At 72.8% G+C, this 57,671-nt stretch carries 42 protein-coding genes and 1 pseudogene (2 of these 43 cut by a window edge); 28 read left to right on the top strand and 15 right to left on the bottom strand.

Annotation, left to right across the window (positions count from 1 at the left end; genetic code table 11):
- The 14 genes from FHX81_RS06575 to FHX81_RS06515 all read left to right on the top strand — a co-directional run.
- Positions 1-836: the 3' end of an amino acid adenylation domain-containing protein gene (locus tag FHX81_RS06575; RefSeq protein ID WP_342787173.1), read on the top strand. Its footprint begins 6,208 nt before the window's first position; the window shows 836 of its 7,044 coding nt (coding positions 6,209-7,044); its start codon lies beyond the left edge, outside the window; the stop codon is at positions 834-836.
- Entirely contained in the window at positions 833-1,993 is a 1,161-nt protein-coding gene (locus tag FHX81_RS06570; RefSeq protein WP_141976044.1) for an FAD-dependent oxidoreductase, read from the top strand. Before FHX81_RS06575 ends, FHX81_RS06570 begins: the two co-directional genes overlap by 4 nt.
- The gene (locus FHX81_RS06565) at positions 1,993-3,306 is read left to right on the top strand and encodes a phthiocerol/phthiodiolone dimycocerosyl transferase family protein (protein ID WP_211363395.1); all 1,314 of its coding nucleotides are present in this window, start codon (positions 1,993-1,995) and stop codon (positions 3,304-3,306) included. The genes FHX81_RS06570 and FHX81_RS06565 overlap by 1 nt, the downstream gene beginning before the upstream one ends.
- A gap of 7 nt (positions 3,307-3,313) precedes the next feature.
- Positions 3,314-4,231 (top strand): SDR family oxidoreductase, encoded by a 918-nt coding sequence (locus FHX81_RS06560; RefSeq protein ID WP_141976040.1) that lies wholly within the window; start codon positions 3,314-3,316, stop codon positions 4,229-4,231.
- Entirely contained in the window at positions 4,218-5,441 is a 1,224-nt protein-coding gene (locus FHX81_RS06555) for a cytochrome P450 family protein (RefSeq protein WP_141976037.1), read from the top strand. The genes FHX81_RS06560 and FHX81_RS06555 overlap by 14 nt, the downstream gene beginning before the upstream one ends.
- Positions 5,438-5,860, top strand: a complete 423-nt coding sequence (locus FHX81_RS06550) for a nuclear transport factor 2 family protein (protein WP_141976035.1) — start codon at positions 5,438-5,440, stop codon at positions 5,858-5,860. The genes FHX81_RS06555 and FHX81_RS06550 overlap by 4 nt, the downstream gene beginning before the upstream one ends.
- Positions 5,861-5,863: 3 nt before the next feature.
- Entirely contained in the window at positions 5,864-6,859 is a 996-nt protein-coding gene (locus tag FHX81_RS06545; RefSeq protein WP_141976033.1) for a beta-ketoacyl-ACP synthase III, read from the top strand.
- Positions 6,860-6,870: 11 nt separating this feature from the next.
- Positions 6,871-7,110, top strand: a complete 240-nt coding sequence (locus FHX81_RS06540; RefSeq protein ID WP_106615759.1) for an acyl carrier protein — start codon at positions 6,871-6,873, stop codon at positions 7,108-7,110.
- 3 nt (positions 7,111-7,113) lie between these two features.
- Entirely contained in the window at positions 7,114-8,250 is a 1,137-nt protein-coding gene (locus tag FHX81_RS06535) for an acyl-CoA dehydrogenase family protein (protein ID WP_141976031.1), read from the top strand.
- Between the two features lie 35 nt (positions 8,251-8,285).
- Positions 8,286-9,062: a class I SAM-dependent methyltransferase gene (locus tag FHX81_RS06530; protein WP_141976029.1), complete on the top strand. Its 777-nt coding sequence runs from the start codon at positions 8,286-8,288 to the stop codon at positions 9,060-9,062.
- A gap of 87 nt (positions 9,063-9,149) precedes the next feature.
- Entirely contained in the window at positions 9,150-9,755 is a 606-nt protein-coding gene (locus FHX81_RS06525; RefSeq protein ID WP_141976027.1) for a ClpP family protease, read from the top strand.
- A 62-nt stretch (positions 9,756-9,817) separates the two neighbouring features.
- Entirely contained in the window at positions 9,818-10,981 is a 1,164-nt protein-coding gene (locus FHX81_RS06520; protein ID WP_141976025.1) for an MFS transporter, read from the top strand.
- 142 nt (positions 10,982-11,123) lie between these two features.
- On the top strand, positions 11,124-11,273 hold the full coding sequence (locus FHX81_RS40340) for a hypothetical protein (RefSeq protein ID WP_170231957.1): 150 nt from the start codon (positions 11,124-11,126) through the stop codon (positions 11,271-11,273).
- 174 nt (positions 11,274-11,447) lie between these two features.
- Complete coding sequence (locus FHX81_RS06515; protein WP_141976023.1) at positions 11,448-11,630, top strand: hypothetical protein; 183 nt, start codon at positions 11,448-11,450, stop codon at positions 11,628-11,630.
- A 351-nt stretch (positions 11,631-11,981) separates the two neighbouring features.
- Here the strand turns inward: FHX81_RS06515 and FHX81_RS06510 are convergent, their stop codons facing one another.
- Positions 11,982-13,709, bottom strand: coding sequence for an ABC transporter ATP-binding protein (locus tag FHX81_RS06510; RefSeq protein WP_170232400.1), 1,728 nt, complete (start codon positions 13,707-13,709; stop codon positions 11,982-11,984).
- Positions 13,706-15,316: an ABC transporter ATP-binding protein gene (locus FHX81_RS06505; RefSeq protein WP_246107662.1), complete on the bottom strand. Its 1,611-nt coding sequence runs from the start codon at positions 15,314-15,316 to the stop codon at positions 13,706-13,708. The genes FHX81_RS06510 and FHX81_RS06505 overlap by 4 nt, the downstream gene beginning before the upstream one ends.
- A gap of 183 nt (positions 15,317-15,499) precedes the next feature.
- Here FHX81_RS06505 and FHX81_RS06500 point away from each other — a divergent pair, with 183 nt between their 5' ends.
- The 4 genes from FHX81_RS06500 to FHX81_RS06485 all read left to right on the top strand — a co-directional run bounded on the left by FHX81_RS06500 (position 15,500) and on the right by FHX81_RS06485 (position 31,518).
- Positions 15,500-16,852, top strand: a complete 1,353-nt coding sequence (locus FHX81_RS06500; protein ID WP_141976017.1) for a lysine N(6)-hydroxylase/L-ornithine N(5)-oxygenase family protein — start codon at positions 15,500-15,502, stop codon at positions 16,850-16,852.
- A gap of 81 nt (positions 16,853-16,933) precedes the next feature.
- Positions 16,934-17,944, top strand: a complete 1,011-nt coding sequence (locus tag FHX81_RS06495) for an iron-siderophore ABC transporter substrate-binding protein (protein ID WP_141976015.1) — start codon at positions 16,934-16,936, stop codon at positions 17,942-17,944.
- A gap of 93 nt (positions 17,945-18,037) precedes the next feature.
- Positions 18,038-31,327, top strand: a complete 13,290-nt coding sequence (locus FHX81_RS06490) for a non-ribosomal peptide synthetase (protein ID WP_141976013.1) — start codon at positions 18,038-18,040, stop codon at positions 31,325-31,327.
- Positions 31,324-31,518, top strand: coding sequence for an MbtH family protein (locus FHX81_RS06485; protein ID WP_141976011.1), 195 nt, complete (start codon positions 31,324-31,326; stop codon positions 31,516-31,518). The genes FHX81_RS06490 and FHX81_RS06485 overlap by 4 nt, the downstream gene beginning before the upstream one ends.
- Before the next feature lie 5 nt (positions 31,519-31,523).
- Here FHX81_RS06485 and FHX81_RS06480 read toward each other — a convergent pair whose 3' ends face one another.
- The 3 genes from FHX81_RS06480 to FHX81_RS06470 form a co-directional block, all read right to left on the bottom strand.
- Positions 31,524-36,866, bottom strand: a complete 5,343-nt coding sequence (locus FHX81_RS06480) for an XRE family transcriptional regulator (RefSeq protein WP_141976009.1) — start codon at positions 36,864-36,866, stop codon at positions 31,524-31,526.
- A gap of 178 nt (positions 36,867-37,044) precedes the next feature.
- A complete protein-coding gene (locus FHX81_RS06475; RefSeq protein WP_246107661.1) occupies positions 37,045-37,443 on the bottom strand; it encodes a DUF6191 domain-containing protein in 399 nt (132 codons plus the stop codon).
- A gap of 101 nt (positions 37,444-37,544) precedes the next feature.
- Positions 37,545-38,117, bottom strand: a complete 573-nt coding sequence (locus FHX81_RS06470) for a snapalysin family zinc-dependent metalloprotease (RefSeq protein WP_141976007.1) — start codon at positions 38,115-38,117, stop codon at positions 37,545-37,547.
- Between the two features lie 150 nt (positions 38,118-38,267).
- Here FHX81_RS06470 and FHX81_RS06465 point away from each other — a divergent pair, with 150 nt between their 5' ends.
- Genes FHX81_RS06465 through FHX81_RS06455 form a run of 3 tightly spaced genes read left to right on the top strand, consistent with a single transcriptional unit; the run spans position 38,268 to position 40,550 of the window.
- Positions 38,268-38,759 (top strand): GNAT family N-acetyltransferase, encoded by a 492-nt coding sequence (locus FHX81_RS06465; RefSeq protein WP_141976005.1) that lies wholly within the window; start codon positions 38,268-38,270, stop codon positions 38,757-38,759.
- A gap of 37 nt (positions 38,760-38,796) precedes the next feature.
- Entirely contained in the window at positions 38,797-39,378 is a 582-nt protein-coding gene (locus FHX81_RS06460) for a PadR family transcriptional regulator (RefSeq protein ID WP_141976003.1), read from the top strand.
- Positions 39,375-40,550: an FAD-dependent oxidoreductase gene (locus tag FHX81_RS06455; protein ID WP_141976001.1), complete on the top strand. Its 1,176-nt coding sequence runs from the start codon at positions 39,375-39,377 to the stop codon at positions 40,548-40,550. Before FHX81_RS06460 ends, FHX81_RS06455 begins: the two co-directional genes overlap by 4 nt.
- Positions 40,551-40,591: 41 nt before the next feature.
- Here FHX81_RS06455 and FHX81_RS06450 read toward each other — a convergent pair whose 3' ends face one another.
- Entirely contained in the window at positions 40,592-41,161 is a 570-nt protein-coding gene (locus FHX81_RS06450; protein WP_141975999.1) for a TetR/AcrR family transcriptional regulator, read from the bottom strand.
- Positions 41,162-41,250: 89 nt separating this feature from the next.
- Here FHX81_RS06450 and FHX81_RS06445 point away from each other — a divergent pair, with 89 nt between their 5' ends.
- Positions 41,251-41,691: a DUF4267 domain-containing protein gene (locus FHX81_RS06445; RefSeq protein ID WP_141975997.1), complete on the top strand. Its 441-nt coding sequence runs from the start codon at positions 41,251-41,253 to the stop codon at positions 41,689-41,691.
- On the opposite strand, the gene FHX81_RS06440 is transcribed toward FHX81_RS06445, so the two are convergent.
- Positions 41,591-42,469: a class I SAM-dependent methyltransferase gene (locus FHX81_RS06440; protein ID WP_141975996.1), complete on the bottom strand. Its 879-nt coding sequence runs from the start codon at positions 42,467-42,469 to the stop codon at positions 41,591-41,593. The two genes, FHX81_RS06445 and FHX81_RS06440, sit on opposite strands and share 101 nt — an antisense overlap.
- A 166-nt stretch (positions 42,470-42,635) precedes the next feature.
- On the opposite strand from FHX81_RS06440, the gene FHX81_RS06435 reads away from it, so the two are divergent.
- Both FHX81_RS06435 and FHX81_RS06430 read left to right on the top strand, forming a co-directional pair.
- Positions 42,636-43,496, top strand: a complete 861-nt coding sequence (locus FHX81_RS06435; RefSeq protein WP_141975995.1) for a WXG100 family type VII secretion target — start codon at positions 42,636-42,638, stop codon at positions 43,494-43,496.
- Positions 43,496-44,890, top strand: coding sequence for a hypothetical protein (locus FHX81_RS06430; RefSeq protein WP_141975993.1), 1,395 nt, complete (start codon positions 43,496-43,498; stop codon positions 44,888-44,890). The genes FHX81_RS06435 and FHX81_RS06430 overlap by 1 nt, the downstream gene beginning before the upstream one ends.
- A gap of 109 nt (positions 44,891-44,999) precedes the next feature.
- Here the strand turns inward: FHX81_RS06430 and FHX81_RS06425 are convergent, their stop codons facing one another.
- From FHX81_RS06425 to FHX81_RS42955, 8 genes and pseudogenes are all read right to left on the bottom strand, one after another.
- Positions 45,000-45,404 carry a VOC family protein gene (locus FHX81_RS06425; protein WP_170231956.1) on the bottom strand — a complete coding sequence of 135 codons (405 nt, stop codon included), beginning with the start codon at positions 45,402-45,404 and terminating at the stop codon, positions 45,000-45,002.
- A gap of 114 nt (positions 45,405-45,518) precedes the next feature.
- Positions 45,519-47,555 (bottom strand): glycosyltransferase family 2 protein, encoded by a 2,037-nt coding sequence (locus tag FHX81_RS06420; RefSeq protein ID WP_141975988.1) that lies wholly within the window; start codon positions 47,553-47,555, stop codon positions 45,519-45,521.
- Positions 47,552-47,977 carry a hypothetical protein gene (locus tag FHX81_RS06415; RefSeq protein WP_141975986.1) on the bottom strand — a complete coding sequence of 142 codons (426 nt, stop codon included), beginning with the start codon at positions 47,975-47,977 and terminating at the stop codon, positions 47,552-47,554. The genes FHX81_RS06420 and FHX81_RS06415 overlap by 4 nt, the downstream gene beginning before the upstream one ends.
- A gap of 37 nt (positions 47,978-48,014) precedes the next feature.
- Positions 48,015-48,836, bottom strand: coding sequence for an ABC transporter permease (locus FHX81_RS06410; RefSeq protein ID WP_141975984.1), 822 nt, complete (start codon positions 48,834-48,836; stop codon positions 48,015-48,017).
- Positions 48,833-49,573: an ABC transporter ATP-binding protein gene (locus FHX81_RS06405; protein ID WP_141975982.1), complete on the bottom strand. Its 741-nt coding sequence runs from the start codon at positions 49,571-49,573 to the stop codon at positions 48,833-48,835. Before FHX81_RS06405 ends, FHX81_RS06410 begins: the two co-directional genes overlap by 4 nt.
- A 100-nt stretch (positions 49,574-49,673) precedes the next feature.
- A complete protein-coding gene (locus FHX81_RS06400) occupies positions 49,674-50,309 on the bottom strand; it encodes a GTP cyclohydrolase II (RefSeq protein ID WP_170231849.1) in 636 nt (211 codons plus the stop codon).
- On the bottom strand, positions 50,306-52,054 hold the full coding sequence (locus tag FHX81_RS06395; RefSeq protein ID WP_246107660.1) for a WD40 repeat domain-containing protein: 1,749 nt from the start codon (positions 52,052-52,054) through the stop codon (positions 50,306-50,308). The genes FHX81_RS06400 and FHX81_RS06395 overlap by 4 nt, the downstream gene beginning before the upstream one ends.
- Positions 52,055-52,066: 12 nt before the next feature.
- Positions 52,067-52,180: pseudogene (locus FHX81_RS42955) on the bottom strand (WD40 repeat domain-containing protein); the annotation flags it as partial.
- A 1,007-nt stretch (positions 52,181-53,187) separates the two neighbouring features.
- Here FHX81_RS42955 and FHX81_RS06390 point away from each other — a divergent pair.
- The 4 genes in view from FHX81_RS06390 to FHX81_RS06375 are tightly spaced (at most 28 nt apart) and all read left to right on the top strand, a layout consistent with a single transcriptional unit that may run on beyond the window.
- Positions 53,188-55,344, top strand: a complete 2,157-nt coding sequence (locus FHX81_RS06390; protein ID WP_170231955.1) for a bifunctional SDR family oxidoreductase/aminotransferase class I/II-fold pyridoxal phosphate-dependent enzyme — start codon at positions 53,188-53,190, stop codon at positions 55,342-55,344.
- A 13-nt stretch (positions 55,345-55,357) separates the two neighbouring features.
- Complete coding sequence (locus FHX81_RS06385) at positions 55,358-55,798, top strand: NUDIX domain-containing protein (RefSeq protein WP_141975974.1); 441 nt, start codon at positions 55,358-55,360, stop codon at positions 55,796-55,798.
- A 1-nt stretch (position 55,799) separates the two neighbouring features.
- Complete coding sequence (locus FHX81_RS06380; protein ID WP_141975972.1) at positions 55,800-56,585, top strand: inositol monophosphatase family protein; 786 nt, start codon at positions 55,800-55,802, stop codon at positions 56,583-56,585.
- Positions 56,586-56,613: 28 nt separating this feature from the next.
- Positions 56,614-57,671 carry the 5' portion of an MFS transporter gene (locus FHX81_RS06375; RefSeq protein ID WP_141975970.1) on the top strand. The gene runs 139 nt beyond the window's last position, so the window shows 1,058 of its 1,197 coding nt (coding positions 1-1,058); it begins with the start codon at positions 56,614-56,616; the stop codon falls past the right edge of the window.

The following is a 57,671-nucleotide window of genomic DNA, read 5'->3' as shown; positions in this document are numbered from 1 at the left end:
GCGACCGGCCGCCGCTGTTCCTGGTGCACCCGCTGGGCGGGCACGTGCTGTGCTACCTGCCCATCGCCCGCCACCTGCCGCCGGACCAGCCGGTCTACGCGTTGCAGGCCGCGGGCAGCGACCAGGGCAGCACGCCCGCCCGGTCCATCGAGGAGATGGCCGCCTCCTACCTGGCCGCGATCCGGCGCGTGCGGCCGGAGGGCCCGTACGTGCTGGGCGGCTGGTCGTTCGGCGGGTTCGTCGCCTACGAGATGGCGCGCGTGCTGCGGGCCGAGGACCCGGACGCGGTGTCGGAGCTGGTGCTGCTCGACTCGATCACCATGCGCCGCGACCACGAGGTGACGGTGGGCGACGACGCGCTGATGGAGTTCTTCTACTGGGAACTGGTGTGGTTCGAGCGCAGCCTGGACGCGGTCGAGCAGTTGCCGGCGGAGTTCTCCGAGGACGAGAAGCTGGACCGCGTCCTGGACCGCGCGATGAGCGCCGGCGTGCTGCCCTGGGGCACCTCGCGCGCCACCGTCAAGCGTTTGTACGAGCTGTTCCGGGCGAACTGGCGGGCGTTGCTGGACTACCGGCCGCCGGTGACCGACCTGGACGTGACGCTGCTGCGCGCGGACGGGCCGCTGCCCGACTCGCTCAAGCCGATGCACCGGGCCGCGGGCACGCTGCACGCCGAACCGGACAACGGGTGGCGGCACTGGACCACCGGCCGGCTCGACGTCGTCACCGTGTCCGGCGACCACCTGGTGCTGATGGAGGAGCCGCACGTCGCCGGCGTCGCCGACGCCATCACCACGCTGCTGAGCCCGAACCGGGCCGAGGGGACCGCACCGTGAGCAAGAGCAAGAAGATCGTCATCGTCGGCGCGGGCATGGGCGGCCTGACGGCCGCCGCCGCGCTGGGCCGGGCCGGGTTCGAGGTCGAGGTGTACGAGCGGGCGCGGGAGCTGCGCCCGGTCGGCTCGGCGCTGTCGCTGATGAGCAACGCGCTCACCGCGCTGGCCGCGGTCGGCGTCACGCCCGAGTTCACCGGCCGGTCGCTGGTGTTCGAGTCGCTGAGCTTCCTGACCAAGCGGGGCCGTCCGATCCGGACGATCCACTTCGGCGAGCTGGCCCGGCGGATCGGGCAGCCGAACCTGGCCATCCACCGGGCGAGCCTGCAGCAGGCGCTGCTGGAGCAGGCGTCGGACGCGAAGTTCGAGTTCGGCGCGACCGCCACCGGCTACACCCGCGACGGCGACGGCGTGGTGGTGTCGTTCGACGACGGCCGCGAGGTGCGCGCCGACGTGCTGGTCGGCGCGGACGGCTTCAACTCCGCCATCCGCCGCGCGATCGCCGGCCCCGAGCGGCCCCTCGACTACAACTACGTCGTGTGGCGCGCGACGCCCAAGTTCAGCCACCCCAAGGTCACGCACGCCTACGCGGCCCACTACTGGGGTCGCGGCCAGCGGTTCGGCCTGGTCGACATCGGCGGCGGCGACGTCTACTGGTGGGGCACCAAGAACATGCCCGCCGAGCAGGCGGCCGACTGGCGCGGCGGCAAGGCGGGCGTCCAGCGGCTCTACGCCGGGTGGGCCGACGAGGTGCAGCAGGTCATCGCCGCCACCCCGGAGGAGGGCATCACCAGCCTGCCCGCGCAGGACCGGCCGTTCCTGGAGCAGTGGGGCGACGGACCGGTGACCCTGCTCGGCGACGCGGCGCACCCGATGCTGACCAGCCTCGGCCAGGGCGCGGCCATCGCGATCGAGGACGGCGCGGTGCTCGCCCACTGCCTCAAGACCATCGACGACCCGCGGGCCGCGCTGCGCGCCTACGAGGACCGCCGCCGCGACCGGGCGCGCGGCATGGTGCTGGCCTCGCGCGGGCTCAGCCGCACCGAGCAGCTGCAGAACCCGTTCCAGACCTTCGCCCGCGGCCTGTACTTCCGGTTCGTGTCCGAGAAGACGCTCGACCGGCAGAACGAGCAGGCCCTGATCTTCCCGGGAGTCGAGTGATGGCCACGCCGATCCGCCCGCTGTCCCCGGTGGAGCGCTGGTACTGGATGTGCGACCAGCTCTCCACGCTCAACGTCGTCTCCCGCACCAGGGTGCGCGGTGAGCTGCCCGCCGACCTGCTGCGCCGCGGCCTGGACGCCGTGCAGGCCAGGCACCCGTTCCTGCGGCTGGCCATCGTGGACGACGACGGCCTGGACCCGCGGTGGGTGCCCACCGACCGGCCGATCCCGCTGCGGCACGTGCGGCGCGAGCACGACGACCAGTGGGTGCGCGAGATCAACGAGCGCGAGCTGATCGACCGCGTCGACCCGGCCACCGGGCCGCTCGCCCGCGCCGTGGTGATCAGCGGCGACGACGACGTGCACGACCTGCTGGTGGTCGTGCCGCACATCATCGCCGACGGCACGACCGTGATCACGCTGGCGCAGCAGTGGCTGGAGCTGGCGGCCGACGGCGGAGCGGTGGAGTCCTACCGCGAGCTGCCGCCGCCCGACGAGCTGCGGCCCGCCCGGCACACCGGCGACGAGGGCGCGACCCGGCTCGCCGAGCAGACCGCCCGCGACGAGGAGCTGATGGCGCGCACGAAGCCGGGCCGGGTCGAGCCGACCACCCGCGTGCCGCTGGACGAGCGCCGGTCCCGCCTGCTGCACCGCGAGCTGACCCGCGAGCAGGTGGACGCGGTGGCCCGCGCGGCACGCGAGCACGGCACCACCGTGCACGGCGCGATCACGGCGGCGCTGGTGCGGGCCGCGGCGGCGGACGCGGGCGGCGGGCACGACCACTTCGCGGTGGGCTCGCCGATCGACTTCCGCGGCGAGCTGGAACCCCCCGTGCGGCCCGACGAGGTCGGCACCTACGTGGCCACCGTGCCGTCCGTGGTGGACCCGTCGCTGCCGTTCTGGGAGCTGGCCCGCGCGATCACCGACGACCTGACCGCGCGCAAGGCCGTGGGCGACCACTTCAACCTCGTCACGATGGTGGTCGGCGCGTGCCCGCCGTCGTTGGCGGAGGCGCGGCCGTTCATGGAGTTCATGGAGGCCAACGGGCCGATCAACCTGTGCTCGTCCAACATCGGCCGGTACGCGTTCCCCGACCGGATCGGGCCGTGGCGGGTGTCGGACGCGCAGTTCCTCACCGGCATCTCGGTCAACGGCTACTTCGTGGCCACGATCAACTCCAGCCACGGCCGCCTGTTCTGGAACTTCACCTACATCGCCGACGCGGTGCCGGACGAGCGCGCGCGGCGGATGGCGGACGACTCGCTGGACACCCTGCTGTCGGAGATCACCCAGAGTTCGCCCGCGGGCGCGTGAGGAGTACATGGTGTTCACCGCCAAGGCACTGCCGCCGAGCGGCAAGACCGTGCTGATCACCGGCGCGTCGACCGGCCTGGGCCGGGAGACCGCGCTGCACCTGGCCGAGCGGGGCTTCCGGGTCCTGGGCGCGGTGCGCAAGGCCGAGGACGGGGACCGGCTCGCCGCCGACTGCCCGTCGGGGCGGGTCGAGCACGTGGTGCTCGACGTGACCGACGAGGCGTCCATCGCCGCCGCGGCCGGGGAGGTGGCCGACAAGGTCGGCGAGCGCGGCCTGTGGGGGCTGGTCAACAACGCGGGCATCTGCGTCTCCGCGCCGCTGGAGGTCGTGCCCACCGACGTGCTGCGCCGCCAGCTCGAGGTCAACGTGGTCGGCCAGCTCGCGGTCACGCAGGCGTTCCTGCCGCTGCTGCGCACCGCCCGCGGCCGGCTGGTCAACGTGACCTCCGGGCTGGGCACGGTCGCGATCCCGTACCTCGGCCCGTACTCGGCGGCCCAGTTCGCCAAGGAGGGCATGAGCGACGCGCTGCGCCGCGAGCTGGCCCCGATGGGCGTGTCGGTGTCCGTGGTCAGCCCCGGCGCGATCTGGACCCCGATCTGGGGCAAGATCGCCCAGGAGGGCCACGACGCGCTGTCCGCCGCGCCCGCCCGCGTCGCCGACCTCTACCGGGCCACGTTCCTGCGGTTCCTCCGGTTCAACGAGCAGGCCGCCAAGGACAGCAAGACCCAGCCCGCCGAGGTGGCCGTCGCCATCGACTCGGCGCTCACCTCGGCCAAGCCCAAGACCCGCTACCGCATCGGCACCGACGTGCGGCGCGGCAGCTTCCTGGCACGGGTGCTGCCCGACACCGCCGTGGACTCGATGTTCCGCAAGATCGTCACCCCGCTGCCCACCGACCAGGAGGCGCACCGTGTCGGGTCCTGAACTCCGCCTCGGCGAGGAGCTGATCTCGCCGCTGCACCCGCTCTACGACGGCCTCCAGGTCGACGGCGCGCCCCGGCCCGCCCACCTCGCGCCCGACCACCCGGTGTGGGTGGTGACCCGGTACGCCGACGCCAAGAAGGTGCTCTCGCACCCCGGCGTGCGGCGTGACGCGAAGCAGGCGGCCGAGCTGTACGCCAAGCGCACGGGGGAGCGGCGGGAGGCCATCGGCGCGTCCCTGACCGCGCACATGCTCAACGCCGACCCGCCCGACCACACCCGGCTGCGGGCCCTGGTCGGCCGGGCGTTCACCGGCCGGCGGGTCGAGCGGCTGCGCCCGCACATCGAGCAGCTGACCGACGAGCTGCTGGACGCGATGGCCGCGCGCGAGCAGGCCGACCTGATGGGCGACTTCGCCGTGCCGCTGACCATCGGCGTGATCTGCGAGCTGCTGGGCGTGCCGCCCGCCGAACGCGACCACGTGCGCTCGGCGTGGGAGCGGCAGGCCGAGCTGCTGTCGCCCGAGGCCGCCGAAGAGCTGGCCGAGGAGCAGGCCGACTACCTGCGCGGCCTGCTGGAGGCCAAGCGCCGCGACCCGGCCGACGACGTCTACAGCGCGCTCGTGCAGGCCGCGGACGAGGACGGGCTGTCCGCGGACGAACTCGTGGCCATGTCCCACCTGCTGCTCATGGCCGGTTTCGAGACGACCATGAACATGATCGGCAACGCGGTCGTCACGCTGCTGCTGCACCCCGAGCAGGCCGCGTCGCTGCGGGAGAACCCGGACCTGCTGCCGAACGCGCTGGAGGAGCTGGTCCGCTACGACAGCGCGGTCCGCGCGTCGATGCTCCGGTTCACCGTCGAGGACGTCGACCTCGGCGACGTGACCATCCCGGCGGGCGAGTACGTGCTGGTCTCCAACCTCACCGCCAACCACGACCCCGAGCGGTTCGCCGACCCGGACCGGCTCGACCTGACCCGCAAGGCCGACGGGCACCTCGGCTACGGCCACGGCGTGCACTACTGCGTCGGCGCGCCGCTGGCCCGGCTGGAGGCCAGGGTCGCGATCGGCGCGCTGCTCGCCCGCTTCCCGGACCTGCGCCTGGCCGTGCCCCACGGCGAGCTGGTCTGGCTGCCGATCACGTTCCTGCGCGCCCTGATCAGCGTGCCCGTCACCCCCCAGCCCGTGCTCACCGGAAGGACGTCCGCATGAACGCCCAGGAGATCCTGACCCGCAGCCTGGAGTTGCTGGAGAACGGCGACGCCCGCGGCTGGTGCGACCTGTTCCACCCCGACGGCGTGCTGGAGTTCCCCTACGCGCCGCCCGGCTGGCCCAACCGCTTCGAGGGCCGCGAGGCCATCTGGCAGCACATGCAGAAGTTCCCCGAGCACCTGACCGTGAAGTTCGGCGAGGTGACCTTCTACCCGACCGCGGACGAGAACCTGGCCATCGGCGAGTTCCACGGCGACGGCACGGCCACCGTGTCCGGGCTCAAGCTGGACCAGGACTACATCTCGGTCCTGCACACCGACGGTGAGCACATCACGCTCTACCGGGACTTCTGGAACCCGGTGAAGCACATGGAAGCGCTCGGCGGGGCCGACGCCGCCGCGGCGATCGTGCAGGGCTGAGCCGTGGCACGGGCCGCGGTGCTCGCCGGGCTCGGCACCCACGTGCCGCCCGACGTGCTGACCAACGACATGCTCGCCGAGGTGCTCGACACCTCCGACACCTGGATCCGCACCCGCACCGGCATCCGGCAGCGGCACGTCGCGGACGAGCGGACCACCACCGGCGACCTCGCGGTGGCGGCCGGGGAACGCGCGCTGGCCTCGGCCGGCGTGGAGCGGGTGGACGTGGTCGTGCTCGCCACGACCACCCCCGACCGGCAGTGCCCGGCCACCGCGCCCACCGTGGCGTCACGCCTGGGCCTGTCCGGCACGCCCGCGTTCGACGTGCAGGCCGCCTGCACCGGGTTCGTCTACGGCCTGGCCGCGGTGTCGTCGATGATCACCGCCGGGCTGTTCGAGACCGCGCTGTTCATCGGCGCGGACAAGTTCACCGACACCCTGGACCCGGAGGACCGGTCCGGTCGGGCGCTCATCGGCGACGGCGCGGGCGCGGTCGTCCTGCGGGCCGGGGAGGGCGACGAGGACGGCGCGCTGCTCGCGTTCGACCTGGGCAGCGACGGCGAGCACGTCGGGCTGCTCGAAGTGCCCGCGGTGAACCGGGTCGAACGGGCGGAGGGCGCCACCCGCGGCTACTTCCACATGGAGGGCAAGCCGGTGTTCACCAAGGCGGTCACCGCGATGACCGACTCGGTGCGCCGGGTGCTGGACCGGGTCGGCTGGGCGACCGGCGAGGTGGACCGCCTGGTGCCGCACCAGGCCAACGCCCGCATCCTGGCCGCCGTCGCCGACCAGCTCGACCTGCCCGCCGACCGGCTGGTCAGCAACATCTCCGACGTCGGCAACACCGTCGCCGCGTCGATCCCGCTCGCCCTCGGGCACGGGATGCGCCACCAGGGCTTGCGGTCCGGGCACAACGTCGTGCTCACGGGGTTCGGCGCGGGACTGACCTGGGGGTCGGTCGCGGTGCGCTGGCCCAAGATCAACGACATCGGCAGCTAGGGGGACAAGTCATGCGCTCTGCGGTCGAAGACCGGCTCGTCGTGCTGATCAGCGAGATCAGCGAGGTGCCCGCCGAGGACATCACGCCCGAGACCCCGCTGGAGGACCTGGGGTTCGACTCGCTGGTCCTGGTGGAGCTCGCGATGAAGCTGCGCAAGGAGTTCGGGGTCGTCGCCTCGGACGAGGAGCTGGACGAGGTGGAGACCGTGGGCGGGCTGCTCCGGTTCGCCACCCGGGCCCGGTCCGCGTAGGTCATGGGCCTGCGTCAGGAAGTGCGCGCGTTCGCCCGGACGCACCTGCTCGACGGACCGGCCGACCTCGCGGCGCGCACCGCGGCCTGGCACGCCGCGGGGCTCGCCAACTGGTGGCTGCCCGTCGAGCACGGCGGCCGCGGCCTGTCCCTGGTCGAGGGCGTCGACGTGGTCGACGAGCTGGCCTACGCCGACGCCGGGTTCGCGTTCTCGTCCCTGGTCGGCGTGATCGGCTCGACGCTGGTCGACCTGTACGGCGACGACCGGCTGCGCGCCGACGTGCTCGGCGCGCTCGGCCGGGACGGCGGCTTCTTCGCCACCGCCGTCACCGAGCGGGACGCCGGCAGCGAGCTCGACCGGATGGCCACCACGGCGGTGCCCAAGGGCGACAGCGTCGTCCTCACCGGCGAGAAGCTGTTCTCCACCAACGCCGACCACGCCCGCTACCTGCTCGTGGTGGCGCGGCACGAGGCCGGCGCGGACGAGCAGCCGCACGTGGCCGTCGTCGTGCCGCGCGACGCGGCCGGGGTCGCGGTGTCGGAGCCGTGGCGCACGATGGGCCTGACCGGCTCGCCGGTGCACCGGGTGTCGCTGTCGGACTGCGCCGTACCGGCGGGCCACGTGCTCGACGGGCACGGCCTTCGGCTGCTGGAGGTCGGGTTGAACGCCAGCCGGGTGCTCATCGCGGCCACCGCCGTCGGCCTGTCCCGGCGCGTGCGCGACCTGTGCCTGGACTTCGCGGGCGGCAGGCGGCTGCGCGACGGCGTGCTGGCGAAGCACCCGCTGTTCGCCGACAAGATGGCCCAGGTCGAGATCGAGATCGAGACCATGCGCAGCCAGTGCCGCGCCGCAGCGGCCGAGTTCGACGCCGTGCGCGCGGACCCGGACGCGGCGCGGCGGTTCGCCCGGCGCGGCGCGCTCAAGTCCGCGCTGGTGGCCAAGGTGTTCTGCGGCCAGGCCGGGTGGCGCGTGGCGGGCACCGGGTCGGAGGTGTTCGGCGGCCTCGGTTACACCGACGAGCTGCCGATCGGCGCGCTGATGCGCGACCTGCGCCACGTGTCGCTGGTCGAAGGCGGCGAAGACGTGCTGCGCGACGTCGTGTACCGGCGGTTCACGGCGCCTCCGGTCAGGCGCGCGTGACACGTCCGCCCACACCCGAGGAGTCTGCGCTTCAGATGTCGGACCTGTTCGAAGAGCACATCGGCCAACACCAGGCGCTGGCGGTCGAGCACCAGCCGGAGTCCGCGTTCTACGCGCGCTCGTCGGGCTCGGCGACCATCATGACCCTCGCCAACTTCCCCGACGACGTGCTGCCGCTGCTGCAGATGGAGAGCCTGGCCACGGTCGAGGCCATGCCCTACCTCGGCTGCGACACGCTGGTCGAGCTGGGCTGCTACGACGGCCGGGCGCTGGAGGTGGCACGCCACCTCGGCGTGCGCTACCTGGGCGTCGACCTCGACGCCCAGGCGGTCGCCACGCTCGCCGCGCGGATCGAGCGCGAGGGCATGGCCGACCGGGCGGGCACGCTGGTCGACGACCTGTTCAACCACCACCGGTGGGACCGGGACGTGGTGGGCGAGCGGCCGCTGTACATGCTGCCGTTCAACCTGCTCGGCAACTTCCGCCACCCGCTGCGGCTGCTGCGGTCCCTGGCCGGCGCGTCCGGCGCGGCGGTCATCTCGGTGTTCGGCGAGGGGTTGGAGGCCACCAGGGTCCGGCACGCCTACTACACGCGCTGCGGCGTGCGCGGGCTGGCGTTCGAGCTGACCGGTGACGGCGGCGTGCTGTTCACCGGCTCGGACGGCTTCTACTCCCGGTCGTTCAGCGAGGCCCGGTTCCGGGCGCTGCTGCGGGAGTGCGGGCTGACCGTCGTGCGGGTGCGGGGCAACTCGCTGGGCTACGCGGCGACCGTGCTGCTCGGCGACGCGCCGTCGGAGGCGCGTCGGCGGTAGGTTCGCCACTAGCGAACTGCGGAGCGCCGAGTTGATTGGGTTGCGACGATCAGGCTACGTTCCGTAGTCGATCGGCACATTCACGGCATGGAACATGGGGGAACGGTGGACCTCGCGGCAGCGATCTTGGCCCGCTCGAACACGCAAGCTCCGATCACGCACGACCCGTTGTACGAGCAGCTGCTTCGGTCGCGGATCGTGCTGCTCGGCTCGGAGGTCAACGACGAGGTCGCGAACCGGCTGACGATGCAGTTGCTGGTGCTCGCGGCCGAGGACGAAGAAGCCGACATCCAGATGTACATCAACTCGCCGGGCGGTTCGGTCACGGCGGGCATGGCCATCTACGACACGATGAACCACATCAAGCCCGACGTCTCCACGATCGGCCTGGGCTTCGTGGCCTCGATGGGCCAGTTCCTGCTCTCGTCGGGCGCTCGCGGCAAGCGCTTCGTGCTGCCCAGCACGCGGGTGCTGATGCACCAGCCGTCCGCGGGCATCGGCGGCACGGCGACCGACATCGAGATCCAGGCGACGATCTTCACCCAGATGAAGAAGCGGATGGCCCGGATCACCGCCGAGCAGACCGGTCAGACGGTGGAGACCATCGAGCGCGACGCCGATCGCGACAAGTGGTTCACCGCCGAGGAAGCCCTCGAGTACGGCTTCGTCGACCGGATCATCACCAACATCTGACCCACCGCCGGCCGGTCGCCGGCGTCGCTCGACCGTCCAATCCTCTTCGGGAGTCCGAACCGATGCCGCTAGCCGTCTACGTCCTCGGCCTGGGCATCTTCGCCCTGACCACCAGCGAGTACATGGTGTCGGGGCTGATGCCCGCGCTGTCCGCCGAGTTCGACGTGTCGTTCGCGGCCGTCGGCTACCTCGTGACCGTCTACGCGGGCGCGATGGCGGTCGGCGGACCGCTGCTGACCGTGGCGCTGCTGAAGATGTCGCGCAAGACCGCGCTGCTCGGCCTGGTCGCGGTGTTCGTGGCGGGCCAGGTGCTCGGTGCCGCCGCGCAGGGCTACGGGACGATGGTGGTGGCTCGCCTGGTCACCGCCGTCGCCGCGGCGGCGTTCTTCGGCGTGGCGCTGACGGCGTGCGCCGAGCTGGTCGGCGGCGAGAAGTTCGCGCGGGCGTCGTCGCTGGTGCTGGGCGGGCTGATGTTCGGCACCGTGCTCGGCCTGCCGGCGGCGACGTTCGTCGGCGAGCGGTTCGGCTGGCGGGTCAGCTTCCTGGCGGTGGCGGTGGTCGCGCTGGCGGTCGGCCTGCTGCTGGTCAAGGCGCTGCCCGCGATGCCCGCTCCGCCGGCGGTGCCGATGGCGGGCCAGCTCGCGATCTTCCGCAGCGGCAAGCTGTGGGCCATCTACGCGACGAGCCTGCTGCTGATCGGCGCCACGTTCGCGGGCTTCACCTACTTCGTGCCGATCCTGACCGAGCTGAGCGGGTTCTCGGCGGGGATCGTGCCGGTGCTGCTCGTGGTCTACGGCGTGGCGACGATCGTGGGCAACAACGTGGTGGGCAGGCTGGCCGACCGGTTCACCATCCAGGTGCTCGTGGTCGGCCTGGTCGTGGCCGTGGCGGCGATGGTGCTGTTCGCGCTGTTCGCCCAGTCGGCCGTGGTCGCGGTCGTCGCGCTGGTGGTGATCGGCCTGACCGGCGTGTCGATGAACCCGGCCCTGGTGACCCGGGGCGCGCGGGTGGGCCAGAACAACATGCTGGTCAACTCCGTGCACACGGCCTGCATCATGGCCGGCGTGATGGTCGGGTCGTGGATCGGCGGTCTCGGCATCGACTGGGGCATGGGGTTGCGGGGCCCGCTGTGGATCGGCGCCGCCCTCGGCGTGCTCGGCCTGCTGACCCTGGTACCGGACGCGCTGGCCCTGCGCCGGCCCGTGCCGGTGGCCGAACAGGCCTGAGCCGTCCCGTTCGACCGCGCCGGCGGCCCCTCGTGGCCGCCGGCGCTTTTCGGCGTCCACGGTGGCTCTCGGGCTTAACGGCGGCCCGTCCCGGGTACCTCCCCCGTGATCGTCGGGGGACGAAACCACGTTGGGAGCCGACATGCCTTGGGTTGAAAGACATCGCCGCCGCCTGCCGCACAGCTGGTTCCGCACCACCACGGTGGAACGGCACTACCGCAGGTCACCCGCGACCATCCCGACCCTGATCGCGGTGGTCCTCGGGATCATCCTGCTGATCGTGCTGTTCTGAGCCCCGGTGTTCCCGGTCTGCTGATGTCGTCCGACGTTCACCGACCGCTCCGGGCGGGGAGGGCGTCGGCGAGGGCGTTGGAGCGGGTCGCGATGACCCGGTGCGACGTGGTGCTGGACCGGGACCTGCCGAGGTGCGCGGTGACGACGTGCCGGGCCGTCGTGGACCGACCCGGTGGACGTGCGGTCGCGCGCGGCGGGGCCGGCCCTCGGCGCCGACGGTGCGCGAGGTACCTGCGCGGCAGGAGCGGTTGGTCGACGGCTGTTCGAGCCGGCGTCGAGCAGGCACGGGCCGGTCGTGCTCGACGCGGTCGTCGGCGAGGTGGTGGGCGGTGGCGTGCGGCGGCGGCCGGGCTGAGCGAGCCGTTCCGGGCGGGGTGGGCGCGGCCGCACCGGTTCGGGCGCGGGTGACCATTGTGGACACGATCATGGCCGTGCACGGCGGTTCCCCGCGGCTGCGGGCCCGCGCGGGCGGCGGGATCGCCGCCACGGCGGCGTTTCGTTGCAGCCGTGGTCGATGTCGGTGTTGCCACCGCGTCCGCCGCCCTCCTCCTGGTGTGCCCGGGTTCCGCCGACGGCGGCCGGCTACGGGGGAGCGCGGCACGGCGTGGTGACCGCCCCCGTCGGAACCGGTGGTGCGGGGGTGCGACTCCCGCACCACCTGCGTTCCGGTCCACCGGGCCGCTGGACGCGCGCCGTTCGGGCGATGTCAGGCGCGGGTGCCCGACCAGGCCGCCCACAGCTCGGCGTACCGGCCGCCGGCGGCCAGCAGCTCCTCGTGCGTCCCGTTCTCCACCACCCGGCCCGCTTCCAGCACGACCACGCGGTCGGCCGTCACGGCCTGGGTGAGCCGGTGCGCCACCAGCAGCCCGGTCCGGCCGTCCAACGCCCGCGCCGCCGCTTGCTCCAACTCCCGCGCGCCCGCGCTGCCCGCGTCCGCGGTCGCCTCGTCCAGGATCGCCACCGGCGGGTCGGCCAGCACGAGCCGGGCCAGCGCCAACTGCTGCGCCTGCGCCACGGTCAGCCGGTGCCCGCCCTCGCCGACCACGGTGCCCAGGCCGGACGGCAACGCCTCGGCCCACTCCAGCGCGCCCACCCGGTCCAGCGCCGCGGCGAGGTCCCCGTCGGTGGCGTCCGGGCGGGCCAGCCGCAGGTCGTCGGCCAGCGGACCGGCGAAGACGTGCACCTCCTGGGTGATCAACGCGACCGACCGCACGGCCGCACCCAGCTCCACCCCGCCGAGGCTGATGGACCCGCTGGTCGGCTCGTGCACGCCCGCGATCAGCTTGGCCAACGTCGTCTTGCCCGCGCCGGACGCGCCGACCAGCGCCACCCGTTCACCGGCGGCCAGCTCCAGGTCCACGTCCCGCAGCACGGGATGACCGTCCACGTAGGAGTAGGAGACGCCGGCCAGCTTGATCGTCGTGTCGTCGGGCCGCACCCGTCCTTCGAGGACGGGCATCGGCTGGTCGGCCACCCCGACCAGCCGGGACAGCGACGCGGTGGCGGCCTGTGCGTCGTCGGCCAGCGCCAGGGCGGCGTTGACGGGGTTGAACAGGCTGTGGAAGTACAGCGCGGCGGCGGTCGCCGTGCCCACCGACGCGGTGCCCGCGCCGACCAGCCAGAACCCGGTCACCAGCACGCCGGCCAGTCCGATGAACTCGGCCGCGTTCAGGCGTCCGTAGAACCGGGTGAGCAGCCGGATGCCGCGCAGCGCCAGGTCCACCGCCTCCTGCGACCGGGATCGGACGCGGGCGACGTGCGACTCGGCCAGCCCGAACGTCCGCACGGTCGCCGCGCCGCCGATCGAGTCCAGCAACTGCTGCTGCTGCACGCCCACGGCCACGCGCTGCGCCGCGTACAGCCGCACGGCACGGCCGCCGTACCACCGCACGGTGTGCACGTGGATCGGCACCGCGAGGAGCACCGGGATGAGGAACCGCCAGTCCAGGACCGCGATCCCGACCACGGTCAACCCGATGGTCAACGCCGAGCGCGCCATCACCGGCAGGGCGTTGCGCACCGCGTCCGCGATCACCTGCACGTCACGCGTCACGCGGGAGGTGAGGTCGCCCGCGCCCGCTTCCTCCACCCGTTCCAGGGGCAGGTGCAGCGCCCGTTCCACGAACTTCTCGCGCAGGTCGGCGAGCATGCCCTCACCGAGCCGCGCCACCAGGGACGTGCCGAACGCCGTCGAGACGCCCTGGGCGACGGCGACCAGCACCAGCACGGCCACGGGCCACGCGATGGCGGCCGACCCCGCGCCGACCAGGTCGACGATCCGGCCGAGCACGGGCGCGGTGAGCAACCCGACCGCCGTGCCCGCCAGCAGCACGAGCGCCGCGCCCCAAGCCAACCCCCGCCGCGGCCGCACCAACTCCCCGACCGCCGCCCACGTCCGCGCGCCGGACGCGGTCGCCAACAACTCGCGCATCAGCTCAACACCGCCAGTCGGTAGTCGTCGTCGGCGACCAGGTCGGCGTGCGGCCCCGTCGCGGCGACCGCGCCGCCGGCCAGGAACACCACGCGGTCGGCCGCGGCCAGCAGGGCGGGGCTGGTGGCGACCACGATGGTGGTCAGGCCGGTCCGCATCCGCTTGATCCCGGCCGCCAGCGACACCTCCGTCACCGCGTCCACCGCCGTCGTCGGGTCGTGCACCACCAGCACCGGGGGAGCGGCGGCCAGTGCGCGGGCCAGTGCGACGCGTTGCCGCTGCCCGCCCGACAACGACCGGCCGCGCGCGGAGACCGGCGTGTCCAGCCCGTGCGGCAGCGCCCGCGCCACGTCGTCGACCCGGGCCGCGTCCAACGCCTCGGCCACCCGGGGCCCGCCGGCCGCGACGTTCTCCCGCACCGACCCCTCGAACAGGTCCGCGTCGTGCGCCGCCACGACCACCGCCGACCGCAGCGCCGAACCCTCCACAGCGGACAGCGGCACGCCGTCCAGCGTCACCGCGCCGCCCGACGGGTCCACCTCCCGCGCCAGCACGGCCAGCAACGACACCGCGTCCGCCGGATCACGCGCCACCACGCCGAGCAGCTCACCGGGTGACGCCGTCAGCGACACCCCCCGCAACGACCCGGACACCACGCCGGCCAGCTCCACCCGCCCGGCCACCGCCGGCAGCGCCACCGCACCGGGCGGCACGGCCGGGGGAGCGGCCAGCACCTCGGCCACCCGCGCGGCCGACGCCCGGCCCTGCGCCAGCAGCCCGTTCACCCACGAGAAGATCGACAGCGGCCACAGCAGGAACTGCGCCAGCCCCACCGCGGCGACCAGTTCGCCGACCGTGATCGTGCCCGACGCGGCCAGGTGCCCGCCGACCAGCGCCACCACCGCCAGGAACACCCCGGTCGTGGCCAGCATCGAGCCGTCCAGCCAGGCCCGGGACCGGGCGGCCCGGATCGCCGCCGCCATGGACGACCGGCTGGTCACCCGGTACCGCCGCGCCGCCGTGGCCTCCGCGCCGATGCCCTTCAACGCCCGCAGCCCGGCGACCAGGTCGGCCGCCACCCCGGACGCGAGCGCCGCCCGGTCCTGCTCCGCGTCACTGCGCCGTTCGAGTGGCTTGCCCAGCACGTGCGCCAGGCCGAGCAGCACCGGCGCGGCGACCAGGACCAGCACGCCGAGCACCCACGACACCCGCAGCAGCGCCACCGCGCCCACCAGCAGGCCGACCACGGCGGAGAACGCGATCGGCAGCGCCAGGTTCACCTGCCCGACCCGTTGGGCGTCGCTGGTGGCGATGCTCGCCAGCTCCCCGGACAGCCTGCCGTGCGCCGCGCCGTCGGTCGACAGCACCCGCGCGGCCAGTGCCGAGCGCACCTCGTGCGCGGCCTGGTGCGAGGCCTTCTCCCCGCTGCGCAAGGAGAAGCGGAAGCTCAACGACAGCGTCACGAACACCGCGGCCAGCACGCCGATCCAGAACGCCAACCGCCCGCCCGCACCGGTGCGCACCGCCTCGTCGATCACCACGCCGACCAGCAGCGGCACGGCCGCCTCGCCCGCCTGGTGCGCCGCGCCGAGCGCCGAAGCGACGGTCACCGACCTCCACTGCCCGGCAACGGCGTCCTTCAGGACGGTCTTCACCCCGGTGCCCGCCTTCCGCTGAGTGTCAGGTGAGGCTACCCTAAACACGAGAGAGGCCTGGATCACTCCCGCGGAGGATCAACTTAGGTTAGGGTAACCAAAGTTCGATCACCCTGTAGTCGCACCGATGGGACAGCCATGCCACAGCCACCGGTCTTCGACGTCCTCGGCGTCGGCTTCGGGCCTTCCAACCTGGCCCTCGCGATCGCCGTCACCGAGTACAACGCCACCGCGCGTGCCGAAGACGTGGTGACCGCCCACTTCCTGGAACGGCAGCCCCGGTTCGGCTGGCACCGCGGGATGCTGATCGAGGACGCGACCATGCAGGTGTCGTTCCTCAAGGACCTGGTGACCCTGCGCAACCCGAACAGCACCTTCACCTTCCTGAGCTACCTGCACGGCAGGGGCAGGCTGGTCGACTTCATCAACCACAAGAACCTGTTCCCGCTGCGGGTCGAGTTCCACGACTACTTCGAGTGGGCCGCCGGGCGCGTGGACGACCTGGTGTCCTACGGCCACGACGTGGTGGACGTGCGGCCGGTGGCCGAGGGTGGCGTGATCACGCACTTCGACGTCGTCTCGACCACGGCGGCGGGCGAGGTGGAGGTGCGCCGCGCCCGCAACCTGGTGCTGGCCACCGGACTGCGCCCGGCGCTGCCCGAGGGCGTGCACGCCTCCGAGCGCGTGTGGCACAACCGGGACTTCCTGCACCGCGTCGAGTCCCTGGCCGACCCCCGCCGACTGGTCGTGGTCGGCGCGGGGCAGAGCGGTGCGGAGGTCACCGCGTTCCTGCACGACCGGTTCCCGTCGGCCGAGGTGTGCGCGGTGTTCGCGCGCTACGGCTACAGCCCCGCCGACGACAGCCCGTTCGCGAACCGGATCTTCGACCCGGCCGCCGTGGACGACTACTTCGCCGCGCCCGAGCCGGTCAAGCGCAAGCTCATGGACTACCACGGCAACACCAACTACGCGGTGGTCGACCACGACCTGATCGCCGAGCTGTACCGGCGGGTGTACCGGGAGAAGGTGGTGGGGCGGCAGCGGTTGCGGCTGCTCAACCTCTCCCGCGTGGCCGAGCTGGACGACCGCGCGGACGGCGTGGCGGTGACCGTGGAGTCGTTGGCCACCGGCGCGCGCGAGGTGCTCGACGCCGACGCGATCGTCTACGCCACCGGCTACCGCGAGGCCGACCCGACCGCGCTGCTGGGCGGGCTGGCCGGGCGCTGCGCCCGGGACGCGCAGGGCAGGCTGAGCGTCGGCCGCGACTACCGCCTGGCCACCGATGACGACCTGCTGGCCGGCCTGTACCTGCAGGGCGGCACCGAGCACACGCACGGCATCTCGTCGTCGCTGCTGTCCAACACGTCCGTGCGGGTGGGGGAGATCCTCCGGTCCGTCCTCGACCGCCGCACCCCGGTGGTGCCCGAAGCCGTCCCCGCGGCGGTGCCCTCGCAGCCCGAATACGCGATCAGCGTCTCACGGGTGAGCTGAAACGCCCCTCCGTTTGTTAGGTTACGCAAACCTAACCTGGTATCACGGCGCGCCGACGCGCCTGCCGAAAGGGAAACCCTGATGTCCACGAAGTTCAAGCTGGTCGCGGTCGTCTCGGCCGCAGCGCTGGCGCTGGCCGCCTGCGGGGGCGGCGGCGACGCCGGCTCCGGCGGGACGAGCACGACCGACACCGCCTCCACCGGCGCGTTCCCGGTCTCGGTCGAGCACAAGTACGGCACCACCGAGATCAAGGCGGAGCCGAAGAAGGTCGTCACGCTCGGCCTGTCCGACCAGGAGCCCGTGCTGGCCCTGGGCGTCAAGCCGGTCGGCGTCGTGGACTGGTTCAAGGAGCGGCCCTTCGGCAACTGGCCGTGGACCAAGGAACTCTGGGGCAGCACCCAGCCGGAGATCGTCGGCGAGCGCGACGAGTACAACCTGGAGAAGGTCGCCGCGCTCAAGCCCGACCTGATCCTCGCGGTCTACTCCGGCATGAAGCAGGAGCAGTACGACACGCTGTCCAAGATCGCGCCCGTGGTCGCGCAGCCCAAGGCGTTCCCCGACTACGCCGCGCCGTGGCAGGACCAGACCCTGCACATCGGCAAGGCGCTGGGCAAGGAAGAGGAAGCGCGGGCGCTGATCGACGGCGTGGCGAAGAAGTTCGGCGAGGCCAAGGCCGCGCACCCCGAGTGGGCCGGCAAGACGATGGTGGTGGCCGACAGCTTCAAGCCCGGCCAGTACTCCGCGTTCGCCCCGACCGACCCGAAGGCCATCTTCATGAAGGAGCTGGGCTTCACCCTCGTCGACGAGATCGGCACGCTGGCCGGCCAGATGAACGTGGCCGAGTTCAGCGAGGAGCGGTTCGACCTGCTCGACGCCGACCGGCTGGTGTGGCTGATGTTCGACCAGAGCGCGTGGGAGCGGGTCAAGTCCGTGCCCGCCTACCAGCGGCTGAAGGTCGTCACCGAGAAGCGCGACCTGTTCCTCACCTACATGGACCCGCCGATCGGCGCGGCCATGTCGTTCAACACGGTGCTGAGCGTGCCCTACGGCATCGAGCAGGTCGTGCCGCTGCTCGAAGCGATCAAGAACTAGTTCGGCGGTCCACCGCGGGTGGGGGTGCCGTCGCGCATCCCCACCCGCGGTGTGTGTGCGGGGAAGTCGGGAAGGAACGGGAAGGTTGTGACCATGGCGCTGCCCTTGACCGGTGCTCAGACCGGTGTCTGGTTGGCACAGCAGCTGGAGCCCGACAACCCCGTCTACAACGTCGCCTGGTACCTGGAGCTGCGCGGTCCGGTCGACCACGACCGGCTGGAGGCGGCGGTCCGGCAGGTGGTCGGCGAGACCGGCGCGCTGCACGTCCGCTTCACCGAGGACGGCCAGGTCCCGGCGCCGCCGACCACCGACGTCACGCTGCTGTCGTTCGACTCCGTGGCCGACGCGCGGGCGTGGATGGACGACGACATGGCCCGGCTGACCGACATCGCCGACGGTCCGCTGTTCCACCACGCGCTGCTGCGCATCGCCGACGACCACGTGCTCTGGTACCAGCGCTACCACCACCTGGTGGTCGACGCGTACGGCTGCGTGCTGATCACCAGACGGGCCGGCGAGCTGTACGAGGGTTCCGCCGAGCCGCGGCCGAAGCCGGTGCAGGCGCTGGTCGACGCCGACCTGGCCTACCGCGGGTCACCGGCCCGCGAGGCGGACCGCGCGTTCTGGCACGCGAAGATGGCCGACCACCCCGAGCCGGTGCGGCTCGTGCCGCGGGCCGCCGGGCAGGTGCGCGAGGTCATCCGCCGCACCGTCGAGCTGCCGAACCCGTTGTCCTCCCGGCAGGTGTTCGCCGCCGTCGCCGCCTACGCCCACCGCGTGACCGGCGCGACCGACCTGGTGCTGGCGATGCCGGTGACCGGGCGGCGGGACGCGGTCAGCCGGGTCACGCCCGGCATGGCGTCCACCGTGCTGCCGCTGCGCGTCACCGTGCGACCGGGCACCACCATCACCGACCTGATCGCCGCCGTGGACCGCGAGATCCGCGAGGTCGTCCCGCACAGCGCCTACCGCGGCGAGGACCTGGCCCGCGAACTCGGCCTGCGCGACGGCATCCCCGAGCTGGTCGGGCCGACGGTCAACTACCTGGGCTTCGGTCGCGAGATGGGGTTCGCCGACCTCGACCCCGCGTTCCACATGCTGTCGCTGGGCCCGGTCAACGACCTGACCACGTCGTTCCTCCAGCGCGCCGACGGCAGGCTCGTCGTGACGTTCGAGGCGAACGCCGCCGTGTGCACGCCCGACGAGCTGGCCGACCACCAGCGGCGGTTCCTGCGCGTGCTCGACGCCGACCCCGACCAGCCGGTGGCGCTGATCGACCTGGTCGACGACGACGAACGCGCCCGGCTGCTCGACTTCGGCACGGCGCCGCGCGAGGTGGACGAGGTGACGTGGCCGGGTGCGGTCGAACGCCAGGCCGCGCTGCGCCCCGACGCCGTCGCGGTGGTGTGCGAGGACGTGTCGCTGACCTACGCCGAGCTGAACACCGCCGCGAACCGGCTGGCCCGCGCGCTCGTCGCGGCGGGCGTGGGAGCCGAGGACGTCGTGGGCGTGGCCCTGCCCCGCTCGGCCGACCTGGTCGTGACGCTGCTCGCGGTGATGAAGGCGGGCGCGGCCTACCTGCCGCTGGACCTCGACCACCCGCGCGACCGCGTCGACCACATGGTGTCCGACGCGGGCGCGAAGCTCGTGATCACGCCGGAGACCCGGTTCGACCTGCCCGCCGACGGCTCCGACCTGGGCCTTCCGATCGCGCTCGACCAGGCCGCGTACGTGATCTACACGTCCGGCTCGACCGGCCGGCCCAAGGGCGTCGTCGTCACGCACGAGGGCATCGGCAGCCTCATCGCGACGGCCGTGGACCGGATCGGGATCACCCCGGACAGCCGGGTGGTGCAGTTCGCGTCCGTCGGGTTCGACGTGGCCGTGTGGGACCTGTGCATGTCGTTGGGCGTCGGCGGGCGGGCGGTCGTCGTGCCGTCGCACCGCCGCGTCGCGGGCGACGAGCTGACCTCCTACATCGCCGCGCACGAGGCCACGCACATGATCCTGCCGCCGTCGCTGGTCGCGGCGCTGCCGCCGGAGTGCGAGCTGCCCGCGGGCGCGGTGCTGGTCGTGGGCACGGAGACGGTGCCGACCGAGCTGATCGCCCGGTGGGCGCGGCGGCTGCGGGTCGTGGCGGCCTACGGCCTCACCGAGGCGACCGTGAACTCCACGCTGTGGCCCGCGAAGCCGGACTGGACCGGCCCGGTGCCGATCGGCGTGCCGGACCCGAACACCCGCTGCTACGTGCTGGACTCGGCGTTGCGGCCGGTGCCGGTGGGCGTGGAGGGCGAGCTGTACGTCGGCGGGCGCGGGCTCGCGCGGGGCTACCGGGGGCAGGCGGCGCTGACCGCGTCCCGGTTCGTGGCCGACCCGTTCGGGGCGCCCGGCGCGCGGATGTACCGGACCGGCGACCGGGCGCGGTGGCGCGCGGACGGGAACCTGGACTTCCTGGGCCGCTCCGACGGCCAGGTGAAGATCCGCGGGTTCCGGATCGAGCCGGGCGAGGTCGAGAGCGCGCTCATGGCGCACCCCGGCGTCGCGCAGGCCGCCGTCCTGGTGCGGGAGGACCACCGGCGGGTGAAGCGGCTCGTCGCGTACGTGGTCGGCTCGGTCGCGCCGGTGGACGCGCGGGAGCACGTCGCCGCGGCGCTGCCGGACTACATGGTGCCGTCCGTGGTGGTGCCGGTGGCCGGGCCGCTGCCGCTGACGCCGAACGGCAAGCTGGACCGGGCGGCGCTGCCGGAGCCGGACTGGACCGCGCTCGGCGGTGACGCGCCGGCCACGAACCCGGTCGAGCAGGTGCTGGTGGACCTGGTCGAGGCCGTGCTGGGGTTGACGCCGGGCGTCCACGACAACTTCTTCGAGCTGGGCGGCGACAGCATCGTCACGATGCAGCTGGTGTCGCGGGCGCGGGCGGCGGGCCTGGAGTTCACGCCGCGCGAGGTGTTCGAGCACCGGACCGTGGCCGGGTTGGCGCGGGTCGCCCGCGCGGTCGGGACGGAGGTCTCCCTGGACGGGTTCTCGTCGGACGTGCTGCCGGCGTCACCGTTGCAGGAGGGCTTCTTCTTCCACGCGCAGTACGACGCGGACGACTCGTACGTGGTGCAGGAGGTGCTGAGCCTGGACGTGGACCGGGAGGCGGTGCAGGGCCTGCTGGACCGGCACCCGTTGCTGCGCGCGGGGTTCCGCCAGACCGACCGCGGGCGCGTGGAGCAGGTGATCGCGGACGCGCTGGCGCTGCCGTGGCGCGAGTACCCGGCCGGTGACGACGTCGAGGCCGTGCTGGCGGCGGAACGGGCCGAGCCGTTCGACCTCTCCCGGCCGCCGCTGATGCGGGCGGCCCGGCACGGCGACCGGCTGGTGCTGACGCTGCACCACATCCTGCTGGACGGGTGGTCGGTCGGCTTGCTGCGGCGGGAGCTGGTGGGTGGCCGGGTGGAGCCGGTCGACCACCGGCACTACTTCGCGTGGCTGGCGAGCCGTGACCGCGACGCGGCGCACGCCGCTTGGCGCGCTGCGCTGTCCGATGTGGACGAGCCGACGCTGGTCGCCGGAATTGTCGTACCCCGGTGGGAGAATAAGAACAGGGGTCCCCTTGGCGGGGACGCCCGCGCAGCTCTGGGCGGGGGTCTCCGCGAGGCGGCCCCGGTGGGTGAGGTGTCGCCGCGGCACGGACAGCACCGGGTGAAGCTGCCCGCCGAGCTGAGCGCGGCGCTGGTCGGCCAGGCGCGGCGGCGTGGTCTGACGCTCAGCACCGTGCTGCACGGCGCGTGGGGCCTGCTCCTCGGCGGCCTCACGGGGCGGGCCGACGTCGTCTACGGCACCACCGTGGCCGGGCGCCCGGCCGAGGTGCCCGGGATCGAGAACGCGGTCGGGCTGTTCATCAACACCGTGCCCGTCCGCCAGCGGTGGCGGGGGGACGACGGCCTCGCGACCGTCCTCACCCACCTGCAGGCCGAGCAGGCGCGGCTGCTGGACCACCAGCACCTGGGCCTGGCCGAGATCCAGCGCGTCACCGGGCACGGCGAGCTGTTCGACACCCTCGTCGTGGTCGAGAACTTCCCCGACGTGGTCGACGACGTGGAGATCCGCGACCAGGTGCACTACCCCCTGGCGCTGATCGTCCTGCCCGGCGACCGCATCGAACTGCGCCTCAAGCACCGCGTCCCCGACGCCGAAGCCGCGTCCCTGGCCGAACGGCTGGTCCGCCTGCTGTCCGCGTTCGCCACCACCCCGGACCGGCCGGTCGCGAGCCTCGACCTCGTCACCACCGCCGAGACCGAGTGGCTCCGGCAGCTCAACGACACCGCCGCCGACGTCCCCGAAGGCACGCTCGTCAGCCGGATCGCCGCCCGGACCGCCCTCACCCCCGACGCGACCGCCGTCGTCCACGACGACGTCACCCTCACCTACGCCGAACTGGACCGGCGCTCCACCGCGCTGGCCCACAGGCTGCACGGCCACGACGTCGTCGCGGTCGCCGTGCCGCGCTCCGCCGAGCTGATGGTGGCCCTGCTGGGCGTGCTCAAGGCCGGCGCCGCCTACCTGCCGCTCGACCTCGACTACCCGGCCGACCGCGTCGAGTTCATGCTGGCCGACTCGGGCGCGACCGCCGTCGTCCGGCCCGAGGACTGCGCCGACACGGGAGCACCTCAGGGCGAACTCCCCGCGCCGCACCCGGACCGGCCCGCCTACCTCATCTACACCTCCGGCTCGACCGGGCGGCCCAAGGGCGTCGTCGTCACGCACCGCGCCATCGTCAACCGGCTGGCGTGGATGCAGCACGAGTACCGCCTCACCGCCGACGACCGCGTGCTGCAGAAGACCCCGTCCAGCTTCGACGTCTCGGTGTGGGAGTTCTTCTGGGCCCTGTGCGAGGGCGCGGCCGTCGTGCTCGCCAAGCCGGACGGCCACCGCGACCCCGCCTACCTCGCCGACCTGATCCGCCGCGAGCGCGTCACCACCCTGCACTTCGTGCCGTCGATGCTGGCCGCGTTCCTGACCGTGCCCGAGGTGCACGAGGACGCGGCGTGGTCGACGAGCCTGCGCCGCGCGTTCAGCAGCGGCGAGGCGTTGACCGGCGAGGTCGCCGCCCGCTGGCGCGCCCTCACCGGCGTGCCGCTGCACAACCTCTACGGCCCCACCGAAGCCGCCGTCGACGTCACGCACTTCGAGTACGACGGCGCGCCGGACCACGCCGTGCCGATCGGCCGCCCGGTCTGGAACACCCGGCTGCACGTGCTCGACCCGTTCCTGCGGCCCGTCCCGGCGAACGTGCCGGGCGAGCTGTACCTGGCGGGCGTCCAGCTCGCGCTGGGCTACCACGGCCGGTCCGCGCTCACCGCGCAGCGGTTCGTCGCCGACCCGTTCGGCGCGCCCGGCGACCGCATGTACCGCACGGGCGACCTGGTCGTGCGCCGCGCCGACGGCGCGCTCGTCTACCTGGGCCGCACCGACCGCCAGGTCAAGGTGCGCGGCAACCGGATCGAGCTCGGCGAGGTCGAGTCGGCGTTGGTCGCGCTGCCCGGCGTGGCGCGGACCGCGGTCATCGCCCGCGACAACCGGCTCCTGGCGTACGTGACGCCCGCCGACGTCGACCTGGACGCGGTGCGGGCCGGGATCGCCGACGCCCTGCCCGCCGCGATGGTCCCGCACGCGGTCGTGGCCCTGCCGGACTTCCCGCTCACCCCCAGCGGCAAGCTCGACCAGAACGCGCTGCCCTCGCCCACCCCGGACAGGACCGGACGGCGTGCGCCGGAGACCGAGCGGGAACGCCTGCTGTGCGAGGTGTTCGCCGACGTCCTCGGCCTGGCCGAGCTGGGCGTGGACGACGACTTCTTCACCCTCGGCGGCGACAGCATCACGTCCATCGCGGTGTCCACCCGGGCCCGCCGGCTGGGCATCGGGATCAGCCCTCGCGACGTGTTCGAGCACCGCACGGTCGCCGCGCTCGCCGCCGTCCAGGCCGAGGACGGCACCGCCGACGACGCGCCGCTGCTCGTGCTGACCGACGAGCAGCGCGCGGCCCTGCCCGAGGCGGAGGACGTGTGGCCGCTGTCCCCGTTGCAGGAAGGCCTGTACTTCCACTCCAGCTACGACACCGGCGCGCTCGACGTCTACCTGTCCCAGGAGACGATGGACTTCGCCGGCCGGCTGGACGTCGACCGGCTGCGCCGCGCGGGCGCCGTGCTCCTGGCGCGCAACCCCAGCCTGCGGGCCGGGTTCACCAGCGACGGCGTGCCGGCACCGGTGCAGTTCATCGCGCCCGGCCTGGAGATCCCGCTGCGCGTGGTCGACGCCGACCACGCCGACGTGCCCGACCTGCTGGCCGCCGACCGGCGCGAGCGGTTCGACCTGGCCGCGCCGCCGCTGTGCCGGTTCCTGGTGCTGCGGCTGCCCGACGGCCGCGACCGGCTCGTCATCACCCACCACCTGATCCTGTGGGACGGCTGGTCGGCGTGGCTGTTCCTGGAGCAGCTGCTGGAGCTGTACCGCGACGCCGACGCCGAGCTCCCGCCGCCCGGTTCCTACCGCGACTACCTGGCGTGGCTGGCCCGGCAGGACCACGACGCGGCGCTGCGCGCGTGGCGCACCGCCCTGTCCGGCCTGCGCGAGCCGACCCTGGTCGCCCCCGCGGACCGGTCCCGCGAGCCGGTCATCCCGGCCGAGGTCCACCAGGAGCTGACCGAGGAGCTGACCGACCGCGTCCGGGCGCAGGCCCGGCGGCACGGCCTGACCGCCAACGCCGTGTTCAACGCCGCGTGGGCGCTGGTGCTGGCGAGCCAGGTCGGCCGGGACGACGTGGTGTTCGGCACCGCCGTCGCGGGCCGCCCGGTCGAGGTCGACGGCGTCGAGCACGTCATCGGCATGTTCCTCAACACCATCCCCACCCGGATCGCCCTCGACCCCCGCGAGACCGTGCTGGAGCTGCTGCGCCGCGTCCAGGCCGAGCGGACCGCGCTCATGTCCTACGAGCACGTCGGCCTGGGGGAGATCCAGCAGGAAGCCGGGCACCGGCAGCTGTTCGACACGCTGTTCGTGCTGCGCACCGGCGACGGCGACGACCGGCAGGGCGAGCTGGCGTCCCGGCACGGCGTGCTCGACGTGTCCAACGTGGACGGCACGCACTTCCCCCTGACCCTCATCATCACGCCCGGCGCCCGCACCCGCGTCACGCTGGCGTCCCGGCCGGACACCTTCGCCGCCGACGCCGCCGAAGCCCTGCTCACCCGGTACACCACCGTCCTGCGCCGCCTGGTCGACGCACCGGACGCGCTGGTCGGCACCCTCGACGTGCTGCCCGACCACGAACGGCGCGCGCTGGAGGCCGAGTGGGACGCCAGCACCAACCCGATGGTGTCCGAGACCATCGCCGACCTGCTCGTCGCCCAAGCCCGCCGGACCCCGGACGCGACCGCGCTCGTGTTCGGCGACCAGCGGCTCACCTACGCCGAGCTGCAGGACCGGATCGACACCCTGGCCCGGCTGCTGATCAGCCGCGGCGCGGGGCCGGAACGCGTGGTCGCGCTCGCGCTGCCGCGCACGACCGAGATGGTGGTGGCGTTGTTCGCGGTGCTCCGCACCGGGGCCGCGTACCTGCCGCTCGACCTCGACCACCCGGCCGACCGGCTGCTGCTGATGATCGAGGACACCGCGCCGCTGTGCGTGCTGTCGACCACGGCGGTCGGCCTGGTGCCGGACGCGCTGTGCGTCGACGACCTGCCTCCTGCGCCGGACGAGGTCGAGTGGCCGACGTTCTCCCTGGACCACCCGGCGTACGTGATCTACACGTCCGGCTCGACGGGCCGGCCGAAGGGCGTCGTCACGCCGTACCGCGGCCTGACGAACATGCAGCTCAACCACCAGCGGGCGATCTTCGCGCCCGCCATCGCGGCGGCCGGCGGCCGGCGGCTGCGCATCGCGCACACCGTGTCGTTCGCGTTCGACATGTCGTGGGAAGAGCTGCTGTGGCTGGTCGAGGGCCACGAGGTGCACGTGTGCGACGAGGAGCTGCGCCGGGACGCGGCGGCCCTGGTGGCGTACTGCGACGAGCACCTGATCGACGTGGTCAACGTGACCCCGACCTACGCGCAACTGCTGATCGAGGAAGGCCTGCTGGAGGGGCACGTCCCCGCGCTGGTGCTGCTCGGTGGCGAGGCCGTGCCGGAGTCGGTGTGGCAGCGGCTGCGCGACACCCCCGGCACGTACGGCTACAACCTCTACGGACCCACCGAGTACACGATCAACACGCTCGGTGCGTCCACCGAGGACAGTGAGACCGCGACCGTCGGCAAGGCGATCCGGAACACCCGCGCGTACGTGCTCGACGCCCACCTGCGGCCGGTGCCGCCCGGGTCGCCCGGTGAGCTCTACATCGCGGGCGTCGGCCTGGCCCGCGGCTACCACGACCGGTTCGGCCTGACCGCCGAGCGGTTCGTCGCCGACCCGTACGGCCCGCCCGGCACCCGCATGTACCGCACGGGTGACCTGGTGCGGGCCCGCCGGGACGGCAACCTGGACTTCCTCGGCCGCACCGACGACCAGGTCAAGATCCGCGGCTACCGGGTCGAGCTGGGCGAGGTCGAGTCCGCGCTGGCCGCCCAGCCCGGCGTGACGCACGCGGCGGTCGTCGTCGACGCCGGACCGGGCGGCGTGAAGCGGCTCATCGGTTACGTGGTGTCCGCGGTCGACACCGCGAGCTTGCGGGAGGAGCTGAAGCTGAGCCTGCCCGACTACATGGTGCCCGCCGCGATCACGGCGGTGGACGCGTTGCCGCTGACCGTGAACGGCAAGCTCGACGTGCGGGCGCTGCCGAAGCCGGTGGTGACCGGCGCGGCGTCCTCGCGCGCCGCCTCGACCCGGGCGGAGGAGGTGCTGTGCGGGCTGTTCGCCGAGGTGCTGGGCGTGCCGTCGGTCGGCGTGGACGACAACTTCTTCGACCTCGGCGGCCACTCGCTGCTCGCCACCCGGCTGGTCAGCCGGGCCCGGACGGCACTGGGCGCGGAACTGGCGATCCGGGACCTGTTCGACGCGCCCACGGTCGCCGGACTGGCCCTGCGCGCCGGCGGCGGGTCGGTGCGACCGCCGCTCGTGCCCGTCGAGCGGCCCGCCGAGCTGCCGCTGTCGTCGGCGCAACAGCGGTTGTGGCTGATCCAGCAGATGGAGGGAACGTCCGCCGCGTACAACTTCCCGCTGGTGTTCACGCTGCACGGTCCGCTGGACGTCGCCGCGCTCACCGCCGCCGTCGGTGACGTGGTCGACCGGCACGAGGCGTTGCGGACGGTCTTCGGTGAGCGCGAGGGCACGCCGTTCCAACGGGTGCTGCACGACGTCACGCCGGTCGTGGTGGTGCGCTCGGCCGGTGCGGAGGACGTCCCCGGCATCGTGCGCGACGAGGTCGAGCGGCCGTTCGACCTGCGCGCCGAGCTGCCGTTGCGGGTCACGATCGCGTCGTTGGCCCCGGAGGAGCACCTGGTCGTCATCCTGCTGCACCACATCACCACCGACGAGTGGTCCGACCGGCCGTTCCTGCGCGACCTCGCGACCGCGTACCGGGCCCGGCGGACCGGTGCGGCGCCGGCGTGGGAGCCGCTGCCCGTGCAGTACGCGGACTACACCGTGTGGCAGCGGGACGTGCTGGACGTCGTCGGCGAGGAGCAGTTGGACTTCTGGGCGAAGGCGCTGGCCGGCGCGCCGGAGGAGCTGGAACTTCCCGTCGACCGCCCGCGCCCGGGCAGGCCGACGTTCCGCGGCGCGGACCTGGAGGTGGAGTTCCCGGCGGAGCTGACCGACGGGCTGCGGGCTTTGGCGCAGGCGTCCGGCGCGTCGATGTTCATGGTGCTGCAAGCCGCGGTGGCTGCCCTGCTGGGCCGGTTGGGCGCGGGCGACGACATCCCGCTGGGCGCGCCGATCGCGGGCCGCACCGACGAGGCGCTGGACGACCTGGTCGGGTTCTTCGTCAACACGCTCGTGCTGCGCGCGGACCTGTCCGGCGACCCGGGCTTCACCGAGCTGGTGGCCCGGGTGAAGGAGACGTCGCTGGCCGCGTTCTCCCACCAGGACGTGCCGTTCGAGGCCGTGGTGGACCGGGTCAACCCGACCCGGTCGGCGGCGCGCAACCCGTTGTTCCAGGTGATGGTCGGCTACCACAGCCGCGGCGGTGACGCGGGGTCGTTCGACGGGCTGCCGGTGACGTGGGTGGGCCACGAGACCACGACCGCGAAGTTCGACCTGGTGTTCAGCTTCACCGAGGTGGTCGACGGGCCGGTGACGTGCCGGCTGGAGTACGCGACCGACCTGTTCGACCGGGTGACCGCGCAACGGCTCGGCGCGCGGCTGACCACGCTGGTGGGCGCGGTGGTGGCCAAGCCGACCGCGCCGGTGAGCGCGGTCGACCTGCTGGCGCCCGACGAGCGCCGCCGCGTGGTGGACGAGTTCAACCGCACCGCCCGGGTGGTGCCGGAGGAGTCGTTCACGACGCTGTTCGCGCGGTGCGTGGCGGCGAAGCCGGACGCGGTGGCCGTGGTGGACCGCACCCGTTCGGTCAGCTACGCCTGGCTGGACGACCGGTCCAACCGGATCGCCGGGCTCCTCGCGGCACGCGGCGTCGGGCACGAGTCGGTGGTGGGCATCGCGGTGCCCAAGTCGGCGGACATGGTCGCCGCGGTGCTCGCGGTGCTGAAGCTCGGCGCGGCCTACCTGCCGCTGGACCTCTCCCACCCGGCCGACCGGATCGCGTACATGATCGGCGATTCGGCCGCCGCGCTGGTGGTGACCACGCAAGCCGCGCCCGTCCCGGACGTCGCCGAGGTCCTGCTCCTCGACTCGGACGCGGTGCGCGACGAACTGGCCGCCGGGCCGGGCGCGGTGGCGGCGACCGGGCCGCGGTCGTTGGACTCGGCGATGTACGTGATCTACACCTCGGGCTCGACCGGCCGGCCCAAGGGCGTCGTGGTGCCGCACGAGGGCATCGCCAGCCTCGCCGCGACCGCGATCGACCGGATGGGGCTCACCGAGGACAGCCGGGTGCTCCAGTTCGCGTCCGTCGGCTTCGACGTGGCCGTGTTCGAGCTGACCATGGCGCTGTGCGTGGGCGGGCGGCTGGTGTTCGCGCCCGACGAGGTGCGGGTCGCCGGTCCGGAGCTGACCGACTTCCTGCGCGACCGGCGGATCACGCACATGATCCTGCCGCCGTCGCTGGTGTCCGCCCTGCCCGCCGACTGCGAGCTGCCCGAGGGCTCCACCGTCCTGGTCGGCACCGAGACCGTGCCGCCGGACGTGATCGGGCGCTGGGCCGGTCGCCTGAACCTGCTCGCCGCGTACGGCCTCACCGAGGCCACGGTCAACTCCACCCTGTGGAAGGCCGTGCCGGAGTGGGACACCGCCGTGCCGATCGGCGTCCCCGACCCGAACACCACCGTGTACGTGCTGGACGACCGGCTGCGGCCGGTGCCGCCCGGCGTGGTCGGCGAGCTGTACGTGTCCGGCCGCGGCCTGGCCCGCGGGTACACCGGCCAGGCCGCGCTGACCGCGTCCCGGTTCGTCGCGTCACCGTTCGGCCCGCCCGGGGCCCGCATGTACCGCACGGGTGACCGCGCGCGGTGGCGCGCCGACGGCAACCTGGACTTCCTCGGCCGCGTCGACACCCAGGTCAAGATCCGGGGCTTCCGGATCGAGCTGGGCGAGATCGAAGCCGCGCTGGCCCGGCACCCGGCCGTGGCGCAGGCGGCCGTCCTCGCCGACCGCACCGGTGACGTGACCAGGCTCGTCGGCTACGTCGTCGGCGCGACGGAGGACGACCTGCGGGCGTTCGTCGCCGAACGGCTCCCCGAGTACATGGTCCCGGCGACGGTGGTCTTCCTGGACGGCCCGCTGCCGCTGACGCCCAACGGCAAGCTCGACCGGCGTGCCCTGCCCCGTCCCGACTGGTCCGCGCTGACCGGCGACGACCGGCCGGTGACACCGGAGCAGAAGGCGATCGCGGAGCTGTTCGCCGAGATCCTCGGCGTGTCACCGGGCATCCACGACAACTTCTTCGGCCTCGGCGGCCACTCGATGGCGTCCATGCGGCTGGTCGGGAAGATCCGGTCGGTGTTCGGGGTCGACATCGCGCTGCGCGACGTGTTCGACTCGCCGACCGTCGCGGGGCTGGCCGGCAGGCTGACCGGGGCCACCTCGGCCCGCCCGCCGCTGCGCCGCTTCGACCGGCCGGTGGACCTGCCGCTCGCGCCCGTGCAGCGGGGTCCGGTGGTGTGGGACCACGCGCTGGCGTTGCGCGCCCGGACCCCGTTCGACGTGCCCGCGCTGCTCGCCGCGCACGCCGACGTCGTGGGACGGCACGAGCCGCTGCGCACGGTGCTGGACGGAGACGTGCAGCGCGCCGTGGCGGTGCCGCCGCTGGAGGTGGAACCGGTGGTGGCGCTGGACGAGGCGCTGACCGCGTTCGCCGCCGAGCCGGTCGAACCCGGCCGCCCGCCCGTGCGGGCCCGGCTGGTGGTGGACGCGTCCGGCGCGCAGGCGCTGCTGCTGACCATGAGCTACCTCGCGGTGGACGAGTGGTCGGTCGTGCCGCTGTTCCGCGACCTCCAGCACGCCTACGCGGCCCGGCGGCGCGGTGAGGCCCCGCAGTGGACCGAGCTGCCGGTGACGTACGCGGACTACACGTTGTGGTCGCTGGAAGTCGTGGAGTCGGTGGGGGAGGAGCAGCGGGCGTTCTGGCGCGAAGCGCTGCGGGGCCTGCCCGTGCTCGACCTGCCGTGCTCGGGGGAACGGCGACCCGGCCGGCACCCCGCGGGCGTGGTGCCGTTCACGCTGCCCGCCGCGCTGCACGCGGCCGTCGACCGGCTGGCCGCCAAGACCGGGACCAGCATGTTCATGGTCGTGCAGGCCGCCGTGGCGGCGGCTCTGACCCCGTACGGCACGGACCTGCCGATCGGCACGATGGTGGCCGGGCGGACCGAGGAGGCGCTGAGCGACCTGGTCGGCTGCTTCTTCAACCGGGTCGTGCTGCGCACCGACACGGCAGGCCACCCCACCTACGCCGAGCTGCTGGCCCGCGTCCGCGCCACCGACCTGGCCGCGTTCGAGCACGCGGACGTGCCGGTGCCGGTCGAGCCGCAGGTCATGATCGTGCACCACGAGAAGGCGGTCCTGTCCGCGCTGGAGGGGGGCACCGGGTCACTGGTCGCCGTCCCCACCGGCACGACACCCGCCGAGCTGACCGTCAGCTTCTACGAACCGCAGGACGACGGCCCGGTGCCGTGCTACCTCGCTTACGCGACCGACCTGTTCACCCCCGACACCGCCCAACACCTGGTCGACGCCGTGCTGGCGCACCTGCACCACGCCACGACCGACCCCGACCGGAGGATCACGCCGTGACCAACCCGTTCGAAGACCCCGAAGGCCGCTTCCACGTCCTCGTGAACGACGAGGGCCAGCACTCGCTGTGGCCGTCGTTCGCCGACGTCCCGGCCGGCTGGACGCCCACCTTCGGCCCCGACACCCGTGACGCCTGCGTCGCCTACGTGGAGGAGCACTGGACCGACCTGCGCCCCCTCTCCCTGCGCTGACCGCTTCACCGCTCCGGCAGGGCGTGCAGGAGTTCTCGGGCGTCGTCGCGGAACACCTCGCTCCACCGGGCGAGGTCCCGCGCGGCGCGCACCCTGACGTGCTCCGGCAAGCGCTCGTCGAACGCCACCTCACGCGCCGCGATCACGGCCGGTTCGCGGTGCTCCCGGTGGTTGGCGACGAGCGCTTCGGCGCTGCGCAACCGCACAACCGGGGGAAGGTCGCGGTCCCGCGTCATCGCGCGCAACGCGTGCGTGGCCTCCAGCGGCGCGATGGCCGCCATCGCCCGCAACGCGCGCAGCCGGTGCGTCGGGTTCCCGGTCGCGGACAGCCCACGCAGGACCGCCAACGCCTCCGGCCGCCTGTTCCGCGCCGCGTCCGCCAGCACTTCGGCGGCTCGGACCCGGCTGGTCGCCGGCAGCCCGGCGTCCACGGCCATCGCGTGCGCGACCTCCGCCGCTCGTTCCCGGCCAGGCTTGCCGAACCGCACCAGGTCGGATGCCGCCGCACACCGCAACGCCGGCCGTCGACCGGCGTCAGCCGCGATCTTGTGGAGCACTTCGGCTCCCTTGGCGCGGTCTTCCGGCCGGTAGTCGACCAACTCCGCGGCGGCGAGCCGGCGGATGGCGGCCGGAACGCGCTCGTCGTCCCGCATGGTTCGAACCTCGTCCAACCCGTCCACGTGCCGAAGCCGGAACATCGCATCGAGCCGCCACCGCGCGGACGCCCGGTCGTCGGATGCCACCCGACGCAGGAACTCCACCGCCTCGGCCGGTAGTACCCCCACCAGGTCGCCGACCAACTCGACCGCCCGCATCCTGGCGTGCAGGGGCTCAGCGTCGTCGCCGACCACGTCGAGCGCCTCGGTCACCACGTCCCGCCGGTGCGGCGTGCCGCAGTCGGCCAGAGCGCGCCAGGCGCGGAACCGGGTGCCGCGGTGCGAGGCCAGGCTCAGCAACGCGTCGACCACTTCCGGCACGGATCGGTGCGAAGCGCCGGCCAGCGCGACCGCCGCCGTGACGCGGTCGGCAGGCTTCCACTCGATCGAAGCCAGCACGTCACGCGCGGACGCGCTCACCACATCGGCCAGCGACGGGTCGACGTGGGAAGGGAGGCGGGTGGCCACCGGTGCGGCGGTGTCCGTGACCAGCTCCTCGAGGATCGCGGCCTTCGCCGGATCGGTGACGCGGTGCAGGGCGTTCCGCCGGGTGGACGGGGCGGCACCGGGGTGGTGCGCGACCGCGAGGGCGAACTTGTCGATCTCACCTTGGCGCAGTGCGGCGAGGTCGCTCAGCTTCCTGATCAGGACGACTTGCTCGTCGAGCGTCGTCATCGGCTCGATGAGCAGCCGCCGCAGCGTCGTGACGCACCGGTGCCACCGGGACCGGTCGAGCCGGACCAGGTCGTGCGCGGCCCGGCCACGTTCGTGCACGGGGGCGGCCCTGTCGTCCACGACCGACTCCAGGTCACCGGTGATGTCGGCGGTCGAGGGTTCGAACCGCGCCAGCGCCATGAGGGCGTCGCCGCGCTGGGCGAACGCGAGGTGGTCGTCCGCTGCCATCCGCCGGAGTGCGCCAACGGTTCGCTCATCGGGTTCCCCGCGCAAGTCGAGGACCAGTTCCGCGCCCGCCTGCCGCAAGTCGTTGCGGAGGTCGAGGCTCGACGGCATGACGGCGTGGGCGGACACGTCGGCACCCAACCGGGCGAGTTCGAGCAGCCGGAACTTCCAACTCGAAGATGGCGTGTGCGCGGCGAGCGCGGCCACCACGTCAACGGCTTCCCCGATGTGGCGGGAATCGAGCCGGGCGAGGGTGGTCGCGGCCCACATCCGATCCCAGGGGAGGACGACGTGGTCGACCATCACCGCGCGCACCGACGCCGCCGCCGACGCGTCGTGGCGGCCGAGCGCAATCAGCGCCTCCGCTCCCGAGATGACCGCATCGGTGTCCGTGCTCGCCCCGATGACGTGGTGGATGTGGTCCGCCAACCTGGCCCGTACCTGCCGCGCGGTCATCGCGAAGTCGCGCCCGATCAACCGCCCGGCGTCCACGGGGTCGGTGTTGAAGAGCGCGATGACCGCCTCCGACACAGGGAGGTGGAACCTGCGGTGGAGTGACACCAGCTGGTAGCACGCCTGATACCGGAACTGCCACGGAAGTGCGGTGTCCACCAATGCGCGGAGCAGTTTGTCGGCGGCTTCGTCCAGGGTTGCCGCCGCCACCGGTGGCCGCTCGTGGATGAAGATCCCATACCCCTCTTCGCCCGGCCGGGGGTCGAGGAGGTCGACCTGCGCCCGGGCCGCTGCCTCCGTGGTGCGGGTGTCGAGGGAGGCGAGCAACCGCCAAGCACGGGAGGCGTCGGAGGCGCGGAGGTCACCGGCGAGGATGTCGAGCAGGTGCGCCACCACCTCGCCGTGGAACTCCGGCCCGAGGCGGCTCGTCTGGCCGGCCGCTTCGATGCGGAGGCCCGGTTCCACGCCGGGGTCGGCGAGGTCGCGGCGCAACCGGCTGACCGCGTCGGTCCGGTGCGGTTCGCCGAACTCGGCCAGCCGACCGAGAGCCGCCTCGCGTTCGATGCCGGTCACCAGCGGGTCGTCGGCGATGCGGAGCAGGAGCCGGGCCGCCTCGTCCTGGTACTCCGGACCGAGGTCCGAGAGCGTTTGAGCTGCCCAGTAGGCCGTGTTCTCGTCCGAGTCGCAGTCCTCGAACGTCGCGCGCAGGTGGCTCGCGGCTTCGTGGTGGCCGCACGCACCCAGCTCCAGCATCGCGTTGAGGATGGTGCGCCGTTCCGAGTGCCCCAAACCGTGCTCCGCCATCATGACCCGCAGGTGCTCGGCGGCGGTGGTGCGGTGTTCGGGCCCCAGCTCGGCGAGCGCCGTCGCCGCGGCGACCCGTTCGTAGCGGTAGAGCCTCCTCGTTCCGGCCAGGTCGAGCAGGGCGGCGGCGGCTTGGTCGAGGCGGTGGGGGCCCAGGGAGGCCAAAGCGACGGCGGCGTCACGGCGGCCGGTCATCGAGTCGACCGGGTCGCGCAGCACCGACAGGAAGACCTCGGCGCACCTCTCGTGGAACTCGACGCCGATCTCCACCAGGCCGGTCGCGATCTCGACCAGGTCGCCGTTCGGCATGAGCGGGTCGTCCAGGTAGTCCAGCAGGGCCTTTGTGGCGAAGGCGCGGCCCTCGGAGCTGAGGCCGGCCAACACCACGGCGGCGGCGCGGCAGTCGGACATCTCGGCGTTGCGGTCGGTCAGCACGGCCCGCAGGCCGCGTTCGGCCGCGTCGCGCTCGGCACTCCCGCACAGCGACAACGCCTCGGCGGCGGAAAGTCGGTCGGCCACCGCGATGGTCGTGTCGTCGGTGACGGCCCGGAGCAGGGTGACGGCTTCCGGTGCGTCCGCCGTGCGCAGGCGGGTGGCCAGGGCGGTCGCCGCCTCGATCCGGGACCGCCACGGCGCGCGGTCGTCACGCAGCAGGTCGAGCAGCCACGGGACCAGCGCGGGGTGGTGGGCGGCACGGCTCGCGTGGCGCAGCACCTCCGCGCCCAGGTACTCCGTCGTCATCGCCCACGCCCTGGTGGTGGCCAGGAAGTCGTCCACGACCGCCGGACCGGCCGGCAGGTGCTGGGCGAGCAGCTTCGCCGCCAGGACGTGGTGGCTCGCGCCGCCCGCGTGCAGCCACCGCACCGCGTGATCGGCCTGGTCGGGGTGCAGGCGCGTGTAGTGCAGCAGCACGGCACGCGCATGACGGCCCTGCTCGCCCTGCAACGCCGTGTGCAGCAACGACTTGAAGTCGGGGTGCCCGTCGGCGAACGCGGCGGGCAGCTCGCGGGCCCCGGCGGTGGCGGCCAGGTGCTCGGCGAAGCTGTGGTGCAGGAAGCGCAGGTCGTCGCCGCGCTGGACGAGCGGTCCCGCGGCGGTGAGGAACGTGGTCAGCTCGTCGGTCCACCCGACCCGGACGGGCACGCGTGCGGAGACCCAGGCGCGGGCGGCCGCCATCAGGGACGTGTCGGTGCGCAGGCGCACGCGGCCCAGGTGTTGGAGCAGGTCCTCGCGCAGGTGGTCGAACGGGCCCGGAGCGGCCGGGTGGGCGGTGAGCAGGTAGCCCAGGTAGGCCTCGTACAGCTCGTACTGGTTGTCCGGCAACGGCCGGTCGCCGTACTGCTCGAAGATGATCGCCGCGATGGTCGCCAGCAGGGGAACGCGCACCAGCTCGTCCAGGTGCGCGGCCCGGAGTTGGCGGACGAACCGGTCGGCCGCGCCGGGGCTGCCGTCGAACCAGTTGTCCGCGAAGCGGCGCAACGCCTCCTCGTCGAACGGTTGCAGCTCGTACCGGGCGGCGGACGCGCGTTGGAGCGGGGCGAGGATCGAGCCCTCGATGGGCCTGGTGGTCACCACGACCCGGTACGGGGAGCCCGGCGCGGCGCACCCCTCCAGCACGTGCAGCAGGCGGCTCTGGTCGGCCGGGTCGGCGACCTCGTCCAGGCCGTCGACCAGCAGCAGCCACCGGCAGCCGGCCACCCGTTCCGCCACCTGCGCCGGGCCGACCTCCGCCCACAGCAACGAGCCGTAGTCGGCGGCGATGCTCTCCACCAGCGCCTTCGGGAACGGCAGGTCGAGGCGGGTGGCCAGCTCGCGCGCCGTGAGCCGCAGCGGCACCACCGGCTCGGCCAGCGGCGGCGGGGCGTCGCCACCGGACCACCGCGCGGCGATCTCGCCCGCCAGGCGCAGCGAGAGCGTCGACTTGCCCTGTCCCGGGCCGCCGGTGACCAGGACGTGCTCGTCGTCGTCCAACGCCTGCTGCACCGTGCGGGCGGGCGGCCGGACGGTCAACCGCGGCTTGGGCGCGGCCCGTTCGCGCAGCAGCCCGCGCTCGTCCAGCTCCGGTTCCGTGCGCGGCTGCTCGTCGTGGGCCTCCTCGGTGCCGGTGCCCAGGTCCTGGCGGACGTACACGGTGTCCAACGACGGCTTGCGCGCGCCGGGCAACCGGTACGGCAGGTCGCGGGCGGCGACCTCCTGCGCCCGCAGCAGGGACCGCACCTCGGCCGGCAGGACGGGCAAGGACGACCAGTCGTCCGGGGGTTCCCGCCGGTTCGCCCGCTCGGTCCGGCGCCGGTGCTCGCGCGCCTCCCACGCGGCCTTCCACAGCGCCACCGCGCGTTCCCGGTCCAGGGCCAGCGCGGTGATCAGCGCGTCCAGCGCCTGCCGGCTCGGCAGGTAGCGACCACCGCACACCTCGGAGACCTTGGCGCGGGACAGGCCGACGCGCTGCGCGACCCAGTCCTGCGTGACGCGGGCGGCGGCGCGGTGGCGCTCGACCTCGGCGGCGAAGGCTCGTTCCGGCGCGGACGGCTCCACTCGTCACCCCTCGGCGTGTCCCCGGCGATGTCCCGGGAACGTCCCTCCGCTGTCGGGACGCCCACCGGTCGCCCCACGCTAGCGGCAACCGGGATCACCGGACGGGTGGAAAGGGGACGACATGGCGAACGGGCCGTCGATCACCGCAATCATGTGGTTCGCCGGGTGCGCGATCCTGTCAGGGCAGGCGGTCCTGCTCGTGCTGCTGTGGCGTGCGCTCCGCACGTGCGCGCCGCCGATCACCGTGAACGTCGTGGCCGGGACCGCGGGAGGTGTGGTGCAGGCGGGCAGCGTCGGATCGGGGTAGGCGCACCACGCCGTCGTCCAGGTCGAGGCGCAGCGGAGGGGCGCTCTGGGGTTCCTCCTCGCGCAGCACGGCCACCGAGTCGCGGTGATCGAGTTCCCTGCGCTTGGAGCCGTAGAACATGGCGGTGATCTCGTCGACGGTCGTCGTGGCCAACGGGGTGCCCTTGCGCTTGCGCCGCCGTTGGCGCAGCAGCTCGAACACCGCCACCCCGACCACGGACAGCGTCCCGCCGGGGATGCTCCACGCCAACACCGTCTCCACCGCGTCCACGCCACCCGAACGAGCGGGGCGGCGCCGGGGTTCCGGGTTCCTCGTGCTTTCCGGTGCCTCGTGGGGCCGGGGGACGGCCCCACGAGGCGCGGTCACGCCGATCAGTAGACGAAGCACTCCGTCCGGCCGCCGGTGTAGCCCGCCGCGCGCACGTCCACCGCGGCGAGCGAACCGGCGAACCGGCGCTCCACCTCGGCGCGCTCGGCGGCGTTCGGCAGCTCGTTCCGGCAGGACACGGGCGCGCTGGAGCCCGACATCAGGTCGGCGCACAGGCCGGTCCGCCGGTCCGGCAGGCCGAGGATGTGCCCGATCTCGTGGGTCGAGATCCGCGGCCGGTGGTAGCCCTGCTGCACGGCCTGGCGTCCCATGTAGACGGTGCCGTTGCCGAGCGAGCTCACGTAGGCCCGGGGCCAGCCGTTGTCGGCCAGGATCCGGATGTTGACACCCGACGTGGAGGTGCGGCGGGCCAGCTTGACGTTGGACACCGAGTTGTTCCAGTTCGTCGCGGCGCGGTCCCAGTCCGCCACGAACTCCTGCGCCTGGCTCACGTCGTAGTACAGGGTGCGCACCAGGGCCTGCGGCTCGGCCGACGCGCTCGGCGCGGCCACCGCGACCAGCGGCAGCATCAGGCCCAGCACGCCGGCCAGGACGCCGACGGCCTTTCGTACGAGCATGGTGGTCTCCTTGGGGTACAGGGATCGGGAGCCGTGTGACAGGGGAGGCTCCCACCACCCAACGAACCAGCACGTAGCCGTTCGTCACCAGCCCCATACGTAGGGTTGTGCGATTGTGCTCGGGTCCGTCGGCCGTGTGACGCTGCGGCCATGACGACCGATATCACCGCGTCGCGGTGGCGTGACCAGCCACTCGAACCCCTGCTGCTCGCCTACCACCTGCGGACCGAGGCCGAGAAGGGCGTCGCGGTGTCCGCCGCCGAAGAACTGCCGCCGCGCTACCGCGCCGAGGTGCTCGACCCGCGGGCCGCGTTCGCCGCCGACGCCGTGTGGGTGGCCGAGACGGGCGGTTCGGCGGTCGGCTGCGTGGTGGCATCCGCGTCGGCCGACGGTTCGCTGGAGGTCAAACGGCTGTGGGTGGACCCGGCCTGCCGGGGCAGGGGAGCGGCGAGGGCGCTGGTCGGCGCGGTGCTCGACCATGCCGTCGACGTGGGTGCGGACTCCGTGCGGTTGTCGGTGTGGCACTGGCGGCGGGACGCCATCGGCCTCTACGAACGCCTCGGCTTCACCCGCGCCGACCCTTGGGACGACCGTCCGGACTTGGTGTGCATGCGCCGCCCGGCCGTAGTTGACTCCGACTAGTCGTTGGTGAATAGTCAGAGTTGACTAGGAGGTCGCGGTGAAGTCCAAGCGGAAGGTCGGCAACCTGCTCGGGTTGGCGGTGCTCGGCTATCTCGTGCGCCGACCCATGCACCCCTACGAGCTGAGCCGGCTCATGCGCGCGCACGGCGACGACCGCAGCATCAAGTTCACCCACGGCTCGCTCTACATGGTGTTCGGGCAGCTCGCGAAGGCCGGGTTCATCGTGGAGCACGAGACGTCCCGCGAGGGGCAGCGGCCGGAGCGGACGGTCTACGCGTTGACGGACGCCGGGCGGGCGGAGCTGAAGGACTGGATGCGCGAGCTCGTCGCCGAACCCCGGCACGAGCACCCGCACTTCGTCGCGGCCCTGTCCATGATCGCGGCGCTGCACCCGGACGAGGTCGTCGCCCTCCTGCGCGACCGGCTGGCCGGGCTGCGCGGGCGGCTGGACGAGGCCGAGGCGATCCTCGCGGGCGCCGACGCGCACCCGTTGTTCCTGGTCGAGGAGGAGTACCGGATCGCGCTGCTGAACGCCGAGGTGGCGTTCGTCCGGCGCTTCCTGGAGCGGATCGACGACTGGCGCCCGCTGTGGGCGGGCTTCCACGAGGGGGGACGATGAGGGCGATCGTGATCGGCGGCGGCATCGGCGGGCCCGTCGCGGCGATGGCGTTGCGCAAGGCGGGCATTGACGCGAGCGTGCACGAGCGGTACGACCGGAGGGCCGACGGCTCGGGCGGTGCGCTGAGCATCGCGCCGAACGGCCTGCAGGCGTTGGAGGTCGTCGGCCTGGCCGACGCGGTGCGGGGGATCGGCACGCCGATGACCGCGATGGAGCTGCAGAGCTGGACCGGCCGCACGCTCGGCCGGTTCGGCGGCGAACCGCCGCAGCTGCTGGTGTGGCGCGCCGACCTGCACCGCGTGCTGCGCGAGGAAGCGGTCCGGCGCGGCATCACCGTCGAGCACGGCCAGGACCTGGTCGACGTCGTGGAGCACGGCGCGGGCGTCACCGCGCGGTTCGCCGACGGCTCGCGGGCCGACGCGGACCTGCTCGTCGGCGCGGACGGCATCCGCTCGACCGTGCGGCGGATCATCGACCCGGACGCGCCGGGCCCGCGGTACGCCGGTCTGCTCGGCTTCGGCGCGCGGCTCGCGCGCACCGGCGAGCCGTCGACCGGCGGCGCGATGCGGCTGGTCTCGGGCAAGCGCGCGTTCTTCGGCTACCAGGTCCACGCCGACGGTTCCGGCGGCTGGTTCGCCAACCTGCCCCGGCGGACCCCGCTGACCACGGTGCAGGCCCGTGCCACCGGCCCCGAGGAGTGGCTGGCCGTGCTGCGCGCCGCGTTCACCCCCGACCGCACGCCCGCCGTGCGGCTGGTCGACGCCACCGACCCGGCCGACCTGGTGGTGACGGGCGCGCTGGAGGACGTCCCGAGCGTGCCGCGGTGGAGCCGGGGCCGGCTGGTGCTCGTCGGGGACGCCGCCCACGCCACGTCGCCGAGCTCCGGCCAGGGCGCGTCGCTGGCGTTCGAGAGCGCCGTGCAACTGGCGCGCTGCCTGCGCGACCTGCCGCACGACGAGGCGTTCCGGGCGTACGAGGAGCTGCGGCGGGACCGGGTCGAACGGATCATCGCCCAGGCCGCCCGCACCAACCGGGACAAGGCCGCCGGCCCCGTCGGCCGCCTCCTGCGCGACACCCTGCTGCCGCTGGCGTTCAAGTTCGCCGACCCGTCCCGGTTCACCTGGCAGTTCGACCACCGGATCGAGTGGGACGACACCCTCAGCCACGCCTGACCGCCGCCGCCGTCTCGGCCGGCGGTCCCCGCCGTGCCGCGTCAGGAGAACCGGCTCAGCAGCAGGTCGACGCGGGCGCGGTGGTGGCTGGGGCGCAGGCGTCGGCCCTGGTTGAGGGTGGCTTGGCCGTGCAGCGCGCTCCAGAGGACTTCGGTGAGCGTCTCCACGTCGTCGTTGCCGGCCAGGGGCTCGACGACGGCCACGAACTCGTGGAACGCGGCGACCAGCTCCGGCGGCGAGTCCGCCGTGCCGAACGCCAGGTCGACTTCCCGGACGAACATCGCGTCGTAGAGCGCGGGCCGGGTGGCGGCGAAGTCGAGGTAGGCCACCGCCACCGCGCGCAGCGCCGACTTCGGTGAGCGGTGGGCGGTGCGCGCGGCGCGCAGGAGCTCGGCCAGGTCCGCGCACCCCTGCACGGCCACGGCCCGCACGATCGCGTCCTTGCCCTTGAAGTGGCTGTAGAGCACCGGCTGGCTGTACTCGACCCGTTCGGCCAGGCGGCGGGTGGTGACCGCGTCCCACCCCTCCGCCTCGGCCAGCTCGCGGGCCGCGTCGACGATCAGCCGGTGACGTTCGGCGCGGTCGCGCTCACGGCGCTCCTGGACGGACACGGCGTGATGCTAGCAGTGCTAGACATTCGAGCGCGACTAGAACTAGTGTTGCTCGCGTACCTAGCACTGCTAGCACCCGGGAGTCGGACATGATCCACCAGCGCGTCAACACGGGTCTCGCCGTGCTCGTCGTCCTCGCCGGCTTCTACTTCGGCCTCGGCTTCCTGCTCGACGGGCAGGGCGCGGCGGCGGGGTTCGGCATCGACCCGTGGCCCGAGGGCAACGGCTACTTCGTGGTCAAGGGCGTCCGCGACATCGCGTACGGGCTCACCGCGCTGGTCCTCCTGCTGCTGGGACACCGCCGCGCCCTCGGCTGGGTGGTGCTGGCCGACGCGGTCATCCCCATCGGCGACTGCGTCGCCGTGGTCACCAACGGCGGCACGGTGGCCTACGCGCTGGCCGTGCACGGCTCGGCGGCCGTGCTCGTGCTCATCGTGGCCGCGTCGCTGCTGTGGGAGACCCGGAAGCGGTCAGCAGGAACGCCGGAGACCACCAGTAGTCGTGCAGTCGCGTCACCCGCACATCGGTGAACCCGGCCCGCTCGACCTGCTCCGCCCACCGCGACGCGGGCTGCTCCCACGTGGCCCGCGTCGCGCCCGGCACGAGCTGCCCGGTCAGCACGGGCATCAGGAAACCCTGAGCCACGAGGTCCCGGTCGGCGTCGTACTCGGCCAGGCCGCGCTCGTAGGCCTCGGCCAGGAACCGGCGGTGCTCGGGGCTCGCGTGAGGCAGGTCCGGCACGTCGAACTCGACCACGGCGAGCACACCGACGTGCGCCACCAGGTCGGCCAGCACGGTGTCGCGCACCTCGTGCGGCAGCGTGTGCAGCGCGAACGTCGACTGCGCCACGTCGAACACCGCGTCCGCGGGCAGCGCCGCCGCGAACAGCTCCACCCTGGTGTGCCGGGCGTCCACGTCGTACCCGGCCAACGCGCGCACCGCCGCGTTCAGCAACGCCGTGGACGGCTCGACCAGCGTCACCGAGGCGGGCGCGTGCGCCGAGGCCAGCGCCGGCCGCAGCGCCCGCCCGTCACCGCAGCCGATGTCGAGCAGGGTCGACGGCCCGGCGTCGGCGTAGACCCGCCCCAACGCCTCGGTGACCGCCCGGTACAGCCCCACGTTCCCGCCGCCGTCGATGAACGCCTCGAACGCCGCGGGTTGGTCGTACACCGACCCGTCCCGCGCCGCCGCCAGGTGCTCCGCCAACGCCGCCGCCAACGGCGTGGTCCCGCCGCGCAGCGCCTCCCCGGCCGCGCCGGTGTCGCCGTCCGCCAGTGCTCGCAGGGCTTCGTCGATGTGGTTCGTCACGTCACGAGCATCCCAAAACGCCGGTGGCCACCCGGAGTTGGCCGGACGTTGGCCGGGAGTTGGCGTGCCGCGGTCCACTGGCACCCGGACGCATCCGAGCAGGGGGAGAGATTTCCGTGGTAACGCGAGGGCACGGCGGCAACGCGGCCGGGCGGGGGCGGTGGCGATGACCGACCAGTGGACCGGGGCCGGGATCTTCGAGAGCTACGCGAGCTTCGTCAAGACGATCGAGGGCGACGCGCAGAGCGAGACCGAGCGCGTCCTGGACATCACGTTCGGCGCGATCGACGTGGTCGCCTCCACCGTGGCGCTGGTGGTGGACCCGATCGGCACGCTGCTCGCGGCCGGGATCGGGTGGTTGATCGAGCACGTCAGCTTCCTGCGCGAGCCGCTGGACATGCTGATGGGCGACCGCGAGGCCATCCAGGCGCACATCGAGCAGGTGAAGGCCGACGCCAAGGCGATCCGCGACCAGGCCGAGGTGCACAAGAAGGCCATGGCCCAGTTCACCGGCTGGGAGGGCAAGGCGGGCGAGGCGTTCAAGCAGAGCATGGACCGGCTCGGTGGCGAGCTGGACTCGCTGGCCGAGGTGGTGGACGGCACGGCCCGCGTCACGGCGGTGACCGGCACGCTGATCATCATCCTGCGCGACATCGTGCGCGACCTGATCGCGGGCCTGCTCGCCCAACTCGTCAAGGGCGCGCTGATCGCGGCCGCCGCGGCGGTGTTCACGCTGGGCGCGTCGATCGTCGGGTTCATCGGCTACGCGGTCGGCGCCGCCACCGCGCTGGCGGTGCAGATCGGCGCCCGGATCGCCAAGCTGATCGCCGCGCTGGGCAGGCAGGCCGCGCGGCTGGGCAAGCTCGGCGGGTCCATGGGCACGCTGGGGCAGAACTTCTCCCGGTTCGGCGACGCGGGCGGCATCGTGCACGAGGGCGTCAAGGCGGGCGGCGGGTACGGCGACTTCTACGGCGACAAGGGCAACGGCGCGCCGCAGGCCGGCGACCCGACGAAGGCGGCCGTCTGATGGCCCGCCACGGAGGGAGTGGCGGCTCCTCGTCCTCCGGGGACTCGCCGCCCGGCAGCCCGGGCAGCACCACGAGCACGACCAGCAACCCGTTCAGCGACCGCTACGAGGTCAGCCCGCCGCCGTCGCCGCAGAACCCGTTCTCGGACTTCTACCAGATCAGCGACAACGGCAGCGCGATGAGCCTGGACAACCTGGACTGGGCGGCGCAGAACCTGGACAACGTCGGCCACGGCCTGACCACGACCGGTCAGAACCTGGGCTCGCACCAGGCGACGCCCGAGGCGTACGGCGCGTTCGGCAGCATGATCGCCTCACCGCTGAACACCACGATCACCCAGGGCGCGGACACGACCAAGGCCGCCGCGGACGCCGCCGCCAACGCCGCGCAGAAGGTCCGCGACTCCGCCGAGACGATGCGCACCACCGACACCGACATCGCCGACAACCTCGGCGGCATCGGCCGGGACAACGACGTCTACCAGGGCCCGCCCGGCGGCAACCAGGGCGGCGGCAACCAGGGCGGCAACCAGGGCGGGACCAACCAGGGCGACACCACGAACCAGGGCGACACCGTGCCGCCGCCGCCCGAGGTGACCGGCGACGGCCCGATGCCGCCACCGCCGAACCCGACGCCGATGCCGAGCCCGGACACCCGACCGATCGGCGACCGCATCGGCGACATCCGCCAGCAGCTCGGGGTGAACAACGACGTCGGCGCCGTCATCGTGCCCACCGGCAACCGGCCGGACGGCCGCCCGTACACGCTGGACACGCCGGTCATGGACCTGCCGCCGGGCAACCGCCACGGCCTCACCCCCGAGCAGCAGGGCATGACGCTGGGCGAGATGATGGGCTACCCGCCGGACCTCATGGCCGACCCCGAGTTCGCGGGCACCCCGGCGGCCGACGCCCTCGACATGCAGGGCGGCGGTGCCTACAACGGCGACAGCAACCTCCTCATGCTCGACGACAAGCACAACGACAACGCGACGTTGATGCACGAGGTCGGGCACGCCCGGCAGAACGAGCACGGCTTCACGCACCACAACGCCCAGAACACGTTGCTGGAGTACCAGAACGTGCTCATCAACGAGAACGCCCATCACGGCGCGAACAACAACCCGCCGCGGATGAGCTACCAGCTGCCGCCGGGCACGGTCGCGCACACCGACTGGAACGGCCTGCGCGACTACATCCAGGGCAACCCGGTGACGGTCAACGGCCAGCAGCTCACGATGAACCCCGCGATGCGGGACCAGAGCCTGGTCCTGTTCCAGCAGATCGACCAGCTCACCGGTCCCGGCGGGCCGTACGCGGCCAACGGCGACCAGGTCCGCGACAACCTCATCAAGGAGTTCTTCGCCAAGGAGAAGCAGCTCCAGGGGCGGTAGCCGCGAGCACCGGTCCCCGTGCCGCTACCCGCGGCCGGGGGCCGGGCTGCGCACCACGATCAGGTCGCCGTGCCCGCGCACGAGCCGCCCGCCATCCCGGGGACGGGCGTCACCGCGCTCCCCCCGTCGACGGCGCGGACCCACCGCCCGGGGTCCGTTCCGTGATCCGGACGTAGTACCCGTTGGGGTCGCAGATCCGGAAGTCCCGCAGCCCCCACGGCCGGTGCTGGAGCTCCTCCTCGATCGGCCACCCGGAGGTCTCGATGCGTCGGGCTTCGACCTCGACGTCGTCGACCTCGAACACGAGTTCCACGCCGACCGGAGGTCGGCGGTGCTCCGCCGGGACGGCCTGGGGACGCGGGGACACGCCGACGCAGACCTCGTCGCGGACGAGGGACGCGTAGGGGTGCGGGCCGTCCGGCTCATACCGCTCCGCGGTGAACCCGAGCACATCGGTGTAGAACTTCACCGTCGTGTCCAGGTCTTGCGGGAAGACCTCGAAACGCAGGGTCATCGGCATGCGGCTGCCTCCCCGGTCGTGCGGCGGACACCGCTGACCGGCACGATGCGCCCACACGCCGAGTCGGGCGCGGCACGGCGTTCCGCGGCGAGATGCCGCCGCGAGCGATCACCTCGGGCCCATTTCTACCACCCTCCGGCAGAAGGCGAGGAGCACGGGTAGCTGGTCGTCGAAGCTGAACTCCGGTCGGGCGGCGCGAGCGCGATCGGTCAGCCCCGCCATCGCCGTCGTGTCCCGCAGGCGCTCCGCGAGGTCGTCGATGTCGTTGAAGACGACGCCGAGCCCGTGGCGTTCCGCGAGGCTCTGCACGGCGACCCGGTGACCGCTGTTGTCCCGCACCATCCAGGGCAGGCCGGCAACCGCGTACGTGCCCAGCCTCGCCGGCAGGTTGAGGTCGTCCCAATGCGCGCGGCGGAGGTCGCCTTGGTTGGAGCTCTCGTGGATGTGGGGCCAAGCGGCGTCGTACCGGGACAGCTCCCGAACCCAGTTCGCCGGCTCCACAGTGGGGTGCAGGTGCAGGAACCGGCTGCCGCGACCGGTCTCGATCCAGTCCTGACTCCACTTCTGGTAGGTCTCGCCGTACACGTGCACGTGCACACCGGCCTTCTCCAGCACCGGCATCGGCTCCAGGAAGCTCCTGCTCTCCACCCGGATCCGCCCGACGCAGACCGTGTGCGGCTCGCCGTCCAGGGCGGACAGCTTCGGCGACCAGTCGTCCGTCATCCAGTTCGCCTTGGGCAGGTCGCCGTCGAGGATCAGCACGCGGTCGCCGTCGACGCACCCCTTGGTGCTGCGCTCGAAGAACTCCCGGCACTCCTGGTTGATGAAGATCACGCCCGCGCTGTGCCGCAGTACCTTCACCATCACCGGCCACAACCCCATCTCGGCCGCGAGGTGGGGGCCTTCCTTGAAGTGGAAGACCATCGGGATGTCGGGCACCTCGTCGAGCACGCGACCGATGGTGGACAGGGCCTGCCAGTTCAGCAGCGCGTAGATGAAGTGCGGCGCGTACTCCCGGACGCGGCGCGTCCAGTCACCGTCGAACGGGATGTCCTCGACGCCGGGGAACGGCAGTGGACCCACGGTCTGCCACGCCTGCGTGCGGGTGATCCACGAGCCGCGCACCGAGTGCCCGGCCTCGACGAAGGCGAGGATCCGCTCCGGGTTGAACCCGAGCTCGCCCACGACGAGGATCCGCAGCGGTTCGTCCGCCGACACCGCCGAGCGTCCTGCCCCGGTGGCGCGCAGCGGGCCGTACCGCTCCCCCTGGTCGTGCGGCAACCCCCAGAAGCCGGCGCGCCAGTTGAGCGGCCGGCCGGGTTCGATGCCGTAGAACTGCCGGTACCGGGCCAGCCCGTAGCCGCGGCCGGTCGGGTCCGTCGGGTGCACCGCGCCACGACCGCCGATAATCTTGTGGCGCTGGTCGGGGTGGTCGCCCCACTCGCACGAGACCTCGCCCGTGTACCGGAAAAGGGCGCCGCGCCGGGCGAGCTCGCGCCAGTGGTCCCGTTCGAGTCCGTCGGAGACCACCTCGGACCTGGTGGGCCAGCGGACCGCCGCTTCGTGGTCCCGCCGGTGGACGACCTGGACCAGCGCGAAGACATTGCCGTTGCGGACGTCATCGGACGGGAGCGGTTCGGGGAGGTCGAGCAACACCCGCTCCTCGGCCCCGACGACGTCGTCGCCGCGCAGCGACGCCGACGTGACGCGCACCCGGAACGGCTTGCTCGCGTCGGTGGTGGTCCACCACCTCAGGCCGCCGTAGGCGGCGTAGCAGTCCGGCTCGCGGTCCAGCACCGCCACGGCGTTCGCCAGGTGGTGCGGGTCGTAGTGGTCGTCCGAGGGGAGGTAGGCCACGTAGGTGCCGACGGCGGCCCGCAGCGCGTACCCGAGCGCGTACCCGAGCCCTTCGTTGCGGACGAGGCGGTGGTACTTGATGCGCGGGTCGTCCCACCGCGCGATCACGTCCGCGGTGTCGTCGGTCGAGCCGTCGTCGACCACGATCAGCTCCCAGTCCCGGAAGGTCTGGTCGAGGAGGCTGCCGACCGCGCGGGGGAGGAAGTGCGCCTGGCGGTACGTCGGCATGAGCACGGAGACCTTGGCGGTGCGCGGTGTCCCCCGCGCCGCCGCGTCCTCCCGGCTCACCGCGCGGCCCCGCGGACGGTCGGGGAGAACGGGACGTCGCGCATCGCCCGGTGTCGCTCGTGCGGGTCGAAGTCGCCTTGCCGGGGGCGTCCCGCCGAGAACCCGGACAGGGTGGACCCGGCTGCGGACGGCACGAAGACGTACCGCTCGACCGTGCGGTGGCGCTTCACGACCTCGGCGCCGAGCGACCGGCGGTTCCGGGGTCCCCCGTCGGAGTACCCGCCGACCTGCCGGGTCGCCGCGCCGGGCGGGCCGTCGACCCGCGCGTGGTTCGGGAGGAGCTCACGCGCGTACCGGCCGTCACCGCGGCCGGGTTCGAGCGCGGACAAGCCCGCAGGATCGCCCACGAAGTCGCGGACGGCGTGGTCGTCGTAGAACGCGGTGCCCCGGTAGGGGAGCTGTTCCGCCACCCTGTCACTCACCCGTGATGCTCCTTTCGGCCGCCTGTGACGCCGGCACTCACATGTGGCGCGTGATGTAGCCGCGCCGGAGGAAGATGGTGAACGCCCTCGCCACGAACGCGACGGCGAGCGCGGCGAGCAGAGCGGTCGTGATCGCCGCGAGCCGGAAGTCGTGCCAGGGGAACGCGTTGTCCGACAGCAGGCTCCGCCCGGCCGCGAACGCGTGCGTGGTCGGCAACGCGGCGCTGACCGGTTGCAGGAATCCCGGTAGGGACTGCCTGGAGTAGAACACGCCGGACAGCGGCATGATCAAGAACATGATCCCCCACGCGAACGCCTCCGCGCCCGAGCCGAAGCGCAGGACCAGCCCGATGACGAACAAGCCGAGGGCCCAGCCCGCGACGACGAGCACCGCGGCGATCGGTATCAGGCCGAGGCCGAGCGTCGTCACGTCGAACGCGTAGAGCAGGAAGGCGGCCGCGGAGACCCCGGCCACCGCCAGCACCAGCTTGGCCAGGCCGACGAGCGCGATGCCGGCGAGGTACTCCGCTTCCCGGATCGGGGTGACCATCACGCTCAGCAGGTTCCGGGAGGAGACCTCGTCCAGGAAGCCGGTGGAGACGGCGATCTGCGCTTGGTAGAGGATGTGCCACAGCACGATCCCGGCCAGCAGGTACGCGGCGGTGGTCCGGCCGGCTCCGCCTTCCCTGGCGATGAACGTCCCGAGCGACCCGAACAGCAACGAGTCGACGAACGGCAGCACCGTGATGTCGAAGAACCTGTGCGGACTGCGGCGCAGGACGAGGAAGTGCCGGTAGCTCACCGCGGCGGTCCGGGCCAGGCAGGCCCGCGCCCCGGTCGCCGGCTCGGTGGCGGTCATCGATCGGTCCCGACCGGGGATCCGGCGAGCCGCAGGAAGACGTCCTCCAGGTTGTCGCTCCCGAACTGTGCCGCCACCCGTGCCGGCGCGTCGTTGGCCACGACGCGCCCGCCGGAGAGGAAGACGACCCGGTCCGCGAGCCGCTCGACCTCGGTCGTGTTGTGGCTCGTCAACAACAGTGCGGAGCCGCCCGGGCCGCAGATCTCGGCCAGACCGGTCCGCACGCGGTTGGCCACGTCGGGGTCCAGCGACGCGGTCGGCTCGTCCAGCACCAGCAACGGCGGCGCGTGCAGCGTCGCCTTGACGATGCCGACGAGCGTCTTCTGCCCGGACGACAGCTCCGTGGCCATCGCGCTCGCCAGGTGTTCGACGCCGAAGCGCCGGAGGGCGGCCGTCGACCGCTCGGCCATGTCGTCCAAGCCGTGGAGCCGACCGTGGAAGGTGAGGTACTCGCGTACCCGGATCCGGTCGGGCATCGGCAGGTAGCCGGCGGCGAACCCGACGTTCGCCCGGGCCGCCGCCCGCTTGTGCGGCAGGGTGTGCCCCGCGATCGAGACCGTGCCGGCGTCCGGCCGGACCACGCCGAGGCACATCAGCAGCGTGGTCGTCTTGCCCGCGCCGTTGGGGCCGAGGATGGCGACCCGCTCACCCGGTTCCACCGCGAGGTCGACCCGGTCGACTATCCGCCGTCGGCGATAGCTCTTGACCAGCCCGTGGGCCACGAGCACCGGAACCATGGGTGAAGACCTCCTAGCGGGGCGGGTGGCGGAACGTGCCGCGACCGGTCGGCGCGGCGGTCAGCCGGTGTCGCCGGCCCGGTCGCGGCACGACGGTCGGTCACACGTGTGGCGGCTGCCGTTGCGGCGATCGCACCGTGTCGATCTGGTGTCCGGCGATAGCGCGCTTCGCACCGAGGTACTCCTCGTTGTGCGGGTTGACGTAGGCGCCGGTCGGCTCGACGGCCACCACGTCGATCCCGGCGTGACGCAGCTGCTCGATCTTGTCCGGGTTGTTGGTCAGCAGTCGGATCCGGCGTATGCCGAGCGCCTCCAGCATGTCCGCGGCGACGTCGTACCTGCGTTCGTCGGCACGACGGCCGAGGAGCTCGTTCGCCGTGAAGGTGTCGATGTGCTCGTCCTGGATCAGGTAGGCGTCGAGCTTGTTGTACAGGCCGATCCCGCGCCCCTCCTGACGCAGGTAGAGCAGCACGCCACCTTCGAACCGGAGCCGATCGAGGGCTTCGTCCAGCTGCGGTCCGCAGTCGCAGCGCAGCGAGCCGAAGACGTCGCCGGTCAGGCACTCGCTGTGCAGCCGGACCAGCGGCACCCCGGGGTGGGGGTCGACCAGCAGCGCCAGGTGCTCGGCGCCGTCGCGGAGCTCCCGGAAGCTGATCAGCTCGGTGGACCGGTTGCTCAACCGGGCCAGCGGCACGGGGACGCGGCTGCGGACGGTCACCCGGCGGGCGGCGGTCACGACCGCACCGCCGCACCGCGGGTCGACGCGACGATCAGCTTTGGCAGCGAGAGCTCCCCGACCACCGCGACCCGACCGTCCGGCGAGGCCTCGACCAGGACGAGGCGGCCATCCCACCCGGCCACGAGGGCTCGCCGCTCGTCCACGCGAGCCATGCACGAGACCGCCTGGTCGAAGTCGAACACCACCCGACCGGACAGCCGGTCCTCCGCGGCGCCGTGGGCGGCCACGTGCCAGGCGTAGACCTTGAAGTCGTAGGAACCGCCGAGCACCACCGGTGCGGCCGGGTCGCCGATCAGTGCGACGGCCTTGACGGACTCGTCGGGTCCGAGGAACGTGCGGATGTCGGAGGCGACCCACTGCCCCCGCGGGTCGCGGGTCACCCGGCCGGCCTTGACGGTGTGGTCGCGGGACGCGCTGGCGACCCAGTGGTCCAGCGTCGCCACCGAGTTGACCAGGTTGCCGTGCTCCCACAGCGGTCCGCGCCGCTCGTGGTCCCCGATCGCCACGGTCCGGTCGGTCGCCCCGGAGACGATGTCGCCGTCGGCGAAGGTCGCCAGGGACTTGACCGACCCGCCGTGGCCCTCCACCCTCGACAGCTCGACCAGGTGCGGCCCGCCGCCGACGTGGACCAGCTCACCGTTGTAGGTGCCCGCCAGGACACCGGAGCCGTGGGCCACGAGCGAGGGGACGGGAGCCCCGACGCCGATCCGCCGCGAGTCGCCGTCGGCGAAGTGGAGCACTTCTCCCGAGTAGGTGCCGGCGAACAGGCCGGTGTCGCGGTACGCCAGGGAGAGCACCGGGCTGCCGCCGGTCGAGAGGACTTCGACCGCACCGGGGTCGACGTCGTCCCCTCGGCGGATCACGGCCACCGGCAACCGCACCACGAGCCCGGAGTCGCATCCGACGAACACGTCCTGGCCGTGCACCGCGATCGCGTTCGGGCCGTGCGTCGGCTCGGAGGGCGGGTGCGCCGGCTCGCGGGTCCGCGCGTCGAGCAGGTGTGGCGTGGACCAGAAGCTGCCGACCGCGACGACACCGCGGGCCGCCCCGACCGAGCGCGGCCATGCCCGGTCGTCCGAGTGCCTGCCGATAACGGCGCCGGATCGGTCGATGAAGTGCAGTGCGCCGTCGTAGGCGCCGGCGACGAAGGTCTCGTCGTCGATCCACGCGACGCTGCGCACCGCGGAGCTGGACACCTCCGCCGACACAACGACGTCCAGCGCGGCCGTCAACAGGTCGACGTGCCCGTCATCCCGGGCGACGGCCAGGGTGTCGCCGTCGGGTGACCACTCGCACCCCTCCACCGACGACTCGTAGAGCTTCGTCGCGCGCCGCGTGTCGTCGTCAGGCGAGAAGACGGCCACCATGCCGTCCTCGCCGACGGTGGCCACCTGCCCCTTCGAGTTCGCCGACACCATCATGCAGTGCGCCGCGTGCGACGCCACCGAGGCCAGGAAGCGCCCGGTGAGGCCGTCCCACATCGTCGCCCGGCCGTCCTCGGAGACGCAGATGAGCCGCTCACCGTCGGGCAGCCACGCCACCGAGTTGATGTCGTCGGTGTGCCGGGCGAGCGTCGAGATCGTCCCCACCGCGCCGTCCGCGCCGATCCGCCAGACGGCGACCGTCTTGTCGGCCGAGGCGGTCGCGAGGATCTCCGGGTCGCGCGGGTTCCACGCCGAGGCGTTGACCAGTCTGCGGTGGTGGAGCCTGGCCACCGGCGTCGGCCGGCTTCGCCCCTCCACGTCCCACACGAGGACCGTGCCGTCGTAGGACGATGTCGCGAGCCGTCGACCGTCGGGCCGGAACGCGACGTGGGTGATGGGAGCGGCGTGCTGAAGGCGATCGGAACTGAGGTGAACAGCTCGCACGGGCAAGCCTCCGTTCGGCAGGTTCGACCAGGGCGTTCTACTTGTTGCCACGGCACGTCGACGGCATGGTCGGAGGTGCACCGCGGCGCAGCGCACGCGTGTTCGACCGGACGCCTCACCGTCGAGCCGCGGAGATATCGGCTTCGGGCGCGACCGATCTCGTTGAATCGTCCCGGCGCGGCGCGACCGGCCCGTGCGACAGGAATGGCGTAATGGCGGTCAGCGAGTCCGGTCCCGATGCGGCGCCGGGCGATCGACGGTTCCGGGATGAGTCCCGGTCGACGTTCTTCGCATGGTGATCCCCCGAGTTCGACGGGCAACGTGCAGGCGCTGCGGGTCGACGTGCAGATCGGTCGCGAGGCGTATCTCGAATGTCGTGATCCATTGCATTGAACACGATGTCGCGCGCACCGGGCAACCCGTCCGGCGTGTTCCGGCCCGATGCGGGGGTTCTTGATCGGATATTCTACGTGATCTTGGCGATTCCGATCCGGGCAGTGTCATTGCTATTGCGGTCGCGATAACCTCTGCGCAGGTCAGACTGGCTGACGGTGGTGGTTCGGCAACCACTGCCCAGGTCTTCCCGGGATTCCACGCGACCGCGCCTGGTTAGCGCTTACAGGTGACTTCGGTGCTGTGACTTCGCAGATTGACGGGTGTTCGGAAGGGCGAACCGGCCACCAGGGGGTGGTACTGCTTTACATCCTGCGAATGAAACGTTATCGTCACGAACAGGTCGCGAAGGGGGGCGGCCGAGGGGGGAGTTGACGCCCGGCGTGATCCGCGGTGGGGAAACGGACGGATGCGCGCGGGCGGGTTGATTGACATCAACGGAACGCGAGCACGCGAGTCCCGGCATCGAACGATCGCGTGCGAAGAGTCGGAATGGCGATCCGGATCGGGCCGCGGTCCGATCGTCCGTGTCGCGGAACCGGGCTGCCGCGCAGTCGTGGACGCCGTCCGGCGCATTGTTCTTTGGGGGATGAATGCGCGACAGCAGAAGAATCATGGTCACCGGTGCCGGTGGTTACCTCGGCTCGGTGTTGCTACCCGTGTTGTTGAAGGCCGGCCACGAGGTGGTGGCGGTCGACAAGTTCTACTTCGGCGATCACCCGCTGAACGGGGTGATCGGCGCACCCGGTGTGGAGATCAGGCGGTGCGACGTCCGCGACGTCGCCGCGGCGGACCTCGTGGGCGTGGACACGGTCATCTCGCTCGCCGCGATCAGCAACGACCCGGCGGGTGACCTGGCGCCGGACTGGACGGTGCAGGTCAACCAGGACGCCACCATCCGGCTGGCCGAACTCGCCGTCGAGGAGGGCGTGAGCAGGTTCGTGTTCGCCTCGTCGTGCAGCGTGTACGGCGCGGGCGGTGACAGCCTGCTGGACGAGTCGGCGCGGCAGCGACCGCTCACGGTCTACGCGTCGACGAAGCAGGCGACCGAGCAGGCGTTGAACGCGCTCGCCTCGGACAAGTTCCGGGTCATCTCACTGCGCATGGCGACGCTGTTCGGCGTCTCACCGAGGATGCGCCTGGACCTCGTGGTGAACCGGATGGTCTCCCACGCGGTCTCGGGCAGGCCCATCCAGGTGCACGGCGGTGGTCAGTGGCGGCCGCTGCTGCACGTGCGCGACGCCGCGGCGGCGTACCTGCGGTGCGTGGACCTGCCGCTGGAGGACCTCCCGCTGGGTGACGCGTTCAACGTGGTGGGCGAGAACGTGACCGTGGGAGGTCTCGCCGAACGGGTCGCGAAGCAGCTCGGCGGCGTGCCGCTGGAGATCCGGGAAGGCGGTCCGGACCAGCGCAGCTACCGGGTGAGCCAGGAGAAGTTCGCGAAGCTCACCGGGTTCCTGCCCGCGACGACCGTCGAGCGGGGCGTCGAGGAACTGCACCGGGCGCTGAGCGCCGAAGCCGTCGCCACGGACGACCCCCGGTACTCCACGGTGGCCTCGCTGAAGGCCGTGGTGGCGAAACCGGCGCGCGAGGGCGGCGAGCAGGTGCGCCGTGCGTTCCTGCCGTTCGCCCTGCCCCTGATAGGACGCGAGGAGGAGCAGGAGGTCCTGGACACGCTGCGGTCCGGGTGGCTCACCACCGGTCCGAAGACGAAGCGGTTCGAGGCGCAGTGCGCCGAATACCTGGGCGTGCGGCACGCGATCGCGATGAACTCCTGCACCGGCGCGCTCCACGTCGGTCTCGCCGCGCTGGGCATCGGCCCCGGCGACGAGGTCGTCACCACGCCGGTGTCGTGGCCGGCGACGGCCAACGTGGTGCTGCACCTGGGTGCCACACCGGTCTTCGTCGACGTCGAAGCGGACACGTTGAACATCGACCCGGACCTGGTCGAGCAGGCGATCACGTCCCGGACCAAGGCGATCCTGCCCGTGCACATGGCGGGTCAGACCTGCGACATGGACGCGTTGCTCGCCATCGCCGAGCGGCACGGCCTGCCGGTGGTCGAGGACGCCGCGCACGCCATGGGCGCCACGCACGGGGACCGCAAGGTCGGCGGACTGGGCACCGCGGCGGCGTTCAGCTTCTACCCGACGAAGAACATGACGACCGGCGAAGGCGGGTTGTTGGTCACCGACGACGACGCGGTGGCGGAGCGGGCCAGGGTCCTGAGCCTGCACGGCATCTCGAAGGACGCCTGGAAGCGCTACTCGCCCGACGCCTCGCTGCACTGGGAGCTGATCGAGCCCGGCTACAAGTACAACATGACCGACGTGCAGGCCTCGCTCGGCCTGCACCAACTCCGGAAGCTCGACGCGTTCCGCGAGGTGCGGGCCCGGTACGCGGCCCGGTACGACGAGGCGATCGCCGACCTCGCCGCACTGCGCCCCCTGGCGCGCCGCGGGTTCGGTACGCACTCGCACCACTTGTACGTCGTGGCGCTGGACCTCGACCTGATGACGGTGACCCGCGACGAGTTCATGATCGCCCTGCGCGAGGAGGGCATCGGCACCGGCGTGCACTTCAGGTCGATGCACCTGCAACCGTACTACCGCGACAACCTCGGCATGGGACCCGAGGAGCTGCCGGTCGCGGCGGACGTCTCCGAGCGGATCCTGTCATTGCCGTTGTACCCGAAGATGACCGGGCAGGACGTCGAGGACGTCGTCCGCGCGGTGCGCAAGGTCGCACTCGCGTACACCAGAACCACCTGACGGGGTGAAGCGCATGGACGAGGGCACCAACATCGTGATGGTCAACCCGGCGGGGGAGGTGCTGCTGTACCTCCGTGACGACAAGCCCACCATCAAGTTCCCGAACACGTGGTGCCTGCCGGGCGGCTACCTCGAACCGGGCGAACAGCCGCACGAGTGCATCAGGCGCGAGATCGAGGAGGAGATGGGCGTGGTGCTCGACCTGGGCGCCGTGCACCCGCTGGTCTCGCTGGAGCGCTCCTACGGCACCGAGCACACGTTCTGGACCGAGGTGGACCTCGACCTCGACCGAGTGGTGCTCACCGAGGGGCAGCGCCTGAAGTGGTTCACCGAAGCGGAAGCCGCCACTCACGCGCTGGGCTACGAGGACAACGCGATCCTGGCGGAGTTCTTCGACCGCAGGGAACGCGGCGAGCTGGTCCGGCCCGCCGGTCCGGGCGGGGTGTCGCGCTGACATGGGTGCGACCGAGTTCGTCGACGAGGTGCTGCGCGAAGCGGGCCGGCTGCTGCTGGACCTGCAGGAGGGCAGCGCTTCGTCGGCGACTCGCAAGCGGGGCGCCGACCTGGTCACCGCCGCGGACCGGTGTTCCGAGGCGCTGATCCTCCGCGCGTTGCGCGGCCGGTACCCGCGTGACGCGGTCCTCGCCGAGGAGTCCGGCGCGCTCTCCGGCGACCCGGACCGCGTCTGGGTGGTGGACCCCTTGGACGGCACGGGAAACTACGTGCGCGGCTTGCGGCCTTGGGGGGTGACGATGGCGCTGGTGGTACGCGGTGCGGTGGTCGTCGGCGGCTTCCACGACCCCCTGGCGGGCACCACGGTCCTCGCTGAACGCGGCGGCGGCGCGTGGATGGACGGGCAACGGCTCGTGACGGGCGGCGGCCCCACGCCGGTGGCGGTGCCGACGGTCGGGCTCAGCGCGTCCGCGCCGCCCCTGCGCGACGAAGCGCGCGCGCTGCTGAACGCGATGTGGGACCACGGAGCCGAACTGCGCATGTCGGGGTGTGGCGCGGCGGCCCTCGCGTCGGTCGCACGCGGCCGGCTGTCCGCGTTCGTGGAGATCGACGGCGGACCGTGGGACTACGCGGCCGGTGCGCTGGCGGTCCGGGAGGCGGGCGGGCGTGCCACGACGCTGACCGGTGGCGAGGTCGACCACACGAGCACCACGGTCCTGGCGGCGGGGGACGCGGCCCTGCACGCGGAGCTGGCCGGCCTCGTCGGCGAGGTGCGGGGAAACGGATGAAGGGGAGCCAGTGGAGGACAGGGTGACGATGAGCGCGACACCGCGTCGGAGCAGGCTCAAGGTCGCGGTGTACGCGGTCTTCTTCCTGGTGGGGTGGAACCTCGTCCTCCTGCCGTCGCTGGTCCGGTCGCTGTTGACCGACTTCGGCCGCGGCGACGCGGATTTCGGGCTCCTGCTCCTGGTCGGCGCCCTGCTCTACACGCTCGGCGCGGTCACCAGCGGCTACCTGGTCGACCGGTTCGGCAGGCCGGTCGTGCTGGGTTCCGCGCTGGTCGCCTACCCGGTGAGCCTCGCGCTCATGGTTGTGTGCCAGGACTGGACGTTGCTCGTGATCGCCGCCGCGCCGAGCTACTGGGCCACCGGCATCCTGGAAGGCGGTATCAACGGCCTCTTCCTGGACCTGCACCGCGACGAGCGCGGCAGGGCGATGAACCGACTGCACCTGTACGTGGCGCTGGGCGCGTTCTCCGGCCCGCTGGTCGTGGGCGGGTTCTCCTTGCTGGACGTCGGGTGGCGCCCGATCCTCATCGGCACGGCGGTGGTCGGCGCGGGCATCGCCGCGGTCATGCTCACCGGGTCGATGCCGTCGGGCAAGGGCGGTGACAGCGCCGCTTCCACCGACCGCGCGGCGCGCGGGTTGCGCATCGCGGGCAGCCTGATCCCGTTCGGGGGTCTGGCCATCGCCATCAACCTGTACGTCGCCGCGGAGCTCGCGGTGTCGAACTGGGTGGTGCGGCTGCTGGACACCGAAACGGTGGCCGAGGCGACGCTCGTGCTGGCGGTGTACTGGGCGGGGTTGGCGATCGGCAGGCTCGGCGCGGACTGGTTCGTCGAGCGGATGAGCTACTACACCTTCACCTACCTGTGCGTGATCGCCTCGGGCGTGTTCCTGCTGGGCGCGCTCGCGGTCACCGGGACGGTCGCGCGAATCGTGCTGTTCGGCCTGGTCGGTGTGTGCTACGGCCCGATCTACCCGATGATCATGGCGCTCGGTGGTGTCCTGTTCCCGGACCGGGTGAACCGGATGAGCGGCGTGCTGTCGGCTGCGGGCGTCTCCGGCTCGGTCCTGTACCCGCCGCTGATGGG

The organism is Saccharothrix saharensis (genome assembly GCF_006716745.1).
Lineage (GTDB): Bacteria > Actinomycetota > Actinomycetes > Mycobacteriales > Pseudonocardiaceae > Actinosynnema > Actinosynnema saharense.
The sequence above is the reverse complement of the archived record's forward strand: the minus strand, read 5'-3'. Positions and strand labels throughout refer to the sequence as shown.

Coding starts and splice junctions, on each gene's coding strand:
- FHX81_RS06565 (WP_211363395.1), top strand. CDS start 1,993: ATGGCCACGCCGATCCGCCCGCTGTCCCCGGTGGAGCGCTGGTACTGG.
- FHX81_RS06560 (WP_141976040.1), top strand. CDS start 3,314: ATGGTGTTCACCGCCAAGGCACTGCCGCCGAGCGGCAAGACCGTGCTG.
- FHX81_RS06550 (WP_141976035.1), top strand. CDS start 5,438: ATGAACGCCCAGGAGATCCTGACCCGCAGCCTGGAGTTGCTGGAGAAC.
- FHX81_RS06540 (WP_106615759.1), top strand. CDS start 6,871: ATGCGCTCTGCGGTCGAAGACCGGCTCGTCGTGCTGATCAGCGAGATC.
- FHX81_RS06535 (WP_141976031.1), top strand. CDS start 7,114: ATGGGCCTGCGTCAGGAAGTGCGCGCGTTCGCCCGGACGCACCTGCTC.
- FHX81_RS06530 (WP_141976029.1), top strand. CDS start 8,286: ATGTCGGACCTGTTCGAAGAGCACATCGGCCAACACCAGGCGCTGGCG.
- FHX81_RS06525 (WP_141976027.1), top strand. CDS start 9,150: ATGGAACATGGGGGAACGGTGGACCTCGCGGCAGCGATCTTGGCCCGC.
- FHX81_RS06520 (WP_141976025.1), top strand. CDS start 9,818: ATGCCGCTAGCCGTCTACGTCCTCGGCCTGGGCATCTTCGCCCTGACC.
- FHX81_RS40340 (WP_170231957.1), top strand. CDS start 11,124: ATGCCTTGGGTTGAAAGACATCGCCGCCGCCTGCCGCACAGCTGGTTC.
- FHX81_RS06500 (WP_141976017.1), top strand. CDS start 15,500: ATGCCACAGCCACCGGTCTTCGACGTCCTCGGCGTCGGCTTCGGGCCT.
- FHX81_RS06495 (WP_141976015.1), top strand. CDS start 16,934: ATGTCCACGAAGTTCAAGCTGGTCGCGGTCGTCTCGGCCGCAGCGCTG.
- FHX81_RS06490 (WP_141976013.1), top strand. CDS start 18,038: ATGGCGCTGCCCTTGACCGGTGCTCAGACCGGTGTCTGGTTGGCACAG.
- FHX81_RS06470 (WP_141976007.1), bottom strand. CDS start 38,117: ATGCTCGTACGAAAGGCCGTCGGCGTCCTGGCCGGCGTGCTGGGCCTG.
- FHX81_RS06465 (WP_141976005.1), top strand. CDS start 38,268: ATGACGACCGATATCACCGCGTCGCGGTGGCGTGACCAGCCACTCGAA.
- FHX81_RS06455 (WP_141976001.1), top strand. CDS start 39,375: ATGAGGGCGATCGTGATCGGCGGCGGCATCGGCGGGCCCGTCGCGGCG.
- FHX81_RS06445 (WP_141975997.1), top strand. CDS start 41,251: ATGATCCACCAGCGCGTCAACACGGGTCTCGCCGTGCTCGTCGTCCTC.
- FHX81_RS06435 (WP_141975995.1), top strand. CDS start 42,636: ATGACCGACCAGTGGACCGGGGCCGGGATCTTCGAGAGCTACGCGAGC.
- FHX81_RS06430 (WP_141975993.1), top strand. CDS start 43,496: ATGGCCCGCCACGGAGGGAGTGGCGGCTCCTCGTCCTCCGGGGACTCG.
- FHX81_RS06425 (WP_170231956.1), bottom strand. CDS start 45,404: ATGACCCTGCGTTTCGAGGTCTTCCCGCAAGACCTGGACACGACGGTG.
- FHX81_RS06410 (WP_141975984.1), bottom strand. CDS start 48,836: ATGACCGCCACCGAGCCGGCGACCGGGGCGCGGGCCTGCCTGGCCCGG.
- FHX81_RS06405 (WP_141975982.1), bottom strand. CDS start 49,573: ATGGTTCCGGTGCTCGTGGCCCACGGGCTGGTCAAGAGCTATCGCCGA.
- FHX81_RS06390 (WP_170231955.1), top strand. CDS start 53,188: ATGGTCACCGGTGCCGGTGGTTACCTCGGCTCGGTGTTGCTACCCGTG.
- FHX81_RS06385 (WP_141975974.1), top strand. CDS start 55,358: ATGGACGAGGGCACCAACATCGTGATGGTCAACCCGGCGGGGGAGGTG.
- FHX81_RS06380 (WP_141975972.1), top strand. CDS start 55,800: ATGGGTGCGACCGAGTTCGTCGACGAGGTGCTGCGCGAAGCGGGCCGG.